This window comes from Azospirillum oryzae (assembly GCF_008364795.1).
In the GTDB taxonomy this organism is placed as follows: domain Bacteria; phylum Pseudomonadota; class Alphaproteobacteria; order Azospirillales; family Azospirillaceae; genus Azospirillum; species Azospirillum oryzae.
Window position 1 is genome coordinate 1 of the sequence record NZ_VTTM01000009.1, and the last position, 56,930, is coordinate 56,930.

The following is a 56,930-nucleotide window of genomic DNA, read 5'->3' on the forward strand; positions in this document are numbered from 1 at the left end:
TCGGCCTCATCACGCTGACGGCGCATCGCATCGCCATCGCAAGGCGCATGGTCAACCAGTATCCGTGGCTCTATGAGCGCGCCGGACCCTTCGGCTGGCGCGACCGGACTGGCATCGGTGCCGGAGAATAAGACAACAGAAATAGACCGTACGGCTGATTGGTGCCCGCGAAACTGTCGCACCGTGCGCCACTTGGGGTATGGTATTCTGGAAACCGCCGGAGGGGACCCGGCGGCAAGGCCCGCAAGGGCCGGGGGTATGTTGCAACAGGGACCACTTCATAGAACAGGGAGCAAGCACACCCATGAAATTCAAGCTGTCCCTTCTCGCCGCGATCGCGGCGACCGCGCTCTCCGCCACGGCCGCCAAGGCCGACATCGCGGTGGCCACCGCCGGCCCGATCACCGGCCAATACGCCACCTTCGGCGAGCAGATGAAGAAGGGCATGGAGCAGGCCGTCGCGGACATCAATGCCGCCGGCGGTGTCCTGGGCCAGAAGCTGAAGCTGGAGGTCGGTGACGACGCCTGCGATCCGAAGCAGGCCGTCGCCGTCGCCAACCAGCTGGCCAAGGCCGGTGTGAAGTTCGTGGCCGGCCACTTCTGCTCGGGCTCGTCGATCCCGGCCAGCCAGGTCTATGCCGAGGAAGGCATGCTGCAGATCTCCCCGGCTTCGACCAACCCGAAGCTGACCGAGCAGGGCCTGAAGAACGTCTTCCGCGTCTGCGGCCGTGACGACCAGCAGGGCCTGATCGCCGGCAAGTATCTGCTGGACAAGTTCAAGGGCAAGAACGTCGCCATCCTGCACGACAAGTCGGCCTACGGTAAGGGTCTGGCCGACGAGACGCAGAAGGCGCTGAACGCCGGCGGCCAGAAGGAAGCCATCTACGAAGCCTATACGGCCGGTGAGAAGGACTATTCCGCTCTGGTGTCGAAGCTGAAGCAGGCGAATGTCGACGCCGTCTACATCGGTGGTTACCACACCGAGGCCGGCCTGATCGCCCGCCAGATGAAGGACCAGGGCCTGAAGGCCACCATCGTGTCGGGTGACGCGCTGGTGACCAACGAATACTGGGCCATCACCGGCGACGCCGGCGAGGACACCATGATGACCTTCGGTCCGGATCCGCGCGAGAAGCCGACCGCCAAGGCCGTCGTGGAGACGTTCCGCAAGGCCGGTTACGAGCCGGAAGGCTACACCCTGTACACCTATGCCGCTCTCCAGATCTGGGCGGACGCGGTGAAGCAGGCGAAGTCGACCGATGCGGCCAAGGTCGCCGAAGTCATGCGCAAGGGCAACTACGACACCGTCATCGGCAAGATCGGCTTCGATGCCAAGGGCGACGTCACCAGCCCGGCCTATGTCTGGTACAAGTGGCACAACGGCCAGTACGCCGAAGTGAAGTAAGCGAAACGCATCAGCGTTCCGTGGAAAGGGGTCGGCACTTCGTGCCGGCCCTTTTTCTTTGGAAATCGACGGGAGGTTTTGCTGCCCGACCGACAATGCCGCGGCGGCACCGCGGCCTTGCCCGGAAACGGGTCAGGGAAACGGGTCAGGGAATAGGTCGGGGAACATGCGCGACGTGGTGCTGGGCCACGGCCGGTTGCGCCGCGGCAATAGCCGGGGAGGAGAGCCCGGTCGCCACACGCCCGCCCGACTGCTCGCTGAGCAGCCGCTCGGAGGTGCGCATCACCTCCCGCCAAAAGGCGGCGGCACGGGTGTGATTGGCGGCCGTGAGTTCGACAAGACGAACGCGGCTCATTCGAATCGCGGTCTCGCCCAGTTCATCAACCAGGCGGGTCGCGAAGACAAGCACGTCGAGATCGGTGTTCATGACGCATATGAACCCACAGCCGCAGACTTTGTTCCACCTTGAAACCGCACTGCGGCAAAGGGTCATCGGGGGTGCCACCGTCGTGCGGCACTGCGACAGCGCATATGCAGCATCGGCAAAGGGTCACCGAACGGACACTCGCCACGGCAGGGGGGTTTTGTGCTTCAATGGCGCCCTTCGCGGCGACCGTGACGGCCGCCGGTATGGGACGGGTTTTGGAGAACGAAGATGCGCAGGAAGCGCGAGGTGGTTGAGGGACAGATTTATCGCAAGCTGTCCCCCAGCGGTGGCTATTGGGAAGTGATCGCCATCCGCAAGGACGGCATGGGCACCCAGCATGCCCAGATGAAACGCACCGACGACCCGAAGACGCTGAAGACCCTGTCGGTGGCGACCCTGCTCGATCCCCACGAGTTCGAGATCGTAACCGAGTGATCGCCGTACCAAGTGATCGCCGTCAGGCCGGACCCGTGACATCCGGCCGGCGGTAAAGGTCGGCGGCCGGCATTCCGTCATGCCGTCCGGCCAGCCGCTCCAGCCGCCCCTTGCCGATCAGGTGGTTGAGGTGCGCCACCGCCTCGCCCACGGCGAAGAGCATCTGCTGCGGGTCGAGCGGACGCGGGAACAGCGCCCGCGTCACCGCGGCCGCGGTCTGCGGTTCCGCACATAGCGTTTCGATCTCGGCCAGACGCTCCGCATGGTGCCGGGCCAGATCCCCGGCGCGCCGGTGCAGGCCGTGGAAAGGGCGCCCATGCGAGGGCAGGACCAGTGTGTCCGCCGGCAGGGCGCTCCACCCTTCCAGGCTGGCGAGATAGTCGGCGAGCGGATCGGCGTCCGGCTCCGATGGCCAGACGCTGATGTTCGGACTGATCCGCGGCAGGATCTGGTCGCCGGAAATCAACAGGTCCGGACCGGCCGCGTCGGCCGGACGGTGCAGGCTGACCGGCTCCGCCGTGTGGCCGCTGCCGCCGATCACCGTCCAATCGCGGTCGCCCACCCGCAGCCGGTCGCCGGCCCGCAGGCGGGTCAGCGTCGCCGGCACCGCCGGCACCCCGCGGCTGTAGGCCCCCTTGCGGGCGAGCAGGGATGCCAGCACCTCCTCATCGAGCCCGCAGCGGCGGTAGAAACGCTCGACCACTGCGTCGGCGGCGGCATCGTTGCCTGCGGACAGGGTGCGGGCGAACAGCCACTCGGTCAACGAGGTGGCGAAGCCGGCGCCGGTCCGCTCCACCAGCCAGGCGGCGGCGCCGATGTGGTCGGGATGGAAATGCGTCGCCACCACCCGCTCGACCGGACGCCCGCCCAGCGCATCGCGCAGCAGGCCCTTCCACACCGCGCGGCTGCGCGGATCGCCCAGACCGCAGTCGACCAGCGTCCAGCCGGCCGCCCCGCCGTCGAGCGCCCAGACATTGATGTGGTCGAGCTGGAAGGGCAGGGACAGCCGGATCCACAGCACGCCCGACACCACCTCCTGCCATCCGCCGGGATCGGGGGTGGCGCAGAGGGGGTAATCGACCGATCCGTCCGGGGTAGATGTCATTGCGCTGCCTGTCCAAGCCATTGTTATCAAAAGAGAAAATGCCCCTATTTCCGCTGAGGCAAATCTGCAACAGCAAAGATGGGCTTGCTGGGCCGGGATTGGAAGGCGGGCCGACCGATTCCATTGTCGGAGCCGGAGCCCGTTCTGTCACGCACTTCGCCGCAGGCCGGGACGTCCCGATCCGCCAACGCCGTCAACGATGGGAACAAGAACATGACGATGCGTGGGATTTTGCTGGGCACGGCACTGACCGTCGCCATTCCTTCACTGGCCGTCCCGACCGCTGCCTTTGCCGGTACGGAAGGCTTTTATGTCGGCGCGGGGGCCGGCGTGAACTGGACCGAGGATGCCGACCTTGGCAGCTATCCGGCTCCTGGCCTGGGCCTGAAGGAGGAATTCAAGATCGGCGGCATCGGCGACCTGTCGGTCGGCTACGCCACCGCGATGGGCCTGCGCGCCGAGCTGGAGGCCGCCTGGCGGTGGCGCAACAGCATCGACAGCACCAGCAGCGCCACCCCCGGCCTGAACGGTCTGGGCGGCAGGATGAGTTCGGTCGCCTTCATGGGCAACCTGCTGTACGACATCGACATCGGTCTGCCGATCACCCCCTATATCGGCGCCGGTGCCGGTATCGCCGGCGTGAAGCAGTCGCTGAACGGCGCCAGCGACCGCGATTGGGTCTTCGCCTATCAGGGCATCGTCGGCGCGTCCTATGCGATCAACGACAATGTGGCGCTGACGCTGGACTACCGTTACTTCGCCACCGTCGATCCGGAGTTCGAGCTGGGTCCGGTGACCTCCAAGGGCGAGTACCACAACCACACCATCCTGGCCGGCCTGCGTTACACCTTCGGCGGTCCGTCGCGGGCGACGCCGGTCGCCGCCCCGGCCCCGGCCGCGCCGCCGATGGCGGCCCAGCCGCAGAGCGAGTATCAGGTGTTCTTCGATTGGGACAAGTCGGCGATCACGCCGAATTCCGACAAGATCATCGCCGATGCGGCAGAGGGAGCCAGCCGTGCCCGCGCCGTCCGCATCCAGGTGATCGGCCACACCGACACCTCGGGTTCGCCGTCCTACAACCAGAAGCTCTCGATGCGCCGGGCCGAGGCGGTGCGTCAGTCGCTGATCAGGCACGGCACGCCGGCCAACATCATCACGATCGAAGGTGTCGGCGAAAACCAGCTGATGGTCCCCACCGGTCCGAACGTGCGCGAGCCGTCGAACCGCCGGGCCCAGATCATGATCAAGATCTCCTGACCGGTGACTGGGGGAGGGGCTGGCGCCTCTCCCCCGGCGAGCGGCCGTGATCCTTGCGGGATTGCTGCCGCCGGACGTGCGAAGGAGGTAGCGCGGACCGTTGCGTCAGCGTATGACGGTGCGGTACTCCAGGCATCTTCGGTCCGAGACGTTACATGCAGGTTCTGATCGCCGACGATCATTCCATCGTCCGCAGCGGCTTGACCCATCTGGTGGGTGAACTGGACGAGCAGGCCACCGTGGTGGCCGCCACCAGCTTCAGCCAGTTGAACGCCATCCTCGACACGTCGATGCAGGACGGGGGGAGCGCGTTCGACCTGATCGTCATGGATTTGCGCATGCCGGGCTTGGGCGGGCTCGACGATGTCGAGGCGCTGGTCAAGCGGGTGGCGCCGGTGCCGGTCGCCATCTTCTCGATGATCGAGTCGCCGGACGAGATGCGCGCCGTGCTGTCGCGGGGCGTCCGAGCCTTCATTCCGAAATCGACCGACGACGTGCTGGTGGTGAACATCCTGCGGCTGGTGATGGCCGGCGGATCCTATGTGCCGCCGGTGCTGGGCATGCCGGGGGCGGCGGTTCCGGCTGCCGCGGCGACCGCGCGCGGCGCGGCACCCAGCATCTTCGACGGGCTGACCCGCCGGCAGTTGGAGGTGCTGGACCTGCTGGCCCAGGGACTGTCCAACCAGGAGATCGGCGAACGGCTGGGGCTGAACCTGTCCACCGTGAAGACCCACGTCACCGGCGTCCTGAAGGCGCTGGGCGTCGGCAGCCGCACCCAGGCGGTGCTGCTGGTCAAGGAATCGGGGCGCGACCGGCTGGTCTGACCCGCGCTACAGGATGGCGTTCAGCAGCGATCCGCGGCCGCCATAGCTGGAGCCGGAGCCGCCGAGCAGCATCGAAGCGGGGTTGGGCGAGGCGCTGCCGGCGCCGAGGATCGAGGCCAGGCCCTGCAGCTTGGTGTTGCCGCCGAAGGGGTTCTCGCCCTTGGCCGGCTGCTTGGCGATGGTGTCGTAATCTTTGCTGTAATTGCCCATGCGCAGCTGGACGCCATAGCTCTTTGCGTCCTTGACCGGCACGTCCTTGTCGCGGGCGATGCGCAGCGTGTAGTCGCCCTTGTCGAGGGTTAGCTGTCCCGATTTCAGCTTCTGGAAGGCGTCATAGCCGGCACCTGCATCCTTGTTGCTGTCGGCGATGACCTTGCCGCCGCGGTCCATCAACTGCAGCCGGACCCCGGCATCGCCCACCGTGCCGAGCGTCGCGGCGCCGGAGGTGGTCACGTTGAACTTGTAGAAATCGGCGGGATCATTTGAGGTCAGCGAGCTGAAGACGTTCAGGCGGCTGCTGTCTTTGACCAGCGTTCCGATGTTCGTCGCGAAGGGAGCGGCGTTCATCGCCGACTTGTTGACGGTCTGCTCGTATTCCTGGACCTTGCCGGTCGCGCCGCCATTGCCCGCCGCCTGCTGCTGCACGCGCTTGACAGCGGCGTCGATCGACTGCTGCAGGCTCTGGGCCATGCCGCCGATATCGGCGTAACTGGACAGGCTGACCATGGTGCGCTCCCTCTTCCCGCATTCCCGGAAAGGAATGATGGACGAAGGGGTTGCAGGATGCGGGCCAGAGCCAAGTGCTTGATAAAGAATGAAGTTGGGCTGCGACCGCCATGACGGGCGGCAATTCCGGTCCCGTGGGGCGGCAGGATTTTCCCATCGGGGCGGCAGGGTCGGCCGCCCCGGCTCCCCTCTACACGATGGACAGCATCGCCGCTGCCGGCGCGTCGATGGCATCGGCCAGCGCGCGCAGGCCGCGGGCGGCCTCGTCGCGGCTGCGCGGCATGCACAGGCCGACGCGAACCGCATGGGGGGCACTGGCGCGGCCGACGGCGAAGGAATCGGCGCCGGTGACGATCACCCCGCGGCGGCGGGCCTCGCCGATGAAGTCCTCGCGCCGCCAGGGTTCGGGCAGGACCAGCCACAGATGCTGGGCCGCCGGATGGCCGTAGACCGTCTCGGCCGGCAGGATGGAGCGGGCGAGCCGCTGGCGGGCCAGGTCCTCCTCCCGCTGGGTCGCGACGATGCGGTCGGCGGTGCCGTCCTGGATCCAGCGCGCCGCGACCTCCGCCGGCAGGGCGGGGGCGGAATATTGCAGGGCGCGGATGGCGGTCTCGACGCGGGAGCGCAGTTCCGGCGGCGCGACGACGAAGCCCAGCCGCAGCCCGGCGGCGAGGCTTTTCGACACGCTGGACACATAGAGGGTGATGTCGGGCGCCATGGTCTGCATCGGCACGGCATCCGGCACCATGAAGCCGAACACGTCGTCCTCGATCACGATCACGCCATAGCGGCGGGCGATCTCCACGATCTCGCGGCGGCGGGCGGCGGGCATGACGACCGCCGTCGGATTCTGCAGGGTCGGCACCAGATAGACCGCCTTCGGCCCCAGCCGGCGGCAGGCGCTGTCGAAGGCGTCGGGCACCAGCCCGTGTTCGTCGATGGCCACACCTTCCAGGTGATAGCCCTGGGTGGCGGCCAGCGCCTTGGTGCCGATGTTGGTCAGCCGTTCCGCCAGGATGACGTCGCCGGGGCGGGCGACGGCGGCCAGCGCCACGGCCAGCGCGTTCTGCGCACCGGTGGTCAGCAGCACCGAGTCGGCGGTCGCCTTCACCCGGTGCTGGCGTTCCAGCCAGGACGCGGCGGCGGCGCGGTGGTCGGGCAGTCCGGCATGGGGGCCATAGCCGATCAGCGACGCGGCATGGCCGGAGGCGGCGATGGCCATCAGCGTCTGACCGAATGTCTGCACCGCGACCGCATGTTCGGGATGGACCGTCGTCATGTTGACGATGGCCGGGCCGGCCGAAGTCTCGCCGGCCGGCGGCCAGCCGAGCGGCAGGGGGGTGGCCGGCGCCCGCTGGCCCTGGACGAAGGTGCCGCGCCCGACCTCGCCGCCGATCAATCCGCGCTTTTCCGCCTCGGTATAGGCGCGCGTCACCGTGCCGACCGTCACGCCCAGGCGGAAGGCGAGGTCGCGGTGGGTCGGCAGCCGGGAGCCGACCGGCAGCACGCCGTCGGAGATGTCGTCGGCCAGCGCATCGGCGATGACGCGATAGAGCGGGCCGGGACGGCCCTCCAGGTTAGGGGTCCAATTTGTCATGGGGACAAATGTGGCATTGTCCCGACCGACTGGCAAGGTCCGCGCGATTGTCCCCGTCGGCAAGGCAGGAAGCAACCGAACAATCCGGAAACGCCTTGCGTAAGTCCGTTACGCTCCATCTTGTATCACGTTTGAGGAACCGATAGCTTCGGTATGGGGCGTGGCAGACAATCCGCCACCCATCGCAGTGCGGCACGGGGGACAATGCACACCATCGCGGTGGTCGACGACGATCCCATCACCCGCGAGACCCTGAAGGCCTACCTGGAAGGGGAGGGCTATCGGGTGATGCTGGCGCGGGACGGCGACCAGCTGTCGGCGCTGCTGGCGCGCGGAAGGGTCGACCTGCTGCTGCTGGACATCCGTCTGCCCGGCAAGGACGGTCTGGCGGTGACGCGGGAACTGCGGGCGACCTCCAACATCGGCATCATCCTGATCACCGGACGCTCCGACCGGCTGGACCGGTTGATCGGACTGGAACTGGGCGCCGACGACTACATCACCAAGCCGTTCGAGCCGCGCGAGATCCTCGCCCGCACCCGCAGTCTGCTGCGCCGCATCGTCCGGCCGACGCGACCGGCGGGCGGGCGGGTGAAGCGGTTCGACGGGTGGGAACTGCATCTGGACAAACGCCGCCTGCGCGATCCCCATGGCGAGGATGCGCGCCTGACCTCCGCCGAATTCGAACTGCTCGCCGCCTTCGTCGAGAATCCGGGGCGGGTGCTGAGCCGGGACGATCTGCTCGACCTCACCCTGCGCGGCGATTCGGTGCCCTACGACCGCTCCATCGACCGGCTCGTCCGCCGCCTGCGCCGGGTGGTGGAGCCCGATCCGGCCGATCCCAGCCGCATCGTCACCGTGCACGGCATGGGATACATGTTCCAGGCGGCGGTGGATTAGGCGGCGGTCAGGATTGCGCGGATGTGGCCCGGCGCTGCGGGCGCGCGACCGCGCCGTCCTCCTCCGGCTTTCCGGGCTTGCGGAAGGTGCTGAGTTCGGAGATGCGGTTGACGGTCAGGCCGTTCAGGCGGCAGCCGGCGACCTCGACGATTTCGAAACCGGCCTTGCGGGGGTAGCGGGCGGCGACCCGTTCGCGCGCCTCGCGGTCGCCGTCGGCGATCAGCAGGTAACGGCGGATCCCCGTCCAGCCGCGATAGCCGCGCTGGTCCGACAGGCTGACGCCGGTGGGGTGGCAGCGGACCGCGACCTCCCAGAAGCGGCCGGGGCGCGGCTCGTTGCGGTCGAAGACGAAATAACGCTGCATCGCCGACGATTTTTTCTGGTCAAGCTCCAGGATGGCGGCCTGCATGTCGATCTCCGCCTTCTGCACGCGCTTTTCCATCTCCGCATGGTGATGCGCCAGCTGGGCGTAGTCGGAAGCGACGTCGGCGACCTCCTTGGTCACGTCGTCCACCTTCTCCTTCAGCTTCGACATGGCGATCCGCGTCACCACCAGCTGGCGGCGCCAGTAGCGGTTGGACAGGACGGTCAGCACCATCAGGCCCAGCGCGAAATACAGCATCATGCCGGTCATGCGGCCGTCCTCTTCATGCTGCCCTCCTCATGCCGCGCCCCTCATGCCGCCGAAGCCTCCGCCTCGGGGTCGGGGGCGAGCGCCAGCGGAACCACCGGCGAGCAGATCACGCCGTTGCGCTGGGAAAAGCTGGTCCGGACCGTCCCGTGGGCCTGTTCTGCGGACGGGGCGGTGATGTGGGCGACGTTGCGGTATTCCCAGATCTGGCGGGAGAAGACGATGTCCTTGCGGTCCAGCTCGTTGAAATTGGGTCCCGCGGCCAGCTGCGACCAGTAGACGTCGCCGTCACCGTCCTGGTCGCCAAGTTCATGGACAAGCTCGATCTTCGAATATTCCAGCGCCCGCAATTCCGTCAGCGCCTTCTGGCGCCGGCCGTTGAATTCGGTCAGGCGGGCCTGCAGCATGGTCAGGTCGACGCGCTTGCGTTCCGTCTTCTGGCGCCATTCGGCGAGCGCGGCGCGCTTCTTGTCGTACTGGCGCTGGTTCATCGCCTCGCGCGTTTTCTCCGCGCTGACGCGGCCGACATCGACGACGATGGACAGTCCGAGCGCGGCGGCGCTGGCGATCAGAAGCAGCATCCCCAGGAATTCGGCCGAAATGACCATTCACCCTCCGCCAGCCGCACCGAATGCCTGCGCCGGTGTACCGACGCATCGTGCCACGGTGGGCGGAGGGCCGCGATGCCCTCGCGACAACGCGCCGCACGGGGCGGATCATACCATCGCGCTCCATGCCCAGCTTGTCATTTTTAGCCGAAATAAGGGTAAACCCACCTTTTTTGGGAGGGATTATGACCGGATGCCGAACAGGCGGGGTAAGCCCGGCACCCGGTCATAGTCCTGCCGGTCAGTCGGGTTTTTCCGCCGGCTCGAAGCTCATCGCGACGCCGTTCATGCAATAACGCTTGCCGGTCGGCTGTGGTCCGTCGTCGAAGACATGGCCCAGATGGCCCTTGCAGGCGGCGCAATGAACCTCGGTGCGCGGATAAGCCAGCTTGTGGTCGGTGGAGGTCTCGATCGCGCCGGGCAGCGGCTTCCAGAAGCTGGGCCAGCCCGACCCGCTCTCATACTTCGTGTCGCTGGCATAGAGCGGCTGGCCGCAGCCGGCGCAGCGGTAGACGCCGTGGCGCTTCTCGTCGTTCAGCGGGCTGGTTCCGGGATATTCCGTCGCGTGTTCGCGCAGCACCTTGTACTGGTTGGGCGACAGGTCTCGCTTCCACTCCTGTTCGCTTCTGGCCTGCTCGCTTTTTGCCGATTGCGTCTTATCCGATTCGGGCATGCCGCCGGTCTCCCATGCTGATGGTCGGTGTCCTGAGCCATCTATATTGGTCCGCGATCCCGCCTGCCCAAGCCGGGCAGGGCGGTGATCACGCGGCCATCACGCGGACGTGACCGGAGGGGCGGCCTATATCGGACCGGAATTGCGTCTGCGACAAAAGAATCTTGCCGATCGGGCGAAGGTTCGATGGCTGGCATCTTCCGAAATTGAATCGGTTTCGGTAACATCCTGGACGCGAACAGTCCGGGACAGCGTGTCCGGGACGGCAATGCCGGGGCAACGACGCGCCGCATGATGGATGAACGCTATCTCCGGGCGGTTCGCGATGCGCTGGTGCGGCACCAGCAATGGCTGCTGCGCGACCCGGCAGGGAAGGGGCGTCGCGCCAATCTCAGCTTCTATGAACTGGGCGGACTGGGGCTGAACCGCGTCAACCTGTCGGGCGCCAAGCTGACCGGGGCCAACCTTGCAAGGGCGCGTCTGGTCGGCACGTTGCTGTCCAAGGCGGATCTCTATGGCGCCGACCTGTCGAAGGCCGACCTGACCGGCGCGCAGCTGCAGGGTGCCGACCTGCGCGGGGCCAGGGTGGACGGCGCCAGGCTGCAGAACGCCAATCTGCAGGGTGCGGACCTGCGCCGCGGCATGGTGCTGGATGCCGGCGAATTCCGGGCGGCCGGCAACAGCGACGGCACCACCACCTTCGTCGGCTGCAGCCTGTCCAAGGCGATCCTGACCGATTGCCGGATGGCCCAGTGCGATTTCAGCGGCAGCGACCTGTCCGGCGTCGATTTCAGCGGCAGCGACCTCAGCGGCGCCATCCTGATCGGGGCGGACCTGACCGGCGCCACCATGCGCAAGACGACGCTGGACGGCGTGCTGATGTGCGGCGCCCGGCTGAACGACGAACTGCGCACGGCGCTGGAGCGGCACGGCGTCGACGTGGACGGCACCGGCCTGACCACCACCGCGGCCCGGATGAGTGAACTGATCGCCGAGCACCAGATCTGGGTCGACAAGCTGGGAAAGGGGGGCGACCGCATCCAGTTGCAGCGGATCGACCTGCGCGGCTACAACTTTGCCAACCAGCTGCTGTGCGGGGCGGTGATGCGCTTCTGCGGTCTGCGCGGGGCGGATTTCTCCGGCGCAAAGCTGATGATGGCGGACCTGTCCTACAGCGATCTGCGCGATGCCGACTTCACCAGCGCGGATCTGTCGGGCTGCAACCTGGAGGGCGCCAATCTGGCCGGGGCCAAGCTGTGGCGGGCCAAGTTCCGCAAGGTCGATCTCAGCGGCGACGGCAGCCGGCTGTGGCCGACCAGCTTCGCCAAGGCCCGTTTGAACGGCGCCGACCTGCGCGATGCCAGCCTTGCCGGCGTGGTGCTGCGCGGCACCGACCTGACGGCGATCAAGACCAGCTTCGCCACGCTGAAGGGCGCCGACCTGTCCGCCGCCCGCGGCTGGCAGCCTTTCGAGGCGCCGGCGTAGGGGCGCCAGCGTAAAAGCGGTTCAGCTTCCGTCTGCGACGGGGATGCGTCCGGCGACGATGGCACGGCGGGCGGCTTCCGCCGCCTCCACCATCGCCGGGGTGATGAGGTCGCGGTTGTTTTCGTCCACCGCATAATCGACCGCACCCTCCGCAAGCCCCAGCGCCACCGTACCGGCGTTCCAAGTGCCCTGGCGTGCTGCCTCCAGGCTGGAGTGCACCGCCAGATCGACCCGCTTCAGCATCGAGGTCAGGATGGTGCCGGGATAGAGGTAGTTCTGGTTGCTATCGACGCCGATGGCCAGCCGCTTGCCTTCGCTCGCCGCGGCGAAGATGCCGAAGTTCGAAACCCCGGCGCCGGCGAACACCACGTCGGCCCCGCGCTGGAACTGGCTGCGCGCCACCTCCGCCCCGCTGGCGGGATCGTTGAAGGCGGCCGGCGTGGTGCCGACGAAATTCACCAGCACCCTGACGTCGCCGCGGGCATGTCGGGCGCCCTGTTCGAAGCCGGCGATGAATTTGCGGATCAGGGGGATGTCGAGCGCGCCGATGAAGCCGACGGTCCCGCTTTTCGACGCCAGCGCCGCCAGCACGCCGACCAGGAAGGATCCCTCCTGCTCCTTGAAGATGACGCTGCGGATGTTCGGCCCTTCCGCCACCGCATCGATCAGCGTGAAGCGCACCGCCGGGTGCATCGGGGCCAGCCGGGCCAGCGGCGTCGCGTAATAGAAGCCGATGGCGACCAGATCGGTCACTCCGCGCCGCAGCAGCGATGCCGCGGCCTGGTCGAATTGGGCGGGGGTGGAGGGCAGATATTCGAGGACGGGAATGCCGGTGGCCGACCTGAACCGCTCCGCCCCGGCGAATGCCCCCTCGTTGAAGCTCTTGTCGAATTTCTGCCCCGCCGCATAGACCAGTCCGGGCTGGATCGCCGCCGCATGGGCGGCTTGCGGAAGCAGCGCCAGAGCGGTTCCGGCGGCACCGAGGGAGAGGATCGACCGGCGGGTGGGGTGCGGCATGGCGCGGCCTCTGGCAGGGTGGAAGCCCTTCATCCGGATTCAATTTTAGGCATGGATTTGCGGTCGGAACCAGAATTTTATTGCGCCGCAGCCAATCATGGCATGAAGGCGTCCGGCCAAGCCGGAAACAACCGGTCAATGCAAGGACAAGGCGCGGCCAAGGCGCGGATTGTCGCGGCGGCATTCCATCGCAGGTTACTCAAGGCAGCCATGCCGAGACGGGACTTTGCGTCGGACAGGGGACGGCGCAGCTTAAAAGCTGCGGACTCCGTCCGGCCGATTTCCCTCCCTGTCGCATTTGGATTTGCCGATGTTCGCGCGCCTTGCCGCCGTTCGTTCCCGTTCGCCTGCCGAAAGCCCGTTCTTCATTGCAGCGCTGGGCGTGCTGATGTCGTTCGGGCCGATGGGCACCGACATGTATCTGCCCGGCATGCCGGCGATCGGCCGCGAGCTGCATGCGGCGCAGGATCAGGTGCAATGGACCCTGTCGGCCTTCTTCCTGGGCTTCGGCGTCGGGCAATTGCTGTGGGGGGCGCTGAGCGACCGGTTCGGCCGGCGTATTCCGGTGGCGACCGGCATCCTGCTCTATGCCGTCGGCTGTGTCGGCTGTTCGCTGACCGTCGACGTCGGCCATCTGGCGGCCTGGCGCTTCGTGCAGGCGGTGGGGGCCTGTGCGGGGCCGGTGCTGGTTCGGGCCATGATCCGCGACGTGTTCGAGCGCGACCGTGCGGCCAGCGTCCTGTCGATGATGATGCTGGTGATGGGCGCCGCCCCGATCATCGCGCCGCTGATCGGCGGCCAGATCCTGATCTGGGCCAACTGGCGCTGGATCTTCGGCGCCCAGGCGGCCTTCGGCGTAGTCGCGATGCTGGCGCTTGCCAGCCTGCCGGAAACCCATCCGGAGTCGCGCCGCACCAGCCTGCGCCCGATGGTGCTGGCCGAGTCCTACCGCAAGCTGCTGACCGACCGCCGGTTTCTGGGCTATGCGATCGGTTCGTCCTTCATCTATGCGGGGATGTTCGCCTTCATCTCCGGCTCGCCCTTCGTCTATATCGAGCTGTTCGGCGTCCGGCCGGAGAATTACGGATTCCTGTTCGGGCTGAACATCGTCGGCATGATCATCGTCAACACGTTGAACAGCCGCGCGGTCATGCGCTTCGGATCCGACATGATGCTGCGGATCGGCGTCTGGCTGTCGGCTGCCAGCGGCATCCTGCTGGTCGCCTGCGTGATGGGCGGCTGGGGCGGATTGTGGGGGCTGGTCGGCTGCCTGTTCCTGTTCATGTCGTTGACCGGCTTCTGCTTCGCCAATTCCATGGCGGGCGCGCTGCAGTCCTTTCCGCAGATGGCAGGCACCGCATCGGCGCTCGCCGGCATGCTGCAGTTCAGCAGCGGCGCGGTTTCGGGCTGGGCGGTCGGGCTGATGGCCGACGGCACCGCCCTGCCGATGGCGGGGGTGATCGGGGGAGGTGCCCTGGTCGGTCTGGCGTTGAACCTGTGGCTGATCCGCCCGTTCCGGCGCCGGCTGTCGGCTGGCGCATAAAGACAAGTGCGGTTTGTTGATTGTGACGAGTGTCCGGCCGGACTTGACGTGAATTGTATTTCGCGGCCGGGCGCACTAGGCTTGCGCGGCAAAAGGAGACCCGACATGCCGCAGACCCCGCCGCCGAAGCCGCTTTCCAACTCCGCCCGTCCCGTGGCCCGCTCCGTGGCCCGCCGCGACCTGTTGGTGGGGGCTGCAGCGCTGGGCATTGCCGCCGCCACCGCGTCGCTACCGTTGCCGGCCTTCGCGGCGACGCCCCTGCGCGTCGGCTACATCCCGATCATCCCGATGACCCAGCTTTACGTGATCACGGGCGAGGGATGGACCAAGGATGCCGGGTTGACCCTGCAGACCACCAGCTTCCAGTCGGGGCCGGCGATGATCCAGGCGCTCGCCTCGGGCACGCTGGACGTCGCCTATGTCGGCATCGGCCCGGCGCTGATCGCCCGGTCGAAGGGGGTCAAGCTGAAGGTCGTCGCCGCCAACGTCATCGATCAGGTGGCGCTGATCGGCCGCGGCCCGCTGGCCAAGGCGATGGCCGGCGCCGCCAACCCGGCCGAGGGGGTCAAGGCCTTCCGCGCCGCCAACGGCCGGCGGCCGAAGATCGGCTCGCTGCCGGCCGGATCGGTGCCGGACACCGTCCTGCGCTATTGGATGGCGGAGGTCGCGCACATCGCCCCCGACGATGTCGAGATCGTCGGCATGGGCGAGCAGCCCTTGCAGCAGGCACTGCTGACCGGGGCCATCGACGGCGCCTCGATCCTGGAACCGATCCTGACGCTGGTGAAGTCGCGCCTGCAGGATGCCGCCATCATCGCCAAGGCCGGCACCATGTTCCCCAAGCAACCGGGCGCCGTGCTGGCGGTGACCGAGGACGCCATTGCCAAGAACCGCGACGCGGTGGCCGAACTGGTCAAGCTGCACATCCGCGCGACCGCCTTCGCCAAGTCCAACCCTGACCGCACGGCGGAACTGGTGACCGACATCATCGGCAAGGGTCTGGTCGAACGCGATGTCATGCGGGCGGCGCTGACCTCCGACGCGACGACCTTCGTCGACGATCCGCGGGTGATCCTGGACTCCACCAAGAAGATGCAGGCTTTCCAGCAGTCGCTGGACCAGATCACCGAACCGGTGGATGTCGACACGCTGTTCGACTTCTCCTTCCATGATGCGGCGATGGGAAAGTGACCGCCATGACCTCTGCCCCGGCATCTCCGCTGCGTCTGGTCATCCACGCGCCGACGCCGGCCGCGCTTGAGCGGGCGCGGAACAATGCCCGCAATCTGCTGAAGGCGCGGCCCGATGCGGAGGTGCGCATCGTCGTCAACGCGGGCGCCGTCGCCGCGGCGCTCGACAGCCCGGATGCGGAGACCGACCGGCACCTGCGCGTCTGCGGCAACACGCTGGCGAAGACCGGCCGGACTGCCGAGGGGCTGACGGTGGTCGCCGCCGGCGTCCTCGACATCGCCGAGGCGCAGGCGGACGGCTGGGGCTATATGCGGGCGTGAGCCTGTCTCAGCCGACACCCCAGCCGCCGGTGTCGGGGAACGGTGCGGACGGCGGCGGGACGCAGGCGGGTTGGGCGGCGACAGGATCGGCGACGATGCCGCGCGGCAGGGCCGGGGAATCGGGCGGGGTGGGACGCAGGCGGGTCGGCTTCACCCACCAGCCGGGTGACGCCGCCGCGATGGTCTTGGCCGCCGCTTCCGCCGCCGCCGCCGTGGCGTAGAGGCCGAAGCAGGTGGCGCCGCTGCCGGACAGGCGGGGCAGCAGGCAACCGGCGCTGCGCTCCAGCGCCGCCAGAACGTCGGCGATCACCGGCGCCACCATCAGGGCCGGGGCGGTCAGGTCGTTGGTGCGGTCCAGCAGCAGCGCCGCGAGGTCGGCCGCGTCGGCGGGCTTGCGGGTGAAGCGGGCAGGGGCGGAAAAAGCGGCACCGCTTTCGGCGCGGGCGGCGGCCATCGCCTTGAATACCGCCGGGGTCGGTACCGGCACGTTCGGATTGACCAGCACGGCATGGGTTTCCGGCAGGTCCGGCGCCTCGTCCAGAACGTCGCCGATGCCGCCGAAATAGCAGCTGCGCCCGGCGACGCAGACCGGCACGTCGGCGCCCAGCCCGGCGGCGACCGCGAACAGCGCCGGGTCGTCGGGCGGCACTCCCCACAGCCGGGCGAGCGCCCGCAGGCAGGCGGCGGCGTCGGCCGATCCGCCACCGATCCCCGATGCGACCGGCAGCGCCTTGGTCAGCGCGATCATCACGTCGGCCTCGCGGCCCAGCCGGACAGCCAGCGCGTGGGCGGCACGCATCACCAGGTTGTTCGCCGGGTTTTCGCCCATCAGGGCCGGGCCGAAGGGACCGGCGATGGCCAGACGCGGACCGGCCGGCGGCAGGTCGGCTCCGCGCAGCGCCACGCGCGCGGCGGCCGGCGTCAGGGCGATGCTGTCGCCGAACTCGGCGAAGGCGACGAGGCTGTCCAGCTCGTGATAGCCATCGGCGCGCCGGCCGGTGACATGCAGGTAGAGGTTCAACTTGGCCGGGGCGGCCTCGACGATGGAAGTGCCGGTCATAAGCTCCAAATCCGCTGGCGGGCGCGCGACGACATCCCCTGTGTCGCACCCTTTCGCCCGCAGCGGCAAGGGTGTGGTTCAGAGGCATTATTCAGATCTGGGCAAGCAGGTCCTTCAGCAGCGTCTCGCCCATCGGCCAGGGGCCGTGGCCGCTTGCACTGTTGATATGGCCGGCCTCGCCGGCATCGATGAAGTCGGCACCCCACAGCGCGGCGAAGCCGCAGGCGCGGGCGGCGCTGCAGTAGGGATCGCTGCGGCTGCCGACCACCACTGCCGGGAAGGGCAGGGGATCGGCCGGCACCGGGGCGAAGCGGCAGGCCTCGGCCGGCACCGTTCCGGGCGACTCGACGTCGGGCGGGGCGACCAGCAGGGCGGCGGCGACCTTGGCCGCGGCATCGCCGTCCGCCGCCCAGCGTGCCACCAGGATGCAGGACAGGCTGTGCGCGACAAGCACTACCGGACCGGGTGCCGAGCGGACCGCATGGTCGAGCCGCTCCACCCACCGGTCGGGCTCCGGAGCGTCCCAATCGCTCAGCTCGACGCGGGTCAGGGCCGGCAGCCGGCCCTCCAGCCATGTCTGCCAGTGGTCGGGACCGGAGTTGCCGAGGCCGGGAAGCACCAGAATGGTCGGCTGCGTCATTCTTTCAACTCTTCGTTCGTAAATGTTGCGTGTAGTGTCGGAAGGTTACCTGCGAATCGGAGAATTCTCTCCACGAGGTGGATCGGCATTCCCGGATGTCCTGAGCGGCGCGGTAAGCGGGGCCGTGGGTGGAGCGTCGGGCGGGTCATTTTGCGGGGCATCGGGCGTCGTCAGGCAATGATGACGGAAAACCATAAACGGGAAGAAGGGGAGAAGCGTCTTGGACATCAGCGCCACCATCGCACAGGAACTCTGCGAGTCCATCGGGCGGGAACTGGATTCCGTCGTGTCCTTCGTCGGTAAGGGCAGCAGCGTCGTCGCCTCCACCGCGCGGGAGCGGATCGGCACCACCCATCCGGCCGGCGCCGACATCATGGCCCGCCGCCTCGACGAGCGCGCCGTCAGCCGGGACGAGGCGGCCAAGTCCGGCGGCACCATGCGGGAAGGCTATGCCGTCGCCATCGATCTGGACGGCGACCGGGTCGGCGCGCTCGCCGTCGCCGGCCCGACGGAGCAGGCGCGCCGTTTCGCCCGCCTCGCCCGCCATTGGGTGGTGGCGACCCTGCGGGCCGAAACGGCGGAGACGCGCCGTCTCGCCCTGACGCGCGACCTGTCCGAGCGGGTGGAGCGCGAGGTCGGCGGAGTTGCCGCCGAACTGGCGGAGGCCGGACGCAAACTGGAATCGGCGGTGGCCGCCGTCCGCTCCGCCGGGACGGAGGGGCTGCGGCAGGCCGCCGATGCCGCCGGTGCGGCCCGCGCCGTCGACGGATCGGTCAGCGCCATCGCCGGCATGCTGGACCGGCTGGCCTCCACCTCCGACCAGATCTCCGGCGACACCAGCAAGGCGCGGGAGATCAGTCTGGCCGCGGCGTCGGACAGCGACCGCGCCACCACGGTGATGAACTCGCTGCGATCCGCCGCCGAACAGATCGCCAGCGTGGTGAAGCTGATCAACGCCATCGCCAGCCAGACCAACCTGCTGGCGCTGAACGCCACCATCGAGGCGGCGCGGGCGGGCGAAGCCGGGCGCGGCTTCGCCGTCGTCGCCAACGAGGTGAAGGCGCTGTCGCGCCAGACGGCCGACGCCACCAAGCAGATCGCCGATCAGGTCGCCAATCTGCAGAAGGAGACCGCTGCGGTGGACGAGGCGCTGGGCCGCATCCACTCCACCATCGGCTCGATCCAGACGATCAACGGCACGGTCGCCGCGGCAATCGACGAACAGGCGGCCCTGACTTCGGATGTCGCACGCTCGCTCGACCAGTCGCGCCAGGACGCCATGGCCGCGGAGCAGCGGATCGGCGATGCCGAACAGACGTTGGGCGGCGTGACCCGCCAGTTGGAGGAACTGTCGACGCTGGGCCGCACCATCGCGGAACGGGCCGGCGGCCTGGGCAGCGGCATTGGCGGCCGGATCGCCGACGTGCTGCGTCAGGTGCGCAATTAGTCAGGTCCGGGGATAGGGCTGCTGGCAGTCGACGGAGTCGCCGCCGGGTATGGTGGCTCCGGCGATGGTGGTGCGGGCGCTGCCGCTGCGGGCGGCGGGGGCCGCACCGCCCGGCAGCGGCACGATCAGCCGGCGCTTCACCGGCTGCTGCGCCGCGCGGCGCGACACGCCGGCGAAGATCTGCTTCGACGCCTCGATCATCGTCACCCCGGCGAAGGCCTTGAACCAGCGCCCGCCGACCTCTTCCCAGGCCGGCGCGGTCTTCTGCAGGAAATGCGAGCGCAACGGCGGCATGAACAGGGCATGGCGCGTGCGTTCCGGCACGAACATGGTGTCGCGCAACACCTGCTTCAGCTGGGAGGCGGAATAGGGGAATCCGTGGCCGAAGGGCGTCCAGTCGGCGCGCGCCCACAGGCCGCGGCGGTTCGGCACCACCGCCAGCACCCGGCCGCCGCCGGCCAGCACCCGCCAGATCTCGCGCATCATCGGCCGCAGCTGTTCGGTGCCTTCAAGTCCATGGACCAGAAGCACACGGTCGATGGTGTTGTCGCCGAAGGGCAGGTCGGCCTCGTCGCCCAGCGCCACCATGCCCGGCCCTTCCGCCGGCCAGAAGCTGACGCCCTGGCTGGCCGGCATCACCGCCACCACCCGGTCGGCCTCGCCCATGAAAGGACGCAGGTACGGCGTGGTATAGCCGACGCCGAGCACGATCTGGTTGCGCACGTCCGGCCAGATGGTGCGGATGCGCCGCCGGATCATCCGCTGGGCGGTGCGCCCCAATCCGGACTCGTAGAACTCCCTCAGATCGACGATATCTGTGTACATGGTATCCCAAGCGTAACACGGGTTTCGTATCGCAACAGCAGGGAGTCCGCTGCCGTGGAGGTAATTCTCGTTCCGGCTTTCGCCGACAACTATATCTATGTGCTGCGCGACGCGGCATCCGGCAAGGTCGGCGTGGTCGATCCCGGCGACGCCGCCCCGGTGCAGGCCGAGTTGGAGCGGCGGGGCTGGTCCCTCACCCACATTTTCCTGACCCATCACCACGACGACCATATCGGCGGCGCCGAGGAGCTGAAGGCCCGCTATCGCGCCAGCGTGGTCGGCGCCCGCGCCGACGCCCACCGCATCCCCGGCCTGGATGTGATGCTCGGCGACGGCGACCGCACGGTGTTCGGCGAGCAGACCGCCCGCGTCTTCACGGTGCCCGGTCACACCAGCGGCCATATCGCCTTCTGGTTCGAAGCGGCGGAGACCCTGTTCAGCGGCGACACGCTGTTCTCGCTCGGCTGCGGCCGGCTGTTCGAAGGCACGCCGGCCCAGATGTGGGACTCGCTGCAGAACCTGCGGTCACTGACCGATTCGACCCGCGTCTATTGCGGTCACGAATACACCCAGTCGAACGGTCGCTTCGCCCTGACGGTCGATCCGGACAACGCCGCCCTGCACCAGCGGATGGAGGAGGTCGCGGCTCTGCGCGAGCGGAACCAGCCGACGATTCCCACCACCATCGGGATGGAACGCCGCACCAACCCCTTCCTGCGCGCCGACGACCCCGGTGTCCAGTCCGCCATCGGCATGTCCGGCGCCCCGTCGGTGGAGGTGTTCGCCGAACTGCGCCGGCGCAAGGATCATTTCCGGGGATGAGGGTTGCCGGCCCGACGGTGGACCGGCGATCCGGCCTGCCGCTAGCCTGTCTTCAATCAATCCCGAAATGGAAGGAGCGTCCATGTTGAAGCTGCGCTGGAGCGCCACCTCGCCCTATGTGCGCAAGGTGATGATGGTGGTGATCGAACGCGGGCTGGAGGACCGGGTGGAGCGGGTGACGACCGATCCCTGGTCGGCCGACACCGACCTGCCCGAGGACAACCCGCTGGGCAAGGTGCCGGCATTGACGCTGGAGGACGGCACCACCCTGTTCGACAGCCCGGTGATCGTCGAGTATCTCGATTCGCTGGGCGACCGGGCGCCGCTGCTTCCGCCCGCCGGCCCGGCCCGTTGGGCAGCGCTGCGGCTGCAGGCCATCGCCGACGGCGTCTGCGACGCCGCCATCCTGCGCCGGCTGGAATCCATGCGCCCGGACGGCGAGAAATCTGCCAACTGGATGGAGCGCCAGCGCAAGGCGGTCGCCCGCTCGCTCGATCTGCTGGAGGCCGAGGCCGCGTCGCTGGACGGCGAGGCCACCATCGGCACGCTGGCGGTGCTGGTTGCACTCGGCTACCTCGACTTCCGCTTCGGAGATGAGGATTGGCGCGAGGGTCGGCCGGCGCTGACCGCATGGTTCGCCAAGGCCTCCGACCGCGACAGCCTGCGGCGGACGGCGCCGCCGGTGTGATAGAAGGCAAGCGCCGGGCACCTGTCCGGCGCTTGCTTACGATTGTTCGAACGGTCAGCGTGGTTCCGGTTCTCGGAGCGCCTCCAAATCTTGTTTTCGAGAGGAATGCGCTTAGGTACACAACCAGAAAGCACCAGCATCAAGAATTTATTCAAGGAAACGGGTGTTTCCGATCATTAACATCCTCAAAAAGTGTGTCGATGGGTTGATGCATGGCCTGCTTGCGATGTAGGTTGTGCTCGTTGTTTTTCATCAACTCATAAGGACACGCAAATGGTTGATTTTACGGTTGTCAATCCGACCAAGGACAGCTTCCGGACCGGCGTCAATATCAATCAGCCGTTCGAACTGGGAATCATTACGGTCGGCAATCCGACGGTGGGATCCGGCACCCTTGTTACCTTCGTTTCCAACACGCTGATTGCGAACGGGCAGTATGCTGCTTTCGGCAACAGCGGTAATTTCCAGATCAATGTCACGCCGAACGGCGCCAATTTCTCCGTCGCGATCGAAATCACCGGTTCCTTCGGCGGCAACGGCCGTTCCTTCACGGCCAATGCGAGCCAGAACGAGAACACCATCACTCTGACCGACATCAACGATCCGAGCACGACGGTCGTAATTTCGCAGAACAACGGCAGCTTTCTGACGGATGGCAAGATCGACATCGGCCCGAGCTGGGTCCCGGTGACTCTGTACATCGATTCCGACGTCTGATCTCGTCTTTCCTGTTACAGTGGCATTGCTGAAGGAGGTCCGGTGTATTCCACCGTTCCTCCTTCGTTATTTTCTACCTTCGCTAGAAAATTTGAGATGATGGTCGCCGCAATCTGACGGCCGATGTCGTCTGGATTGTGCGTCGCGAAAACTTCATCCAACCGTCACCGATTCATCCAACCAGAAGGGCTACCCATGGCGCCGGCCGGCTCGCGGAGAACCGCGGGCGCGGCGCGGACAACCTCCAAGCCACGGGTGGCCCATATGGCAAAGCCAGTCGACCAGCGCCGACGGTCCGGCATCAAGTCGAAGATGCTGATCGCCTTCGGCACCGTGGCGGCACTTCCCTGCATCGCCGCGGTGGTGGGCTGGATGTCCTATGGCGCCGTCCGCGGCCATGTCGCCGACATCACCGGCACGCAGGTGCCGGTGCTCAGCGCTGCCCATGGCCTCGCCACCACGACGGCACGGGTACTGGCGCTGGGACCGTTGATCGACGCCGCAACCTCTGAGGAGGATCTGGCCCGGCTGCGCAGCGCCGTCGAGGCGCAGCGCGGGGCGCTGGACGGGCAGCTTGCCCGGCTGGCCGGCGGGCATGGCGATGCCGACCGCGTCGCGGAACTGACCGGTACCGCCCGTTCGCTGCTCGGCACCATCGATGCGTTGGGGACGGCGACCGGTCGGCGGCTCACCCTGCAGGAACAGCGCAGCGGCCGGCTGGCGGAACTGAGCGACATTCACACCAAGCTGCTCGCCGCGCTGAAGCCGGACATGCAGGCCTCGCGCGGGCAACTGGCCCAGGCGATTGCCGCGATGGTCGAGGCGACTTCGCAATCCTCCGCGGTGATCGGCGCGGAACTGGGGCAGACGGTTATCCCGCTTTTCCAACTGCGTGGAGCGGAGGCCGCCCTGGCGAAATCGCTGCTGATCGGCGCGTTCGAGACCGACCGGTCGAAGGTGATGTCGCTGTCGACCGACTTCGACTCCGCGCTGTCCGACCTGCAGGGCGCGTTGCGTCCGCTGGCGAAGAGCGAGGCGGCGGCCCCGGTGGTGGCGGCGATCAATGAACTGGCGGGGTATGGCGACGGCGACAAGAGCGTCTATACCCGCCGCGTCCGCCAACTCACCCCGGGCATTCCGGAAGCGGAGGCGCACAAGCTGGCCGAGTCGCTGGTGGCCGGCGTCGACGACATCGTCCGGCTGGACCGCGACGCCAACGCCCGCATGCTGCCGCTGATGCTGAATTCGCGCGGCCGAATCGCCGAGGCCGGCAACGCCATCGCCGAGCGGATGCAGGACCTGTCGACCAATGTCGTGCCGGCGGCCCAGCACCGCTACACCGTGCTGAGCGGCCTGATGGCCGACGCCAACCTGCTGGCCGGCAAGTTGGCCGAGGCCGGCAATGCGGAAACGCCGGCCCGCCTGGCCACCGCACGCCGCACACTCGATCCGCTGGCGGCGACGATCCGCGCCACTTTGAAGGACTCGAACGACGATCTGGGCGCGGAGGTCCGCCGGCTGGCGGAGCGGCTGCTGGCGCTTGGCTTCGGCGACGACGGTATCCTGGCTCTGCGCGCCGGCGAACTGGCGGCCTATGCCGAGAACGCCACGCTGATCGACAGCAACCGCAGCACCGGCGCCGCCCTGACCGCCATGGTCGACGGGCTGGTCCAATCGGCGGAGCGGGCGGCCGCCGACGGGGCCGCCGCCGCCCATGACGCGCTGGAGCGCACCAACGAGATCCAGTTCCTGCTGGCGACCGCCGGCGTGCTGCTGGCCGGGCTGATCGTCTCGCTCTATGTCGGGCGCCGCGTCGTCGGCCGGATGGAGGCGCTGGCCGACGCCATGCGCCGGGTCGCCGACGGCGACCTGACGGTGGAGCAGAAGGCCGACGGCAACGACGAGATCACCGACATGGCCCGCGCCCTGTTCGTCTTCATCGCCAATGCCCGCGCCATGGAAGAGGCGCATGAGAAGGTGGAGGTCGAGCGCCGCAACGCCGCGTCGGCCCGTCGGACAAGCATGCTGGAGATCGCCGACCAGTTCGAACGCAACGTGCTGAGCAGCGTCGAGACCCTGGCCGAGGCCGCCCGCGTCATGGCCTCCCGGGCCCGTTCGCTGACCGACATCGCCGCCAACGCCAACGACCGCGCCGAAGCCGCCATGCAGCTGTCCGGCGAGATGGCCGCCGGGATCCAGCAGGTGGCGACCGCCGCCTCGGAAATCTCGCAGTCCATCGCCGAGATCAGCAAGCGCACCGGGGAATCGGCCCGCATCATCGGCGACACCGCCGCCGGGGCGGAGCAAGTGAAGGCGACCGTCGCCGACCTGTCGAGCACGGCGGGCGAGATCGGCACCGTCGTCGGGCTGATCGACGAGATCGCCGGCCAGACCAACCTGCTGGCGCTGAACGCCACCATCGAGGCGGCGAGGGCGGGGGAGATGGGCCGCGGTTTCGCGGTGGTCGCGGGGGAGGTGAAGGCCCTTGCCGGCCAGACCGCCCAGGCCACCGCCGAGATCGCCCGCCAGATCGCCGCGACCCAGGCGGCCAGCCGCGAAACGGCGGAGGTGGTGGCGACCATGACCGGCAGCGTCCAGCGCATCGAATCCAACGCCTCGGCCATCGCCGCGGCGGTGGAGGAGCAGGCGATGATCACGTCGAGCATCGTTGACAGCTCCCACCGCGTCGCGGTCGGCACCCAGGCGGCCTCGGACCACGTCGCCGGCCTGTCGGAGGCGGCCGCCAAGGTGCGCACCCAGGCCGGCGACGTGCTGCAGGTGGCGGAAAGCCTGTCGCACGAGGCGACCAGCCTCGGTTCCGCCGTCCACCTGTTCCTTCAGGAAATCCGGGCCGCGCGATGAGCGTGCGGCTTCGGGCAAGAGCGGGTCGGTTTCATAAAACTGACACGTAAACAAAACAAACCCGTCACTGGCGGCGGCTATGGTCACCGCGACGAAGAAGGCGGGTTACGACGTCCGGCCGAGGCCGGGCATTTCTCCAACCCAACGACACCGTCCAAACCTATCGGGAGTTTTGCCGTGAAAACCATGACTTCGGCGTTCGTTCGCTGCGCCGCCTTCGGTGCCCTGGCCGCTCTGTCCGTGTCGGTCGCCCCGCTGTCGGTCGCCTCGGCCGCCGACATCTCCGGCGCCGGTGCCACCTTCCCGTATCCGATCTATGCCAAGTGGGCCGACGCCTACAAGAAGGAGACGGGCACGGGCCTGAACTACCAGTCGATCGGTTCGGGCGGTGGCATCAAGCAGATCAAGGCCAAGACGGTCACCTTCGGCGCGTCGGACATGCCGCTGAAGCCGGAAGAGCTGGAGCAGGCCGGTCTGATCCAGTTCCCGATGATCATGGGCGGCGTGGTTCCGGTCGTGAACCTGAAGGGCATCAAGGCCGGCGAGGTCAAGCTGTCGGGTACCGTTCTCGCCAACATCTACATGGGCGAGATCACCAAGTGGAACGACCCGCAGATCAAGGAGCTGAACCCGAACGTCAACCTGCCGAACACCGCCATCGCTCCGGTCTACCGCTCTGACGGGTCGGGCACCAACTTCCTGTTCACCGACTACCTGTCGAAGACCAGCCCGAAGTTCAAGACCCAGATCGGCGCCAACACCTCCGTCCAGTGGCCGGCCGGCATCGGCGCCAAGGGCAACGAGGGCGTGGCCAACATGGTCAAGCAGACGGACGGCTCGATCGGCTACGTCGAATACGCCTACGCCAAGCAGAACAACATCACCCACCTCGACCTGCAGAACAAGGACGGCAAGACCGTCGCTCCGAAGATCGAGGCCTTCCAGGCTGCCGCCGCCAACGCCGATTGGGCTAACAGCAAGGGCTACTACGTCCTGCTGACGGACGAGCCGGGTGCGGAGAGCTGGCCGATCACCGGCGCCAGCTTCATCCTGATGTACAAGAACCCGCAGGACGCCTCGGCTTCCGCCGAAGCGCTGAAGTTCTTCGACTGGGCCTATAAGAACGGCTCCAAGATGGCGACCGAGCTGGACTATGTCCCGATGCCGGACTCGGTGGTGTCGCTGGTCCAGAAGACCTGGTCGCAGACCATCCAGGCCGACGGCAAGCCGATCTGGACCGCGTCGGCCAAGTAACCACGGCCAACCGACCTCGGGCGGGCCGCCGGCCGGTTCGCCCGAGGGCATGATCGCCGGTGGGAACGGAAATTGCGCCGTTCCCACCGCACGCCTCACGGAGCGGCCATGACCGAGATCGCGCTGACCTTGACCGACGCACACGCCTCCACCGCCCGACGGGCCCGCCGCCAGCGCCTGCAGGATGCGGCCTTCCGCAACGCCACCCTCGCATTCGCGCTGCTCGTCCTGCTGATCCTGGGCGGCGTCACGGTTTCCCTGATCGACGGCGCGCTTCCGGCACTGCGCACGTTCGGCTTCGGCTTCGTCGCCACCGAAGTCTGGAACCCGGTGACCGAACAATTCGGCGCGCTCGCCCCGATCTACGGCACGCTGGTCACCTCCATCATCGCCATGGCCGTCGGCATTCCCGTCAGCTTCGGCATCGCGCTCTTCATCACCGAGATGTGCCCGGCCTGGCTGAAGCGCCCGCTCGGCGTCGCCATCGAACTGCTCGCCGGCATTCCCAGCATCATCTACGGCATCTGGGGCCTGTTCGTCTTCGCCCCCTTCATGCAGTCGACCATCCAGCCCTTCCTGATCGCCACGCTGGGCCAGATCCCCGGCATCGGCAACCTGTTCATGGGTCCGCCCTACGGCATCGGCATCCTGACCGCAGGCCTGATCCTGGGCATCATGGTGCTGCCCTTCATCACCTCCATCACCCGCGACGTCTTCGAGACGGTGCCGCCGATGGTGCGCGAATCCGCCTACGGGCTGGGCGCCACCACCTGGGAGGTGGTGTGGAACGTGGTGCTGCCCTACACCCGCACCGGCGTCGTCGGCGGCGTCATGCTGGGCCTCGGCCGTGCGCTGGGCGAGACGATGGCGGTGACCTTCGTCATCGGCAACGCGCACCGCATCAGCTCCTCGATCATGGCGCCGGGCACGACGATCTCGGCCTCCATCGCCAACGAATTCACCGAGGCGGTCGGCGACGTCTACACCGCGTCGCTGGTGGCGCTTGGCCTGATCCTGTTCCTGATCACCTTCACCGTGCTGTCGATCGCCAAGCTGATGCTGCTGCGCCTGCAGCGCAAGGCCGGAGTCTGAGGCCCATGACGATGTCCAATTCCGCGACGCTGGCGACCCCCATCGGGGGGCTGTATCACCGCCGGCGCATTGCCAACAAGCTGGCGTTGACCCTGGCGCTGGGCGCCGCCTGCTTCGGCCTGTTCTGGCTGGTCGCCATCCTGTGGACGCTGCTCTACAACGGGCTGTCGGCCATCAACCTCAGCCTGTTCACCGAGAACACGCCGCCGCCGGGCGGGGAGGGCGGTCTGCTGAACGCCATCTTCGGCAGCGTCATCATGACCACGGTCGCCACGCTGGTCGGCACGCCGGTCGGCGTCATGGCCGGCACCTATCTGGCGGAGTTCGGCCGCAACACCAAGCTGGCCGAGGTGGTGCGCTTCATCAACGACGTGTTGCTGAGCGCGCCGTCGATCATGGTCGGCCTGTTCGTCTACGAAGTTCTGGTCGTCCGCATGGGCCATTTCTCGGCCTGGGCCGGCGCCATGGCGCTGGCGGTGCTGGTCATCCCGGTCGTCGTCCGCACGACCGAGGACATGCTGAAGCTGGTGCCCAACAGCCTGCGCGAGGCCGCCGCCGCCTTGGGCGCGCCGCAGTGGAAGGTCATCACCATGGTGGCCTACCGCGCCGCCCGCAACGGCATGATCACCGGCGTCCTGCTGGCCATCGCCCGCATCAGCGGCGAAACCGCGCCGCTGCTGTTCACCGCCTTGAACAACCAGTTCTGGAGCGCGGACATGAACGCGCCGATGGCCAACCTGCCGGTGGTCATCTTCCAGTACGCGATGTCGCCCTATGAGGACTGGCGCCAGCTGGCCTGGGGCGGCGCGCTGCTGATCACGGTCGCCATCCTGCTCCTCAACATCGGCGCCCGGCTGCTGGCCGGTCTCGGCACGACGAGAAAGTAACCATGACGATGACCCACATGGACGCCAACAGCCCCGCCCACGGCAGCAGCAAGTTCCCCGCCGGCATGATGGCCGCGACCGGCGCCGAGCGCGCCATCGCCGGCGCCGGCCTGCCCGAGAAGATCAGCGTCCGCAACCTGGACTTCTTCTATGACGGCTACCGGGCGCTGAAGAGCATCTCGCTGCCGCTATACGACCGTCAGGTCACCGCCTTCATCGGCCCGTCGGGCTGCGGCAAGTCGACCCTGCTGCGCATCCTGAACCGGATGTACGACCTCTATCCCAAGCAGGTCGCCACCGGCGAGGTCATGCTGGACGGCGTCAACATCCTGTCACCGAAGCAGGACCTGAACCTGCTGCGCGCCCGCGTCGGCATGGTGTTCCAGAAGCCGACGCCCTTTCCGATGTCGATCTACGACAACATCGCCTTCGGCGTGAAGCTGTACGAGAAGCTGTCCCGCGCCGACATGGACGAGCGGGTCGAGTTCTCCCTGCGCCGCGCCGCGCTGTGGGACGAGGTAAAGGACAAGCTGCGCCAGAACGGCATGAGCCTGTCCGGCGGCCAGCAGCAGCGCCTGTGCATCGCCCGCGCCATCGCGGTCAAACCCTCGGTCCTGCTGCTGGACGAGCCGACCTCGGCGCTCGACCCGATCTCCACCGCCAAGTGCGAGGAGCTGATCGACGAGCTGCGCTCCGACTACTGCATCGCCATCGTCACCCACAACATGCAGCAGGCGGCCCGCATCTCCAACTTCACCGCCTTCATGTATCTGGGCGAGCTGATCGAGTTCGGGAACACGGAAGAGATCTTCACCAACCCGACCAAGGAAAAGACCTCCGAATACATCACCGGCCGCTTCGGCTGACGTTTTGCGCCGCCGGTCCTGCCCGCTGTGGCAAGGGTCGGCGGCATTTTGCCTTTCAGGTACGTGAAGTCGGCAACGGCTGGGGAGGGAAACACGCCCCACGGACCCGAAGGCTACCCGGCATCCCTTACTGTACGCCGCTGCCTATTCATGACTGTAGCGCCATAAGAGGGGCGTCGGCATAGACGCGTGCGATAATATTTCCATAATCCAACTTATGTGTTTTTGGTGTGTGTAAGCGCAAAGCTAAACTGTCAGTCCCTCGCAACATGGAACTGTCAGTCTTCCGTCAGCTTTGCGATGCCAATATGCCGATGCTGCTGCGGAATAATTCTGCCGCTTTGGCAGGATGTGCAGAATTTTCCAAACCAGCCGCGAACCGACAAGACCGGCGTCGCGTCGATGAAAGACTTTGTCGCTCCACCCACCTGAAACATTGGGAAGGCAACGGCAATGTCCGCACCGGCTGCGAGTGGCACTTCTCCCCTGCCTTGGCTTCTGATTCTCCTGTCGGTGACGACGGGGCTGGTCGACGCCATCAGCGTTCTCGGGCTGGGCAAGGTCTTCACCGCCAACATGACCGGCAACATCGTCTTTCTCGGGTTCGCCGCGGTGGGAACGCCGGGCTTTCTGGTCATGCCGGCGGTGACGGCGCTGGTCTCATTCCTTGCCGGCGCCCTGATCGCCGGCCGGGTCGGCAGGACGCTGGCCGGACGGCCGATGCGGCACTGGCTGCTGGCCTCGGCGCTGTTCGAAACCTCGCTGTTCTGGATCGCGGCGGTCGTCGCTGCCGGCTTCGATGCGGGCCCGAATGCCGGTGAACAATTTAGGGCGTCGGGCATCCATGCGATCATCGCCCTGACCGGCTTTGCCATGGGCTTCCGCAACGGAACCGTCCGGCAATTGAAGGTTCCCGACCTGACCACGACGGTTCTGACCCTGACCCTGACCGGCTTGGCCGCCGATTCCAGCCTCGCCGGCGGGGCGAACCTCAACTTCGGCAGGCGGCTGGCCAGCGTGGCAGCGATCTTCCTCGGAGCCGCCATCGGCGCCGTCATGGTGATGCAGAGCGGGCTGGTGCTTCCCCTGGTCGTCGTCGGCGCCCTGGTGCTGGCCGGCACAGCGGTCTGCGCGCTTCACCCGGTCGCTGCAGCGCCGGCAGCGGCCTGACGTTCTGGAGATCGATCATGAAGGCCGGCCGGATGGAGGCGTTCACCGATGGGGTGGTGGCGATCGTCATCACCATCATGGTGCTTGAGTTGAAGGTGCCGGCCGACGGCAGCCTCGCCGCATTGGCCGAGCGTGTTCCCATTCTGCTGGCCTATGTGCTGTCCTTCATCAATGTCGGACTTTACTGGAACAACCATCATCATCTGTTGCAGGCGACCACGCGGATCGATGGGCGGGTTCTGTGGGCCAACCTTTTCCTGCTGTTCTGGCTGTCGCTGGTTCCCTTCGTCATCCGCTGGCTCGACGACAGTTCGTTTTCGCCGGTGGCGACGGCGGCCTATGGCGTCGTCCTCGGCATGGCGGCGGTCGGCTACAGCCTGACCGAACATGCGATCATCGCCTGCGGCGGCCGGGAGTCGGCGGTGGCGCGTGCCGTCGGGTCGGATCTGAAGGGGAAGATCAGCATAGCCATCTATGTGTTGGCCATTCCGGCGGCGTTCATCCTGCAATGGCTGTCCGTCCTCCTGTATGTCCTGGTGATTCTGTTGTGGCTGGTGCCGGACCGCCGGATCGAACGCACGCTGGAGGGGTGAGGAAGCGATCAGCGCATGCATGATCTGCCGATGGAGGTGGCGAGCCAGCCCACCTCAGCGAGTGCGTCGGTGAAATATATCCGCCATCGGAAATATTTCACTTCACAACCGGCTGCACGCAGCCTATGATGACGCTTCATTATGCGATGCCGCCCGGCCTGCCCTCTCTGGCCGCGGCGCGCCCGCGCCCTTTTCGGGCGCCATAAACCTCGTTGTTCCTGAAGGCTTTCCCATGTCACCCGTTCTTCGTCCGCGCAAAGCCGCGACGGTCTTCATTCTCGTCACTGCGGCGCTCGACATCGTCGCGATGGGCATCGTCATTCCGGTGCTGCCGGCGTTGATCGAGCAGTTCGCCGGAGCCGACGCCCAGGCCGGCACCATCAACGGTGCGCTGATCGCGCTGTGGGCGCTGATGCAGTTCTTCTGCTCCCCGGTGATCGGGTCGCTGTCCGACCGCTTCGGACGACGGCCGGTGATCCTGCTGTCGGCGTTGGGGCTGGCGGCGGATTATGTGCTGATGGCGGTGTCGCCGAACCTGTGGTGGCTGGTGGTCGGGCGGGCGGTCGCCGGCATCACCTCCTCCAGCTTCACCACTGTCTTCGCCTATATGGCGGACGTGACGCCGCCGGAGCAGCGGGCGCGCGCCTATGGCCTGATCGGCGCCGCGTTCAGCGCCGGCTTCATCGCCGGGCCACTGCTGGGCGGTCTGCTGGGCGAAATCTCGCCGCGGGCACCCTTCTGGGGGGCGGGCCTGCTCAGCGGGCTGGCATTTCTCTATGGTCTGGTGGTGCTGCCGGAATCGCTGCCGCCGGAAAACCGCATGGCCTTTTCCTGGCACCGGGCCAACCCGTTCGGAGCGCTGCGGCTGCTGCGTTCGCACCCGGAGCTGTCGGGTCTGGCGCTGGTCAATTTCATGCTTCACGTCTCCCATCAGGTCTTCCCCGCCGTCTTCGTGCTCTATGCCGCGCACCGCTATGGCTGGAGCGCCTGGGATGTCGGGCTTCTGCTGGCGGTGGTCGGCGCGCTCGACATGGTCATGCAGGGGCTGTTGGTGTCGCGCATGGTGAAGTGGCTGGGCGACCGCGGCACGATGGTCGTCGGCCTGTTCGGCGGAGCCGCCGGGCTGGCCTGCATGGGGCTGGCGCCGACTGGCGGCTGGTTCGCGCTCGCCATCCTGCCGAACGCGCTGTGGGGGCTGGCGATGCCGACCATCCAGTCGCTGATGACCCAGCGGGTCAGCCCGTCGGAGCAGGGTCAACTGCAGGGCGCCAACATGAGCGTGGCCAGCGTCGCCGGCATCCTGTCACCGGTCTTCTTCGGGGCGGTCTATTCCGCGTCGGTGGGCAGCGAAGCACTGTTCCCGCTTCCGGGTGCCGCCTTCCTGATCGCGGCGCTGGTGCTGCTGGCCGGCGCGCTGATCGGCTGGGTGGTGGCGCGCCGCAACGGACGGGCGGTGGGGGCGGACGGCGTCGCCGCTTGAACTGGGTATCCCCTGCCCTCCCAACCCTCGCACATGGCCGGCCCTTGCACCGGCTGTGGGGCGTCCCACATAGCTGTCGCGCCACGCCGCACAATGTCCCATTGCTCCGCTGCGTTATCAGCGGTGGGATTTTGCCGGCCGACAAGGTAAGACTGTCGGCTTATCCACCCGCATTGTCGATAGAGACCCGGAGAACGCGATGCTCGCGGCCCCCAACCTGTTCGCCCACCGCCCGGATCGGAGCGTGCGCCCCAAGGCGGCGCCCTTCCTGCCGATGTCGCGTGCGGAAATGGACCGGCTGGGCTGGGACCAGTGCGACGTCATCGTCGTCACCGGCGACGCCTATATCGACCATCCCAGCTTCGGCATGGCGATCATCGGCCGGCTGCTGGAATCGCAGGGGCTGCGCGTCGGCATCATCGCCCAGCCGGACTGGAGCAGTGCGGAGCCGTTCAAGATCCTGGGCAAGCCGCGGCTGTTCTGGGGCGTGACCGGCGGCAACATGGATTCGATGGTCAACCACTACACGGCCGACCGTCGCCTGCGCCACAATGACAGCTACACGCCCAACGACGAGGGCGGCAAGCGGCCGGATCGCGCCGTCATCGTCTATTCCCAGCGCTGCCGCGAAGCCTTCAAGGACGTTCCCATCGTGCTGGGCGGCATCGAGGCATCCCTGCGCCGCATCGCCCAGTACGACCATTGGAGCGAGAAGATCCGCCGTTCCGTCCTGGTCGATTCCAAGGCGGACATGCTGGTCTACGGCAACGCCGAACGCGCCATCATCGAGATCGCCCAGCGCGCGCTGAAGGGGGAATCGCCCAAGGCGATGACCGACATCCGCGGCACCGCCATCATGCGCTCGTCCCTGCCGGAAGGCTGGACGGTGGTCGACAGCAGTTCCATCGACGATCCGTCGGGGCCGGTGTCGCCGCGCGCCGCCGGGGCCGACCGCATGGCGGTGAGGTTGCCCAGCTTCGAACAGGTGACGGCCGACAAGGTGCTCTACGCCCATGCCAGCCGCGTGCTGCACCAGGAGAGCAACCCCGGCAACGCCCGCGCGCTGGTCCAGCGCCACGGCGACCGCGACGTCTGGCTGAACCCGCCGCCGATCCCGCTGGAAACCAACGAGATGGACGGCGTCTACGACCTGCCCTATGCGCGGGCTCCGCACCCGTCCTATGGCGATGCGCGCATCCCGGCGTGGGAGATGATCCGCTTTTCGGTCAACATCATGCGTGGCTGCTTCGGCGGCTGTTCCTTCTGCTCGATCACCGAGCATGAGGGGCGCATCATCCAGAGCCGGTCGGAAGGCTCCATCCTTCGCGAGATCGAGCATATCCGCGACAAGACCAAGGGCTTCACCGGCGTCATCTCCGACATGGGCGGGCCGACCGCCAACATGTATCGCCTCGCCTGCAAGGACAAGGAGACGGAATCCGTCTGCCGGCGGCCGTCCTGCGTCTTTCCGGACATCTGCAAGAACCTGAACACCGACCATTCCTCGCTGGTTCAGCTCTACCGCAAGGCCCGCGCCGTGCCGGGGGTGAAGAAGATCCACATCGCGTCGGGGCTGCGCTACGACCTCGCCGTGCGCAATCCGGAGTATGTGAAGGAACTGGTGACCCACCATGTCGGCGGTTACCTGAAGATCGCCCCAGAACACACCGAGCCGGGTCCGCTGGCCAAGATGATGAAGCCCGGCATGGGCGCCTATGACGAGTTCAAGCGGATGTTTGACAAGGCGGCGAAGGAGGCGGGCAAGAAGCTCTACCTGATCCCCTACTTCATCGCCGCCCATCCCGGCACGACGGACGAGGACATGATGAACCTCGCCCTGTGGCTGAAGCGGAACGGCTTCAAGGCGGATCAGGTGCAGACCTTCCTGCCGTCGCCGATGTCGCTGGCGACCGCGATGTACCACAGCGAGCGCAATCCGCTGCGCCCGGTGCGCCGCGTCGGGTCGGAAATGGTGTCGTCGGCGAAGGGGCTGAAGCAGCGCCGCCTGCACAAGGCCTTCCTGCGCTACCACGATCCGGAGAACTGGCCGATCCTGCGCGAGGCGTTGAAGCGCATGGGCCGCGAGGACCTGATCGGACCGGGCGAGGAGCATCTGATCCCCGCCTGGCAGCCGGTCGGCGCCACCGCCAAACCGCGGGAGAAGGGGCCGAAAGGCAAGACCTTCCTCACCCAGCAGGCCGGCCAGGGCCGCCGCGTGGTGCCGCCGGTGGGCAAGCCGCCAGGGGCGAAGCCGGCTGGGGCCGGGGGCAAACCGGCCGGCATGAAGCCGCGCCAGACGAATTTGAAGGGTCGCTGACCTTAAAGGGTACACGCCCGATTCCCCTCTCCCCGCTGGGGAGAGGGTCAGGGTGAGGGGGATGCACGGCGGGAATTCTCGCAAAATCCCGCCACGCGTCCCCCTCACCCTCCCCACTTCGTGGGTCCCTTCCCTCTCCCCGGGGGAGAGAGGGCGATTATTGCCGCATTTCCCAATGGCTCCTTTGGCAGGGCCGCCGCCTGTACGGCCGGCCCTGCCCCGGTTGGATTCCCATGGCTCTGTCGAAACGCACCCCCCGTCCGAACGCCATCCGCAGCGTTCTGGCCTTCACCTTCCGTCACTGGCGCCGTCAGACCCCGCTGGCCGTCGGCATCGCCGGAGCCATCGCCCTGTCGACGCTGGCCGACGTCTTCATGCCGCTGTTCGCCGGCCGGCTGGTCGACGCGCTGACCCTGCTGCCGGGCGACCGCGACGCGGCGCTGCATGCGGCGCTGACCGCCTTCGGCGCCATGGTCGCGCTGGGCGTCGGCATGGTGGTGATGCGCCACATCGCCTGGAGCGGGGTTATCCCCTTCACCCTGCGCATCATGGCCGATGTCGGCCAGGACAGCTTTCACCGCATCCAGCGCTTTTCCACCGACTGGCACGCCAACAGCTTCGCCGGGTCGGTGGTGCGCAAGATCACCCGCGGGATGTGGGCGCTCGACACCCTGGACGACACGCTCCTGCTGGCGCTGTGGCCGTCGCTGGTCGTGCTGATCGGCACGATGGTGACCTTGGGGCTGCATTGGCCGGCGATGGGGCTGGTCATCGCGCTCGGCACGGCCGTCTACATCGCGATGACGGTGATGTTCTCCACCCTCTACATCGCGCCGGCGGCCCGGCTGTCGAACGCCTGGGATACGAAGCTGGGCGGGACGCTGGCCGACGCCATCGGCTGCAACGCCGTGGTCAAGGCCTTCGGCGCCGAGCCGCGCGAGGACGAGCGGCTGGCCGGCGTGGTCGACAAATGGAGCCGCCGCACCCATCGCACCTGGACCCGCCACACCCGACACAGCACCGTGCAGCTGGTGGTTCTGCTGCTGATCCGCAGCAGCGTGGTGGCGACCGCGCTGTGGCTGTGGTGGCGCGGGCAGGCGACGCCGGGCGACGTGGCCTATGTGCTGACCACCTATTTCGTCGTGCACGGTTATCTGCGCGACATCGGCATGCACATCAACCACCTCCAGCGCTCCGTCAACGAGATGGAGGAGCTGGTGGCGATCCACGCCGAACCGCTGGGGGTGGAGGACCGGCCGGACGCCTCACAGATCCGCATCGGGGCGGGCGAGGTGCGCTTCGATCGCGTCGCCTTCCAATATGGCGGCCACACCACGCCGCTCTACCGCGACCTGTCGCTGACCATCAGGGCAGGGGAGCGGGTCGGGTTGGTCGGGCCGTCGGGGTCGGGCAAGACCACCTTCGTCAAGCTGATCCAGCGCCTGTACGACGTGACCGACGGCCGCGTGCTGATCGACGGGCAGGAGGTCGCGGCGACGACCCAGCAGTCGCTGCGCTCGCAGATCGCCATCGTCCCGCAGGAACCGATCCTGTTCCACCGCACCCTGGCGGAGAACATCGCCTATGGCCGCCCCGGCGCGTCGATGGCGGAGATCGAGCGGGCAGCCAGGCTCGCCAATGCCCACGACTTCATCGCCCGCCTGCCGAAGGGCTATGCGACGCTGGTCGGCGAGCGCGGTGTCAAGCTGTCGGGCGGCGAACGTCAGCGGGTGGCGCTGGCCCGCGCCTTCCTGGCCGATGCGCCGATCCTGATCCTGGACGAGGCGACCTCCAGCCTGGATTCGGAATCGGAGGCGCTGATCCAGGAGGCGATCGAACGGCTGATGCAGGGCCGCACCGCCATCATCATCGCCCACCGCCTGTCCACCGTCCGCACGCTGGACCGCATCCTGGTCTTCAACCAGGGCCGGGTGGTGGAGGATGGCAGCCATACCGCCCTGCTCCACCGGGCGGGCGGGCTCTACCGCCGCCTGTTCGAACAGCAGTCGGCGCCGGAGCCGATCCGCCGGACCGGCGGTTGAGGGAGGGGATCGCCCCCTCCCCTCAAACGAACAGCTCCATCGTCTGCGGCACGTTGCGCGGCGTCTCCCCCGCCAATATGGCGCGGGCGGCGTCGACGGCGGCGATCAGGCCGCTTTCGGTGAAGGGCTTGGGCAGACAGCCGATGCCGGTCAGCGGGCCGTCCTTCTTCAGTTCGTCGCGGAACGACGTGATGAACAGGCAGGGCACGCCCAGCGTCGTCAGCCCGCGCGCGGCGTCGATGCCGTTGGTGCCCATGCCCAGATGCACGTCGACCAGCGCCAGATCGGGCTTGTCGGCCGTGGCGATCTCAATCGCCTCCGTCGCGGTGATCGCCGGGCCGATTATGCTGTGGCCGACATTCTCCAGATAGAGCTGCTGTTCGAGCGCGATCAGCACCTCGTCTTCCACCAGCAGGATCTTCATCCCCCGATCTCCTCGGTGGACGTCGCCTCGAGAAGCGGCACCTCGTCCGGCACCGGCAGTTCGATGCGGAAGGTGGTGCCCTGCGGCGTGGTGTCGATGCCGACGCAGGCCCGGATCTGGCCCGCCAGACTGGAGATCAGGCGCATGCCCAGGCTGCGGCTCTTGCGGATATCGAAGTTGGACGGCAGTCCGGGGCCGCGGTCGGAAACGGTCAGGGCAAGGTCGTCACCCTCGCGTATGAAGGTCACCGTCACCCGCGCCGGCTCGCCGCCGCGATGCTTGACCGCGTTGGTGATCAGTTCGTTCGCGATCAGGCCGAGCGGCGCGGCATGGTCGATCGGCAGGTCGATCACGTCGGACCGCACGACGATGTCGCACATGCTGTCGCCGCCCGACGCACGCGCCAGATCCTCGCACAGCTCGTTCAGGTAGGTGCCGAACTCGATGGTCTGGAACTGGTCGGCCTGATAAAGGCGGTTGTGGACGCGGGCGATCGCCTCGATGCGGCTGCGGGCGTCCTGGAAATGCACCCGCACCGCTTCGTCGGGAAGGCTCAGCGTCTGGAGCGTGAGCAGGCTGGAAACCAGCTGCAGGCTGTTCTTGACGCGGTGGTTGACCTCGCGCAGCAGGGTCGATTTCTGGCCGACCAGCTTGCGCAGCGCCGCCTCCATCGACTTGATCTCCGTCACGTCGATGTGCATCAGCACGGTGCCGCCGAAGGGGCCGGCCGGCATCGGCGCGGCGAGGCAGCGGAACCAGTGCTGGGTGTTGGTGACGTACTCGGCCGATACCGGCGGGCCGCCCTCGTTCAGCAGCGTGCGCAAGCCCTCCATCACGCTGTCGGCGCGTGGGTCGGCCGTCTCCCCCCGCCCGCAATGATCGAGGTAGTCGTCGCCGACGATGCAGCCCTCGCCGAGGAAGCTGGTCTCCGGCCCGGCTTCCGCCCAGGCCCGGTTGACCGACACGATATGGCCGGAGCGGTCGAGCACGGCGATGAAGGCCGGCAGCGCGTCCAGCGTCGCCTTGGTCTGTTCGGCAAGCTGGCGCATGGCGAGCGCGCTGGCCCGCAATTCCTCCCGGGTGCGGCGGCGTTCGGTGATGTCGCGCAGGATCCCGGTGATGAAGCTGCGTCCTTCCGATTCCCAGCGCGCCATCGACAATTCCAGGTCGATGTGGCTGCCGTCGCGGCGGCGGCCGGACAGTTCCACCGGCTGGGTGGCGGCGTCCATGCCGGCGGCGCCCGGTCCGCTGCGCTCCGCCATGGCGATCCAGTCGGGTGCGTCGTCGCCCAGCAGCACGGTGACGCTCTGGCCGATCAGTTCGTCCGGGCGGTAGTCGAACTGGCGGGTGGCGGTGCCGTTCATCCACTGCACCATGCCGCGGGTGTCGGTGGTGATGATGGCGTCGGGGGCGGTGTCGACGATGGCGCGGTAACGGGCATCGCGCTGTTCGCGCAGCACCCGTTCGCGGTTCACCGACGCGGTGACGTCGGTCACCTGGATCAGGCAGCGCGCCTCGCTGCCGGCCACCGGTGAATGGGGGGATTGCGCATTCGACGGCAGCGGCCGGATCACCACATTGTGGACCATCCGCCGCCCGTCGGCCAGGCGCAGCGGGAACAGCATCGGGTTCAGGGTGTGCGACAGCACGCCGGGCGCGCCGGTGGCCAGCGTGTCGCGCACGGCGATGTGCAGGCGCGATTCGCGCAGGTTCGGCAGGGCGTCGAACAGGTCGTGCCCCAGAATCTCCCTGGCCGTCAGGGTGGAGGCCTGCTCCATCCAGCTGTTCCAGTAGAGGACACGGCAATGGCGGTCCAGAAGCAGGATGCCGGCATCCAGCGCGCCCAGGACATCGAGGGCCCAGGTGGGTTGTTCAGGCAATCTGGGAGCCATGCGACGTTCCGGCGGATGAGGGTTCTTCGGACGCGATGCCTTCGATGAAGGCGTGGATCAGCTGCTTCAGCGACTGCAGGGACGATACACCCATCAGCAGGGCGATGTAGCCGCGGATGCTGCGGCTGCGGATGGTGAAATCGATGTAGAGGAACAGCACAAGCTCGTCCGCGCCTCCGGCCTTGTCTGTCAGGATGTTGGCGCCGTCGCCGCGCAGCACCGCCGGCAGCGAGATGGTCAGCCGGTCCCTCAGCGCGTTGGCGACCACCACGAGGCAGCCGTTCAGGATGATGTTGCCGATCTCGGCCAGGGCGTCCTGCTCCAGATCCACGATCTCCGCCAGGGTCAGCTCGCCGCCCAGAACCGCGCGGGCCAGTTCCAGGCTGTTGGCCTCCGGAAAGATCAGCATGGCGCGGCCGTCGAAGGAGCCCTGGAACTGCTGCTCCACCGCCACAAGCCCGTGGCGTTCGCGCGCGGTCAGGAAATTCGATGCCTCCTGCCGGCTGACGATGTCCACGGTCGGCACGGACAGTAGGACCTGATCGTTGACCATGCGGCTGAGATGGGTGGCGGCGCGACCGACCCCCATGTTCACCAACTCGGTCAGCGCATCGCGCTCCAGGTCGGTCAGTTCCACCATCGCTCGGCGCCTGTTCAGTCTTGGTCTCGGCTTCACAACCGGCGCCGCCGGGCGGTCGCATCACAAATGTGGCCTATCGATCCGGAAAAAGGCACCCCCGTCAATGTCATATGTTAAGCCTGCGACGCCATAGCCGATATAGCCGCCTCTATTCCCACAATGGTCAGGCCAACAGTTCACCATCCAAAGAACCGTATTCGGAATGTTCGGCAAGTTGCCGGCGCGATTGCGTAATATTTCGGATATCCTGAAATGAAATGACCGGCGTCGTGTCGGGCGGCAGAATGGCCTCCGGGAGCGGGGCCGCCCAATTGGGGACTTGTCCGCTGGGGGATGGTGACTCCACATCAAGGGGTGGCACCCCTTGCGACGGGCGCCATGTTAGGAGACGTCGATGACCCCCGAGGAACGCACGCTTCTGTCCGACCTGTTCCGCCGCCTGCGCGAGGTGGAAACGCAGCAGCAATCCCAGCCACGCGACGCCGAAGCGGAGGACTTTATCCGCCGGTCGGTCCAGGACCAGCCGCTGTCGTCCTATTACCTGGCGCAGACGGTGCTGGTGCAGCAGCAGGCGCTGACCGCAGCCCAGACCCGGATCGAGGAATTGGAGCGGCAACTGCGCGACCGCCCGGCGCAGCCGGCGCAATCCGGCGGCAGCTTCCTGTCGAACGCGCTCGGCATCGGCCGCAGCCCCTGGGGCCGCGGTGCCGAACCTCCCCCCGCCCCGTCCTATTCCCAGCCGCCGCAAGGACAGCCGGGCGCCGGCCGCAGCCCCTGGGATGCCGCGCCGGGCGCCGCCTATCCGCCGCAGCAATACAGCCCGCCCCCCTTCCCGCAGCCGGGCATGGCCCCGCGCGGCGGCGGGTTCTTCGCCGGAGCGGCGCAGACCGCCGCGGGGGTGGCCGGCGGCATGCTGGCGGCAAGCGCCATCTCGTCCCTGCTGCACCATTCGCCCGGCCCCTTCGGCACGGCGATGGCCCAGCCCCTGGGCGGCGAGACGATCAACGAGACCGTCATCACTAACAATTACTACGGCGACGACCAGGGGCCGCAGGGCGATGCGTCACCGGATGCGGCGCAGGACGCCTCCCATGACCCCGATCCGCCGCCGGCCGACGATGTGTCGTACGACGATTCGTCCTTCGATGACGGCGGCAGCGGCGGAGGGGACGATTCCTGGATCTAGCGGGCGCCTGCGCCGTCACTCCTCGTCGCTGTAGCGGCTGGCGATGTCCCTGAACTCGTCTTCCAGCGCGGTGAAGGCGGCGACGACGGCGGGGTCGAAATGGCTGCCGCTGCCTTCGCGGATGATCTCCGCCGCCTTCTCGTGCGGGAAGGGCGGCTTGTAGCAGCGGCGGCTGATCAGCGCGTCGTACACGTCGGCGACCGCCATCAGCCGGGCCGACAGCGGAATTGCCTCCCCCGCCAGTCCTTGGGGATAGCCGGTGCCGTCCCAGCGCTCGTGGTGGCCGTGCGCGATCTCCCGCGCGATGCGCAGGAAGGAGCTTTCACCGGCCAACGCGATCTCCGCCTGCCCTTCGGCGGCGAAGATGGCGTCGTGGCCCAGTGCCGCGTGCGTCTTCATCACATGGAATTCGTCGTCGCTGAGCTTTCCCGGCTTCAGCAGGATCGAATCCGGGATGCCGACCTTGCCGACATCGTGCAACGGCGCCGATTTGTAGAGCAGCTCGATGGTTTCCTCGTCGAGCCGGCCGGCATAGCGCGGATCGCGGCTGAGATGCAGGGCGAGCGCCAGCACATAGTTCTGGGTCCGGCGGATGTGGTTGCCCGTCTCGTTGTCGCGGGTTTCCGCCAGCGAGGCCATGGCGCGGATGGTGGCGTCCTGGGCGCGCAACAGGTCGCGCGTGCGCTCCGCCACCCGGTCCTCCAGTTGGCGGTTCTGGTCGGTGAGCGCCCGCCGCGCCTCGCGGAGCGCGATGTGGGTGCGGACGCGGGCCAGCACCACCGGCGGCGAGATCGGCTTGGTGATGTAATCGACGGCACCGACCTCGAACCCGCGGGTCTCGTCATGGACCTGTCCCATGGCGGTGATGAAGATCACCGGGACTTCGCGGGTGCGGGCGTCCTCCTTCAGTTTCCGGCAGACCTCCACCCCATCCATGCCCGGCATCATCACGTCCAGCAGGATCAGGTCGGGCAGCGGGTCGCCGGCCAGACGGGCGAGCGCCTGCGGCCCGTCCTTCGCCACGATCAGGCCATAGCTGTCGCGCAGCAGGTCGGCCATGACCTTCAGGTTGATCGGCTCGTCGTCGACGACCAGGATGCGCGGCTTCTCGCCGTTCGGCAGGGCAACCGGGTTCGGCAGGCTCATGTCGCGGTCTCTCTCCAGTCACGCAGGCGGTCGCGCAGTTCGGTCAGGGCGGTGGCCGCGTCATCGAAATCGAAGGCGCCGGCATGGCGGTTCACCCGCTCCGCCATGTGCGCCACCGGGCTGCCGGTCAGCAGGCGGGCAAGCGCATCGGCCAGATCGCCCGCCTCCGGGTCGCCGGCGATCAGCAGACCGCCCAGCCGGTCGGCCAGCGGCAGGGCGGCCCGCAGCAGGTCGCGCGGAAGCCCGGCCGCCGAGGATGGCGGCGCAACCGCCGCCGCCGCCGGGACGCTGTCCGCCGCCGGCCGCCCGAGGGTGCCGATCCCTTCCACCACCAGTGCGAGCGCGTCGGCCAACCGGTCGAGCACCCCCTCCTCCAGATCCGGTGGCACCATCATCGCGCCGGCTTCGATCCGCCCCGCCAGGGCGGAAAGGTCCATGGCGCCGACCGTGGCCGCGGTGCCCTTCAGCGTGTGGGACAGCCGCAGCACGTCCTTCCAGCGTTCCTCCCGCACTGCGGTGGCCAAGCGCACGGCCTCCCCCTCGTGGGTGGCGGCGAAATCGATCAGGATCCGGCGCAGCAGGGCGAGGTTGCCGTTCACGTTGCGCCGGGCGACGGCAAGGTCGAGCGCCGGCAGGCTGTCGGGCAGTGCCGGGGCGGACGATACGGCGGCGGCCGGCATCGCCGCCGTTCCGGCTGCGGCAGCCCCGATTCCACGCACCGGCTTCAGCCAGCGGGCGAGCGCCGCATACAGCGTGTCCGGATCGATCGGCTTGGAAACATGGTCGTTCATGCCGGAATCGAGGCAGCGTTCGCGGTCGCCGGCCATGGCATGGGCGGTCATGGCGATGATCGGCAGGTTGGACAGCTCCAGCTCGCGCCTGATCAGGCGCGTCGTCTCATAGCCGTCGAGCCCCGGCATCTGCACGTCCATCAGCACGAGGTCGAACTTCACCTCGCGCAGGCATTGCAAAGCCTCCTCGCCGCTGCCGACCACCGTCGCCTCGATGCCGACCAGTTCCAGAAGGCCGCAGGCAACCTGCTGGTTGACCGGGTTGTCCTCCACCAGCAGAACGCTGCGCCCGACCAGCGCCGAAAGCTCGGTCGACTGGGCGGGGTCGTTCACCCGGCGTGCGGTATCGGCTGGCCGGGCCGCACCGCCCAGCGCCGTCATCACCGAATCGAACATGGCTGACGGTGTCACAGGCTTTTCCAGCACGGCGGTGACCGGCCCGGCGGCGCCGTCCAGCGCCCCATCCAGCGCCCCCTGCACCCCATCGGCGCCATAGGCGGTGGTCATCACCACCGGCGGCTGGGCGCCGGGCAGCGCGCGCAGGCGGCGCAGGGTCTCCACCCCGTCGAGGTCCGGCATGCGCCAGTCGAGCACCACCAGCTCCACCGATGGTTTCTCCCCGGCCTGCCCCTCCTCCAGCCGGCGCAGCGCCGACCAGCCGTCGCCCACCGATTCCACGGTCAGGCCGAAGCGTTCCAGCATGTCGGTCAGGATGGAGCGCACGGCGTCGCTGTCGTCCACCACCAGAACCCGGCGTTCCATCAGGTCGCGCGGCAACCGGTCGTCGGCGGTGTCGCCGGCCGCGACCCGGCAGCGGATGGAGAAGCGGAAGATGCTGCCCTCGCCCGGCCGGCTTTCCACCGACACGCCGCCGCCCATCAGTTCCACCAGCTGGCGGCAGATCGCCAGCCCCAGCCCGGTGCCGCCGAAGCGCCGCGTGGTGGAGCTGTCGGCCTGGGTGAAGGGGCGGAACAGCGACGCCGCCTGTTCGGGCGACATGCCGATGCCGGTGTCGCAGACCTCCACCTCCAGCCGGTAATCGTCGCCGGTGCCGATGCGTCCGCCCACCGTCACCACCACCTCGCCCCGCTCCGTGAACTTCACGGCGTTGGAGACGAGGTTCAGGATCACCTGACCCAGCCGCAGCGGGTCGCCGACCAGCATGCCCGGCACACCGCCATGCAGGTCGACGATCAGCTCCAGCCCCTTTTCCCGCACCTTGGGCAGGACGACCGTCGCCACCTCCTGCAGCACGTCGCCGATGTGGAAGGGGATCGCCTCGATCGTCAGCTTTCCGGCCTCGACCTTGGAGAAGTCGAGGATGTCGTTGATGATGCCGAGCAGGCTGCGCGAGGAGGCGTGGATCTTGTCCAGATAGTCGCGCTGGCGCGGCGATAGCTCCGTCTTCATCATCAGGTGGCTCAGCCCGATCACCGCGTTCATCGGCGTGCGGATCTCGTGGCTCATGTTGGCCAGGAAGTCGCTCTTCTGCCGGTTGGCGCGGTCGGCCTCCTCCTTGGCGCGGGCCAGCTCGTCCTCGGTCCGCTTGCGGTCGGTGACGTCCTTGTGGATGCCGGTGATGCGGGTGGGCAGGCCGTCCGCGTCGCGTTCCGTCACCTTGCCGGCCGACAGGATCCAGACCCAGGCGCCCGACTTGTGGCGCATGCGGAACTCGACCTCGTAGACCGGGGCGCGGCCGGCCACATGGTCCTCCAGCGTCGCCAGCACCCGCTCCCGGTCGCTCTCGTGCAGCAGCCCCAGCCAGGTGGAGCCGTTGCCGGGAAGCTCGCCGGGGGCATAGCCCAGCATGCCGAGCCAGCGGTCGGAGAAATAGGCGTGGTCCGTCACCGGGTTCCAGTCCCACAGCCCGGTGTTGGAGGCGTCGAGCGCCACCGTCAGCCGCTCCTCGCTTTCCTGCAGGGCGGTCAGCATGCGCTGGCGTTCGGTGATGTCCTGGAAGACGGTGACCGAACCGACGATGCGGCCATCCTCGCGCAGCGGTACCGCGGTGATGGCGATGGGGAAGATGGTGCCGTCGCGCCGGACGAAATGGTCGGTTTCCGAACGATGGATCTCGCCGCGGCGGACGGTGTTCAGCACCGCGCAGTCCGCGCCGGCGACCGGCCGCCCCTGGCCGTCCTTGTAATGCACGGCGTCATGCAGGGTGATGCCGCGCAGATCCGCCAGCGACCAGCCGAGCAGACGTTCCGCCTCCGGGTTCAGGAAGGTGCAGAAGCCGTTGCGGTCCAGCGAGAAGACGCCTTCGCCCATGCTGTCGGTGATGCTCTGCAGGAAGCGCCGGCTGTCCTCAAGCTCGGCCTCCATCCGCTTGCGTTCGGTGATGTCGGTGCGGATGGCGATGTACTGGTGCGGCTGGCCGTCGGTGGTGAGCAGCGGGACGATGGTCGCCGCCACCCAATATTCCTCGCCCGCCTTGGTGCGGTTGCAGATCTCGCCGTGCCAGACCTGCCCGTCCATGACCGTGTGCCACATCTCCGCGAAGAAACCCGAGGGATGGCGCCCCGAATTGACGATGCGGTGCGACCGGCCCAGCAGCTCTTCGCGGGAATAGCCGCTGATCTGGCAGAACTTGTCGTTGGCGTAGGTGATGATGCCGCGGTGGTCGGTGATGCTGACGATGGCGTGCTGGTCGAGCGCGAATTTCTGCTGCTCCAGTGCCCGTTGCGCCGCCGAGCGTTCCTCCACCAGTCCGGCCATCAGCTGGCTCAGCCGTTCCAGGCTGTCGGTCGGGCCGCTGTCGGCGGAATCCGGCAATTCGGGGCGGCCGTCCGCCCGCAGCAGGCTGTTGGCGATGCCGCGCAACCGGCGGATGGCATGGGCCTGCGCCGCCGCCTCGCGCCGCAGCCGCTCGTTGGTGTCGGCCAACTCCTCCGAACTCAGCTGCAGGCTGCGTGCCCTGAGCGTCAGGTCGCGGTCGGCCTGTTCGTAGCTCTGGCCGATGCGGGCGAACAGTGCCGGCAGCGAGTCCAGCATCCGCACCGCGTCGGCCGACAGGCCGGGGGTGCAGGCGAGCGCCTTCAACTCCGCCAGGACGGAGTCCGCCGCTTCGGCGGTCGGCAGGCCCAGCACCCGCTTGAACTGGCTTTGCAGCAGGCGGTGCATGCGGTCAGCGTTCCGTCAGCAGGGCGACCGTCATCGTCTGGTTGTGCAGCCGGCAATCGACCAGATCGCGCATCGGTCCGATCTCCCCATAAGAATAGAAGCCGGCCAGCACCGCGCCCGGCCCCATCCGGTCCGCCACCGCCTGCACCTCCTCCTCCACCCGGTCGCCCATCACCAGCTTGCGGCCGACGCAGCTGACCAGAAGTGCGAGCCGGTCGCCCGCCGCCTCACCCACTCCGGCGGCGGCGATGGCGCCGGCCTGCTCCGCCCCGTCGACCAGCCCGTCGGTGCTGGCGTGCATCAGCCGCAGGTAGAAGCCCTCCTCCACCGTGCCGGCCAGGATCAGGCCGCCGGCCGCCTCGTCGATGCCGAGGATGGTGCGGATCAGCCCGACCGAATCATGGTTGCCGTTCAGCAGTTCGAACGGAAACAGCAGGCCCGACGCCGGCAGGTCGCGGGCATAGTCGCCGAGATAGCGCCTGTAGACGTTCAGCGCCGGCTCGCCGTCCAGCTGGAGCAGCAGGTTGCCGACGGCCTTCGTCACCTTGCGCGCCGGCCCGAACGGTTCCCACCCGCCGACGGAGCCGAGGCCGAGATGCAGGCTCCCGCCGTAAAGCCCGACCGCCACCGCCCGGCTGTCGGACACGCCGGACGGCCCCAGCACCATCGTACGGACGAAGGCGCCGCCGTCGCCGGCCAGCCCGCCCGACACCGGAATGCCCGCAGGCAGGCGCGAGGACAGCCCGTCGATCAGCGCGCTGCCGTTCACGCCGACGCCGCGGGCGAACAGCAGCACCCCCGACAGGCCGGCACGGGCAACAAGCGCCTCTCCCAGAGCTTCGCCTGCCCGCTGGCTGTCGTCGGTGGAGGCGATGTCGGCTTCGACCGCGACCGCATCTCCGCCACGCTCGAAACGGATGGCGGTGACGGTGCAGGACCCGTCGAGCACGGCGTCGCCGGCGATTTCGCCCGCCGTGCTGCACCCGGCGATCACGGCGCCGGGGAATGCGGAGGCCAGCCGGGCGGCGAGGTCCGGACTGTCGAAGACGTCGACGGAACCGAAGACCAGGGCGAGATCGGCCGGCTGCGGAGCCAGCTCCGCCGCCGGAGATGCGAACGCCGCCTGCCAGACCCGCATGCCTCTCCCCATCGCCGATAATTTCCGGGGAAGACTATCACGCGGTCGGAGTCGGGAAGAGGCCCTATAACGTTCGGGGGTGGCGGATGGTCATAATGACGCACGCAGCATCCGGGATCGGATGGCCATAATTCGAAATGGGTATAACCCGGAGTGGCGGAAAATGAGAGTTCCCCCGTAAGGATCTGTCAACCACACTGCGGTATGGTTGGTCTGCCAAGCAGTGCGGATCGGAATCAATCCCCGGGAGTGGGGGAGCGGTCCGCGGACGGCAGGAACGAACAAAACGGGCAAAAAGCCCGACCTGACGCATTTTCCGGGGAGCAGGACGCATATGACGATGGACGCGCGCGACGACACCATGATGCCGGACCGCCAGGACGGCACCCCACGCAGCAGACGGATGGGCGTACGCGGCAAGCTTCTGCTCGCCTTCGCCGGTATGGCCGGCATGACGGTCGCCGCCAGCATCGTCGGGCTGACGTCCTTCTCGGCGGTTGAACGGCCGTTGACGCAGATCGTCGGCACCGGCCTGCCGGAGATGGAGTTGGCGAAGCGCCTGTCCGGCGAAAGCAGCGGCATCGCCGCCGCCGCCCCGGTGCTGGCCGCCGCGGAAAGCCAGAGCGAGCGCGAGCGCGTCTATGGCGAGATCATGGGCAACGGCAAGGCGCTGGGCGCCCTGGTGGAGGAATTGGCCTCCCACCGCTCCGGCGATCCCCGGATCGGCGAGCTGCGCAGCAAGACCGAAGGCCTGATCGCTACGCTGGAGCACGGCAACGCCGCGGCCAACCAGCGCCTGTCCGTCCGCGGCACGCGCGAGGCGATGGCCGTCGATCTGGCGAAATCCTACGACGCCTTCCTTGCAAACCTTGCCCCGCTGACCGAGCGGGCCGGCGCCACCCTGCGCAGCAAGGGCGAGACGCTGGACAACAGCACCGAGCGCGACATGAACGCGCTGGGCGACGCCGTCCGCTCCCTGATCACCATGTATGAGGTGCGCGGCGACCTGGGCGTGGCGTCGGAGTCCCTGACCCGCGCCGGGGGCGCGGAGACCGCCTTCGCCGTCACCCAGCACCAGCAGAGCTATCTGGAAGCGGCCGCCCGCATCGTCAGCGCCACCGCGCAGATCGGCAGCCGCCTGAGCAAGGAGGCGTCCGACGGGCTGGACGCCTTCTTCCAGCTGGGCGACGGCGCCACCGGCGTCTTCGACATGCGCCGCAAGGCCCTGGAACTGCCGGTCGACAGCGCCGAACGCGAAACCTTGCGTCAGAAGATCGGGAAAGTCCTGACCGATGGCGCACGCCAGCAGGCTTCCCTGCTGGAGCAGATGGAATCGCCACTGATGCGGCTGAAGGCGGAAATCAAGCTGTCGAGCGTCAACGTCCGCTCGCAGACCCGCGATTCCATGCAGGATCTGCTGGGCGCCGGACTGGCCCGCTTCCGGACCTATCTGGAACTGTCGACCTACGCCGCCGCCACCGTCGGCGCGCTGAACGAGGCGACGCAGGCGCCCAATGCCGAACGGCTGACGATGCTGGAAACCCGCTTCACCACCGCCGCCAAGGCGATGGAGGAGCGGCTGAAGGCGCTGCAGTCCGCTGGTGACGACGGGCTGCCGAAGCTGGTCAAGAGTGCCGAGGTCCTGGCCGGCTTCGGCAAGGGCGACAACAGCCTGTTCAAGCTGCGCCGCTCCGAACTCGCCGCTGCCGAAGAGAACGAGAAGGTCCTGACGGAGAACCGCCAGATCGCCCGGCAGTTCGCCGGCATGGTCGACGACCAGATCTCCGCGATGAAGCAGGAGGCGGACACCGCCGCCGCCGGGGCGACCGATGCGCTGTCGGCCGGCCGCAAGATGCTGATCCTGTTCGCTGTCGCCAGCCTGATAGGTGCCGCCGCCCTGGCGTGGTTCGTCGTGGGCCGCAACATCGTCGCGCGCATCAGCCAGCTGTCCGATGCCATGCGGGCGATCGCCGCCGGAAACCTGAACGCGCCAATTCCCGCTGCCGGTTCCGACGAGATCGGCGACATGACCCGCGCCCTGATGGTCTTCCGCGACACCGCCAACGAGGCGAGCGCCGCCAACGCCCGCGCCGAAGCCGAACGAAGCCGTGCCGCCGGCGAGCGCCGCCGCGCCATGGTCGAGATGGCCGAGAATTTCGAAAGCAGCGTGCGCGGCGTGCTCGACCGCGTCGCCCGCGCCGCCGGCGAAATGCAGGACATGGCCCAGCGCATGAGCCGCAATGCCGAGGCCACCACCGGCGAGGCCGCCACCGCGGCCAGCACCTCGCAGCAGGCGGAAGGCAGCGTCAAGGCGGTGGCCGCCGCGACGGAGGAACTGTCGGCCTCGATCCAGGAGATCGGCAGTCAGGTCCACGCCTCCAGCCAGATCGCCCGCAAGGCGGCGACCGAAGCCGAACGCACCGACCGCACGGTGGAGGGGCTGTCGCAGTCCGCCAACAAGATCGGCGAGGTGGTGCAACTCATCAACGACATCGCCAGCCAGACCAACCTGCTGGCGCTGAACGCGACCATCGAGGCCGCCCGCGCCGGCGAGGCCGGCAAGGGCTTCGCCGTGGTGGCGTCGGAGGTGAAGAGCCTCGCCAACCAGACCGGCAAGGCGACGGAGGAGATCTCCAGCCAGATCCAGGCGATGCAGTCGGTGACGCAGGATGCGGTGGACGCCATCCGCTCCATCGCCGGCACCATCCGCGAGATCAACGAGATCGCCGCCACCGTCGCCGCGGCGGTCGAGCAGCAGAGTGCCGCCACCCGCGAGATCGCCCGCAATGTCGGCGAGGCCGCCGACGGCACCCAGCATGTCCGGCGCAACATCGATTCCGTCGCCCGCGCCGCCGCGGAGTCCGGCGAATCCGCCACCCGCGTGCTGACCGCCTCCTCCACCGTCGCCGACGAGGTGCGGTCGCTGGGGTCCCAGGTCGACGGTCTGGTCAACCGCATGCGGGCGGGGTGACCGGTCCGCAGGAGCGACAGGCAACAAAAAAAGCCCCTCTTCCTTCACGGGAGAGGGGCTTTTCTTATGCCGGGACGATCGATCAGCGGCGACGCGGCTCGACCGTGACCGGCCGCCAGATCACCGCGGCGCCGGCACCGGCGCCGCAGGCGCCGCCGCAGAATTCCTCATATGTGTCGGCGGTGCCGCCCTGGGTGCCGGCGGGAGTGCCGCCCTGTGTTCCGGTGGTCGCCCGCGCCTGTTGCTGCTGGGCCATCTGCTGCTGTTGGGACTGAGTGGTCATACCATTTCTCCTCTCGGGGAGGCATGAGGTATCAAAATACTCAGAGACGATCAACTGGGATTTTCGGCCGATATCTTGTGATTTATTTTGGCTGGGAGCTTGGCGGCCGATGTTTGTTTTGCGATGCCGAAGAGTTGATCATGCATCGCACAAGAAGAGGGCAAGACGGACCAAGCCCTTCGTCCGCAAACAAAATGCGCCCTTCCCCACGGTGGAGGAAGAGCGCATTTGCGGGCATCAGTGCGGCGGAAAGCCGCCCGGTGGTGCGGTGCGGTAAGGCGGTCAGCCGCTGTTGCGCAGACCGGCGGCGATGCCGTTGATGGTCAGATGGATGCCGCGGGCGATCTGCTCGCCGCTGTCGCTGGTGCGGTGGCGCTTCAGCAGTTCGACCTGGACATGGTTCAGCGGGTCGAGATAGGGGAAGCGGTTGCGGATCGACCGCGCCAGCAGCGGGTTGTTCTCCAGCAGGGCCGACTGCTCGGTGATCGCCAGCAGCGCGTCGATGCTGTCCTGCCACTCCGCCCGGATGCGGGAGAAGATGGCGTCGCGCAGCGCCGGATCCGACACCAGCCCGGCATAACGCGACGCGATGGCGATGTTCGACTTGGACAGCACCATGTCCATGTTGGACAGCAGCGTGCTGAAGAAGCCCCAGTCGCGGTGCATGGCACGCAGCCGTTCCATCCCGTCGGGATGCTGGGCCAGATAGGCCTTCACCGCCGACCCGAAGCCGTACCAGCCCGGCAGCATCAGGCGGCATTGCGCCCAGCTGAACACCCAGGGAATGGCGCGCAGATCCTCGATGCTGGTCGACTTCTTGCGCGACGCCGGACGGCTGCCGATGTTGAGGTTGGCGATCTCGCCGATCACCGTCGATTCCCAGAAATACTTCTCGAAGCCCTCGGTGTCGTAGACCAGCCCGCGATAGGCCTTGAAGGCATGCTCCGACAGCTCTTCCATGGTCTGGAGGAACAGATCGGTGCAGGGAGCCGCCGATTCCGGGTGCAGCAGCGTGGCTTCCAGCGTCGCCGCCGCCAGCGTTTCCAGGTTGCGCCGGCCGACTTCCGGGTTGGAATATTTGCCGGCGATGACCTCGCCCTGTTCGGTGATGCGGATGGCGCCCTGCACGGCGCCGGCCGGCTGGGCCAGGATCGCCTGATAGCTGGGGCCGCCGCCGCGGCCGACCGAGCCGCCGCGGCCGTGGAACAGCCGCAGACGCACGCCATGCTTGGCGAACACCTCGACCAGCGCGATCTCGGCCTTGTACAGTTCCCAGCCGGAGGTGAGGAAGCCGCCGTCCTTGTTGCTGTCCGAATAGCCGAGCATCACCTCCTGCAGGTTGCCGCGGCTTTCCAGGAAGCGCCGGTAGGTCGGGATCGACAGCAGACGGTCCATGGTGGCCGCACAGTTGCGCAGGTCGCCGATGGTCTCGAACAGCGGCGCGATGTTCAGGTCCAGCGCCTTTTCCTTCGGCCGCAGCAGCCCGGCTTCCTTCAGCAGGACGGCGACCTCCAGGATGTCCGACACGCCGTCGGTCTTGGAGATGACGCAGTTCACCACCGCATCGGCGCCGAAACGGGCGCGGGCATCGGCGGCGGTGCGCAGGATGTCCAGTTCGGAGTTCGTCTCTTCCGAATAATCGGCGTAGCGCGAGGCCAGCGGGCGGTTGGTCTCCAGTTCGCGGACCAGCAGCTCGATCCGCTCGTCCTCCGACAGCGCCTTGTAATCGACGTCGGCGTCGGCGAAGGACAGCAACTCCGCCACCGTGCGCTCATGCACGTCGGAGTTCTGGCGCAGGTCGATGCTGGCCAGATGGAAACCGAACAGGTCGACGGCACGCCGCAGGTGGCGCAGCCGGCCCTTGGCGAGTGTCGCCGAACCGTTGACGGTCAGCGAACGGTCGATGATGTCGAGGTCGGCGCCGAATTCCGCCGGGGACAGGTAGGGCGGCGCTTCGCCCACGGCGTGGCGTGGCGCCTCCAACCCGTCCAGCGTCCGCAGCGTCGCGGCGACCCGCGCATAGAGGCCGGAGATGGCACGGCGGTACGGTTCCATCTTGCGGTGCGGCGAAGGATCGGGCGAGCGTTCGGCCAGCTGGCGCAGCGGCTCCGACACGTCGATGACGCGGGTGCTCAGCGACAGCTCCGACCCCAGCGTGTGCAGTTCGTCCAGGTAGAACTGCAAGGCGCGGGTGCTCTGCATCCGCATCGCCTGCCGCAGGACCGGCGCGGTGACGAAGGGGTTGCCGTCGCGGTCGCCGCCGATCCAGCTGCCCATGCGCAGGAAGGACGGCAGCTCCGTCGTCGCCCAGGACGGGTCGGTCTTGCGCAGATGGTCTTCAAGCTGGGCGTAGAAGCGCGGCATCTCGCGCAGGAAGGTGTAGTCGTAGAAGGTCAGGCCGTTCGCCACCTCGTCCGTCACCGCCAGCTTGGTGGCGCGCAGGATCGCGGTCTGCCACAGCGTCAGCACGGCGCGCTGGAGCGATTCGAGGTTGGTCTCCTCCTCCTCCGGCGTCATCGGCCCGTGGTCGCGCTCGGCCAGCAGCTTGGCGACCGCCATCTGCACGGTCAGGATGCTCTTGCGCTGCACCTCGGTCGGGTGGGCGGTCAGCACCGGGCTGACCAGCGCGCCGTCGAAGAACTCCTTCAACTGCTGGGTGGTGACGCCGGCCTTCGTCGCCTCGTCCAGCGCATGGGCCATGGTGCCCTCGCGCGGGGCCGACCCGGCGAGCGCATGGGCGCGGGTACGGCGGATGTGGTGCTGGTCCTCGGCGATGTTGGCGAGGTGCGAGAAGAAGCTGTAGGCCCGCACCACCCGCGCCGTCTGCGGCGGCGACAGGCTGTTCAGGATCGCCTCCAGCTCCTTGCGGGCGCCCTGGTCCTCTTCGCGGTGGAAGCGGATGGAGGTCTGGCGGATCCGCTCGACGATGTCGAACACCGCCTCCCCTTCCTGGCTGCGGACGGTGTCGCCCAGGATGCGCCCCAGCAGGCGGATGTCTTCGCGGAGCGGCTGGTCCTTCGTCTCGGAACTTTCCTGCAGCAGGATGGCGGACATGGGCGACGGTTTCCTGGTCGAGGATGGACGGATACGGGTCGATGCGCGAACGCCGGATACTGAATGGGGATGATCAAAGTCCGGGCAGGAGAATCCCCCTGCACGCGAAGTGGTCAGACCATCGGCGACAGCATGCCCATTCTGTCAGAAGTTTCAACCGTCCGTGTGCTGGTGCGAAATGATTTTCATAATTCGCAGCGCTGAGAAATGCGACGTCGCATAGGACCCTGCGGAACCGAGGGGCTTGCTTGTCAACTAGTATGGTAGTATCCTTGAATTGTTGTTGCCGCCAGCCGATGGTCCCTCGACCGGATCGGGCGGGCTTAGGGGTGGAAAAGCGATGCTGAGCAAGATCGACGTGGACTCCAGCGAGCCGATCGCGCGGCGCGTGTACCGGGTGCTTCGCCAAGCCATCGTGACGATGCAGTTCCGCCCAGGTCAAGCCCTGTCCGAGCAGGAGATCGCCGACCAGCTCGGCGTCAGCCGCCAGCCGGTGCGCGAAGCCTTCATCAAGCTGAGCGAGTCGGGACTGCTGACCATCCGGCCGCAGCGTGGGACTTTCGTCGTCAAGATCTCGGTCAAGCAGGTGCTCGACGCCCGCTTCGTGCGCGAGGCGGTGGAAACCGCCGTGGTGCGCAAGGCGTGTGAAACCATCACGCCGGCTGGTATCGCCGAACTGCGCGACAACCTCAAGGCCCAGTGGGACATCGCCGACGAGGCGGTCCCGGTGCGCTTCCTGGAACTGGACGAAGCATTCCACCGGACCATCGCCATCGGGGCGGAGTGCGACTATGCATGGCGCATCGTCGAGGAGACGAAGGCCCAGATGGACCGCGTCCGCTATCTCAGCGTCCCGTACGCCACGCCGATCCGCCGGCTGATCTCGCAGCATCAGGCGGTGGTCGAGGCCATCGTCGCCCGCGACCCCGTCAAGGCGGAGGCGGCGATGGGGCTGCATCTGCGCGAGATCCTGACCTCCCTTCCCGAGCTGGAGAGCAAATTCCCCGACCTGTTCACCCTGGATGACGCCGCCCCTCCGCCACCCCAGAAGGCGACCTCCCGAAATGCGGTCCGCGCGAGGGTTGCCGGAGCGCGCTGATCGGCACAGCTTTCAGGGGGACGGCGAGGGGCGGGACGGCGTGGTTCGTCCGCCACCTTCGACGGCATGGTCGGAGAGATCAGTTCGTCCAGGGAACAATCCGGATTGCCCTTTTCCGATACTCGTGACATACTACCATACAAGAATGTGAGCCTGCGGCTCGCCAGGAAGGAAACCGCCCCCATGCAAACGCCCGCATCGTCCTCTTCCCCTTCCGGCACCCCGTCCCGGCGCCTTGGCGATTCCGTCCTGTCCACCCTGCCGGCGGCGGTCGCGCGGCCCGGTTATGACCGCAGGGATCTGGAGATCGGCATCGTCCATCTCGGCGTCGGCGCCTTCCAGCGCGCCCATCAGGCGGCCTACACCGACGCGCTGCTGGAGACGCAGTTCGGGGCGTGGGGCATCGCCGGCGTCAGCCTGCGCAGCCCCGATACCCGCGACGCCCTGGAACCGCAGGACGGGCTCTACACCGTCGCCGTGCGCGACGCCGAGGGGGAGCGGCTGCGGGTGATCGGCTGCCTGCTGGAACTGCTGGTGGCGCATGAGGATCCGGAAGCGGTGCTGGAGCGGATGTGCCGCCCGTCGGTGCGCATCGTCACCCTGACGGTGACGGAGAAGGGCTATTGCCATGACCCGGCCACCGGTGCGCTGAACGAGGACCATCCCGACATCCGCCACGACCTGGACAACCCCGCCAAGCCGCGCACCGCCATCGGCTTCCTGATCGAGGCGCTGGCCCGCCGCCGCGCCACCGGGCTGCCGCCCTTCACCGTGCTGAGTTGCGACAACCTGCCGAGCAACGGCGACACCGTCGCCCGCATCCTGCGCCGCTTCGCCGAACTGCGCGGTGCCGATTTCGGCGCCTGGGTGGCGGAGACGGTGGCCTGCCCCAACAGCATAGTCGACCGCATCGTCCCCGCCACCACCGAGGCCGACCGCACCCGCGTATCCCAGTCGCTCGGCGTGCAGGATGCCTGGCCGGTGGTGACGGAGCCCTTCACGCAATGGGTGGTCGAGGACCGCTTCCCCGCCGGCCGCCCGGCCTGGGAGACGGTGGGGGTGGAACTGGTCGCCGACGTCCATCCCTATGAGACGATGAAGCTGCGGCTGCTGAACGGCAGCCACTCCACCATTGCCTATCTGGGATATCTGGCGGGCTACGAGACGGTGTCGGACACGATGGCCGACCCCGCCTTCGCCACGCTGGTCCGCAACCTGATGGACCGCGAGACCGGGCCGACGCTGCACATGCCGCCCGGTGCGGACATGGAGCAGTACAAGGACGCGCTGATCGCCCGCTTCCGCAATCCGGCGCTTCGCCACCGCACTTGGCAGATCGCCATGGACGGCACGCAGAAGCTGCCGCAGCGTCTGCTGAATCCGATCCGCGACCGGCTGGCCGCCGGCGAAACCATCGACCGGCTGGTCCTGGCCGTCGCCGCCTGGATGCGCTACGTCGCCGGCACCGACGAGACGGGTAAGCCCATCGACGTGCGCGACCCGATGGCTGCCAAACTGGCGGAGATCGCCGCATCCACCGCCGGCAACCCCGACCGTCTGGCCGAGGCGCTGTTCGGCCTGACCGCCGTGTTCGGCGAGGATCTGCCGCGCGATCCGCGCTTCACCGGGCCGGTCACCGCCGCGCTCAAGCGCCTGTTCGCCGACGGTGCCCGCGCCGTGGTCGCCGCGACCGCCTGACCCCGCTTCACAGTATCATCTTCTATAGGGAGTGTTCCCGTGGTTGCCCTGACCGTCGAAAAGCCGCATGTGCTGGCGCTCCGCCCCGAAAACGCCCCCGCTTCTGGGTCGGTCAAGGCCGGCGAGGTGCTGGTCCGCGTCCAGCGCGCCGGGATCTGCGGGTCGGACCTGCACATCTACCACGGCTCCAACCCCTTCGCGGTCTATCCCCGCGTCATCGGCCACGAGTTCGCCGGTACGGTCGAGGCGGTCGGCGACGGTGTGGGCAACGTCGCGGTCGGCGACCATGTGGTGGTCGATCCGGTGGTGTCCTGCGGCCGCTGCTACGCCTGCCGCGCCGGGCGGACCAATGTCTGCGCCAATCTGGAGGTGTTCGGCGTCCATCGCGACGGCGGCTTCCGCAACCATGTCGTGGTGCCGGCGGCCAACGCCATCAAGGTGCGCTCCGACCTGCCGATCTCGCTGGCCGCACTGGCGGAGCCGCTGTCCATCGCCGCGAACGTTCTGTCGCGCACCGGCATCGGGCCCGAAGACACGGTGCTGGTCTATGGCGCCGGGACGGTCGGGCTGACGGTGGTG

The 56,930-nt window shown here is 67.8% G+C and carries 48 protein-coding genes (1 of these 48 running past the window's edge); 29 read left to right on the forward strand and 19 right to left on the reverse strand.

Going from position 1 to position 56,930, the window contains the following annotated elements; all coding sequences use genetic code 11:
- Positions 1-14: 14 nt before the first annotated feature.
- Together FZ938_RS31485 and FZ938_RS21460 are read left to right on the forward strand one after the other, a co-directional pair.
- Positions 15-131: a DUF6867 family protein gene (locus FZ938_RS31485; protein ID WP_343287126.1), complete on the forward strand. Its 117-nt coding sequence runs from the start codon at positions 15-17 to the stop codon at positions 129-131.
- Positions 132-304: 173 nt separating this feature from the next.
- Positions 305-1,405 (forward strand): branched-chain amino acid ABC transporter substrate-binding protein, encoded by a 1,101-nt coding sequence (locus FZ938_RS21460; RefSeq protein WP_149200483.1) that lies wholly within the window; start codon positions 305-307, stop codon positions 1,403-1,405.
- Between the two features lie 145 nt (positions 1,406-1,550).
- On the opposite strand, the gene FZ938_RS21465 is transcribed toward FZ938_RS21460, so the two are convergent.
- The gene (locus tag FZ938_RS21465) at positions 1,551-1,832 is read right to left on the reverse strand and encodes a hypothetical protein (RefSeq protein ID WP_149200484.1); all 282 of its coding nucleotides are present in this window, start codon (positions 1,830-1,832) and stop codon (positions 1,551-1,553) included.
- 228 nt (positions 1,833-2,060) lie between these two features.
- On the opposite strand from FZ938_RS21465, the gene FZ938_RS21470 reads away from it, so the two are divergent.
- A complete protein-coding gene (locus FZ938_RS21470) occupies positions 2,061-2,267 on the forward strand; it encodes a hypothetical protein (RefSeq protein WP_042696427.1) in 207 nt (68 codons plus the stop codon).
- 22 nt (positions 2,268-2,289) lie between these two features.
- On the opposite strand, the gene FZ938_RS21475 is transcribed toward FZ938_RS21470, so the two are convergent.
- Entirely contained in the window at positions 2,290-3,372 is a 1,083-nt protein-coding gene (locus FZ938_RS21475) for an MBL fold metallo-hydrolase (RefSeq protein ID WP_149200485.1), read from the reverse strand.
- A gap of 213 nt (positions 3,373-3,585) precedes the next feature.
- Here FZ938_RS21475 and FZ938_RS21480 point away from each other — a divergent pair, with 213 nt between their 5' ends.
- Positions 3,586-4,629, forward strand: a complete 1,044-nt coding sequence (locus FZ938_RS21480) for an OmpA family protein (protein ID WP_149200486.1) — start codon at positions 3,586-3,588, stop codon at positions 4,627-4,629.
- A gap of 155 nt (positions 4,630-4,784) precedes the next feature.
- Positions 4,785-5,453: a response regulator transcription factor gene (locus FZ938_RS21485; RefSeq protein WP_149200487.1), complete on the forward strand. Its 669-nt coding sequence runs from the start codon at positions 4,785-4,787 to the stop codon at positions 5,451-5,453.
- Positions 5,454-5,459: 6 nt separating this feature from the next.
- On the opposite strand, the gene FZ938_RS21490 is transcribed toward FZ938_RS21485, so the two are convergent.
- Both FZ938_RS21490 and FZ938_RS21495 read right to left on the reverse strand, forming a co-directional pair.
- Entirely contained in the window at positions 5,460-6,179 is a 720-nt protein-coding gene (locus tag FZ938_RS21490) for a hypothetical protein (RefSeq protein ID WP_149200488.1), read from the reverse strand.
- A gap of 190 nt (positions 6,180-6,369) precedes the next feature.
- Positions 6,370-7,776: an aminotransferase-like domain-containing protein gene (locus FZ938_RS21495; protein WP_149200489.1), complete on the reverse strand. Its 1,407-nt coding sequence runs from the start codon at positions 7,774-7,776 to the stop codon at positions 6,370-6,372.
- Positions 7,777-7,980: 204 nt separating this feature from the next.
- Between FZ938_RS21495 and FZ938_RS21500 the strand changes: the two genes are divergently transcribed.
- Positions 7,981-8,676, forward strand: a complete 696-nt coding sequence (locus tag FZ938_RS21500) for a response regulator (protein WP_149200490.1) — start codon at positions 7,981-7,983, stop codon at positions 8,674-8,676.
- Between the two features lie 7 nt (positions 8,677-8,683).
- Here the strand turns inward: FZ938_RS21500 and FZ938_RS21505 are convergent, their stop codons facing one another.
- The 3 genes from FZ938_RS21505 to msrB all read right to left on the reverse strand — a co-directional run bounded on the left by FZ938_RS21505 (position 8,684) and on the right by msrB (position 10,588).
- Positions 8,684-9,310, reverse strand: coding sequence for a hypothetical protein (locus FZ938_RS21505; RefSeq protein WP_149200491.1), 627 nt, complete (start codon positions 9,308-9,310; stop codon positions 8,684-8,686).
- A gap of 41 nt (positions 9,311-9,351) precedes the next feature.
- Complete coding sequence (locus FZ938_RS21510) at positions 9,352-9,915, reverse strand: hypothetical protein (RefSeq protein WP_149200492.1); 564 nt, start codon at positions 9,913-9,915, stop codon at positions 9,352-9,354.
- A gap of 241 nt (positions 9,916-10,156) precedes the next feature.
- Positions 10,157-10,588, reverse strand: a complete 432-nt coding sequence (gene msrB, locus FZ938_RS21515; RefSeq protein ID WP_149200493.1) for a peptide-methionine (R)-S-oxide reductase MsrB — start codon at positions 10,586-10,588, stop codon at positions 10,157-10,159.
- A gap of 291 nt (positions 10,589-10,879) precedes the next feature.
- Here msrB and FZ938_RS21520 point away from each other — a divergent pair, with 291 nt between their 5' ends.
- Entirely contained in the window at positions 10,880-12,073 is a 1,194-nt protein-coding gene (locus FZ938_RS21520) for a pentapeptide repeat-containing protein (protein ID WP_149200494.1), read from the forward strand.
- A gap of 21 nt (positions 12,074-12,094) precedes the next feature.
- Here the strand turns inward: FZ938_RS21520 and FZ938_RS21525 are convergent, their stop codons facing one another.
- Positions 12,095-13,090 (reverse strand): BMP family lipoprotein, encoded by a 996-nt coding sequence (locus FZ938_RS21525; RefSeq protein WP_149200495.1) that lies wholly within the window; start codon positions 13,088-13,090, stop codon positions 12,095-12,097.
- A 310-nt stretch (positions 13,091-13,400) separates the two neighbouring features.
- Here FZ938_RS21525 and FZ938_RS21530 point away from each other — a divergent pair, with 310 nt between their 5' ends.
- From FZ938_RS21530 to FZ938_RS21540, 3 genes are all read left to right on the forward strand, one after another.
- Entirely contained in the window at positions 13,401-14,633 is a 1,233-nt protein-coding gene (locus tag FZ938_RS21530; protein WP_149200496.1) for a Bcr/CflA family multidrug efflux MFS transporter, read from the forward strand.
- Between the two features lie 105 nt (positions 14,634-14,738).
- Positions 14,739-15,824 (forward strand): ABC transporter substrate-binding protein, encoded by a 1,086-nt coding sequence (locus FZ938_RS21535; RefSeq protein WP_149200497.1) that lies wholly within the window; start codon positions 14,739-14,741, stop codon positions 15,822-15,824.
- Between the two features lie 5 nt (positions 15,825-15,829).
- Positions 15,830-16,144 (forward strand): DsrE family protein, encoded by a 315-nt coding sequence (locus tag FZ938_RS21540; RefSeq protein ID WP_149200498.1) that lies wholly within the window; start codon positions 15,830-15,832, stop codon positions 16,142-16,144.
- Between the two features lie 7 nt (positions 16,145-16,151).
- On the opposite strand, the gene FZ938_RS21545 is transcribed toward FZ938_RS21540, so the two are convergent.
- Both FZ938_RS21545 and FZ938_RS21550 read right to left on the reverse strand, forming a co-directional pair.
- Entirely contained in the window at positions 16,152-17,204 is a 1,053-nt protein-coding gene (locus tag FZ938_RS21545) for a 4-(cytidine 5'-diphospho)-2-C-methyl-D-erythritol kinase (RefSeq protein WP_149200499.1), read from the reverse strand.
- A 91-nt stretch (positions 17,205-17,295) separates the two neighbouring features.
- Positions 17,296-17,844: an RBBP9/YdeN family alpha/beta hydrolase gene (locus FZ938_RS21550; RefSeq protein WP_149200500.1), complete on the reverse strand. Its 549-nt coding sequence runs from the start codon at positions 17,842-17,844 to the stop codon at positions 17,296-17,298.
- Positions 17,845-18,064: 220 nt separating this feature from the next.
- Here FZ938_RS21550 and FZ938_RS21555 point away from each other — a divergent pair, with 220 nt between their 5' ends.
- Positions 18,065-19,291, forward strand: a complete 1,227-nt coding sequence (locus FZ938_RS21555; protein ID WP_149200501.1) for a methyl-accepting chemotaxis protein — start codon at positions 18,065-18,067, stop codon at positions 19,289-19,291.
- Here FZ938_RS21555 and FZ938_RS21560 read toward each other — a convergent pair whose 3' ends face one another.
- Positions 19,292-20,116, reverse strand: a complete 825-nt coding sequence (locus FZ938_RS21560) for a methyltransferase domain-containing protein (RefSeq protein ID WP_109075041.1) — start codon at positions 20,114-20,116, stop codon at positions 19,292-19,294.
- Between the two features lie 54 nt (positions 20,117-20,170).
- On the opposite strand from FZ938_RS21560, the gene gloB reads away from it, so the two are divergent.
- The 13 genes from gloB (at position 20,171) to FZ938_RS21625 (ending at position 36,906) form a co-directional block, all read left to right on the forward strand.
- Entirely contained in the window at positions 20,171-20,938 is a 768-nt protein-coding gene (gene gloB / locus FZ938_RS21565; RefSeq protein ID WP_149200502.1) for a hydroxyacylglutathione hydrolase, read from the forward strand.
- A gap of 82 nt (positions 20,939-21,020) precedes the next feature.
- On the forward strand, positions 21,021-21,626 hold the full coding sequence (locus FZ938_RS21570) for a glutathione S-transferase N-terminal domain-containing protein (RefSeq protein ID WP_174757410.1): 606 nt from the start codon (positions 21,021-21,023) through the stop codon (positions 21,624-21,626).
- Positions 21,627-21,899: 273 nt separating this feature from the next.
- A complete protein-coding gene (locus FZ938_RS21575) occupies positions 21,900-22,343 on the forward strand; it encodes a hypothetical protein (RefSeq protein WP_149200503.1) in 444 nt (147 codons plus the stop codon).
- Positions 22,344-22,607: 264 nt separating this feature from the next.
- The gene (locus FZ938_RS21580; RefSeq protein WP_246457978.1) at positions 22,608-25,205 is read left to right on the forward strand and encodes a methyl-accepting chemotaxis protein; all 2,598 of its coding nucleotides are present in this window, start codon (positions 22,608-22,610) and stop codon (positions 25,203-25,205) included.
- Positions 25,206-25,391: 186 nt separating this feature from the next.
- Positions 25,392-26,459, forward strand: a complete 1,068-nt coding sequence (gene pstS, locus FZ938_RS21585; protein ID WP_149200696.1) for a phosphate ABC transporter substrate-binding protein PstS — start codon at positions 25,392-25,394, stop codon at positions 26,457-26,459.
- Between the two features lie 108 nt (positions 26,460-26,567).
- On the forward strand, positions 26,568-27,551 hold the full coding sequence (gene pstC / locus FZ938_RS21590) for a phosphate ABC transporter permease subunit PstC (protein ID WP_149200505.1): 984 nt from the start codon (positions 26,568-26,570) through the stop codon (positions 27,549-27,551).
- A gap of 5 nt (positions 27,552-27,556) precedes the next feature.
- Positions 27,557-28,438 carry a phosphate ABC transporter permease PstA gene (gene pstA, locus FZ938_RS21595; protein WP_149200506.1) on the forward strand — a complete coding sequence of 294 codons (882 nt, stop codon included), beginning with the start codon at positions 27,557-27,559 and terminating at the stop codon, positions 28,436-28,438.
- Between the two features lie 2 nt (positions 28,439-28,440).
- Positions 28,441-29,304 (forward strand): phosphate ABC transporter ATP-binding protein PstB, encoded by an 864-nt coding sequence (gene pstB, locus FZ938_RS21600; RefSeq protein WP_281399750.1) that lies wholly within the window; start codon positions 28,441-28,443, stop codon positions 29,302-29,304.
- 453 nt (positions 29,305-29,757) lie between these two features.
- Positions 29,758-30,474: a YoaK family protein gene (locus FZ938_RS21605; protein WP_149200507.1), complete on the forward strand. Its 717-nt coding sequence runs from the start codon at positions 29,758-29,760 to the stop codon at positions 30,472-30,474.
- A gap of 17 nt (positions 30,475-30,491) precedes the next feature.
- Positions 30,492-31,067, forward strand: coding sequence for a TMEM175 family protein (locus tag FZ938_RS21610; protein ID WP_149200508.1), 576 nt, complete (start codon positions 30,492-30,494; stop codon positions 31,065-31,067).
- A gap of 232 nt (positions 31,068-31,299) precedes the next feature.
- Positions 31,300-32,547: a TCR/Tet family MFS transporter gene (locus FZ938_RS21615; RefSeq protein ID WP_149200509.1), complete on the forward strand. Its 1,248-nt coding sequence runs from the start codon at positions 31,300-31,302 to the stop codon at positions 32,545-32,547.
- Between the two features lie 199 nt (positions 32,548-32,746).
- Positions 32,747-34,864, forward strand: coding sequence for a YgiQ family radical SAM protein (locus FZ938_RS21620; RefSeq protein WP_149200510.1), 2,118 nt, complete (start codon positions 32,747-32,749; stop codon positions 34,862-34,864).
- A gap of 233 nt (positions 34,865-35,097) precedes the next feature.
- Complete coding sequence (locus FZ938_RS21625; protein WP_149200511.1) at positions 35,098-36,906, forward strand: ABC transporter ATP-binding protein; 1,809 nt, start codon at positions 35,098-35,100, stop codon at positions 36,904-36,906.
- A 22-nt stretch (positions 36,907-36,928) separates the two neighbouring features.
- On the opposite strand, the gene FZ938_RS21630 is transcribed toward FZ938_RS21625, so the two are convergent.
- The 3 genes from FZ938_RS21630 to FZ938_RS21640 are packed head-to-tail and all read right to left on the reverse strand — an operon-like array spanning position 36,929 to position 39,862.
- A complete protein-coding gene (locus FZ938_RS21630) occupies positions 36,929-37,330 on the reverse strand; it encodes a response regulator (protein WP_149200512.1) in 402 nt (133 codons plus the stop codon).
- Positions 37,327-39,222 (reverse strand): sensor histidine kinase, encoded by a 1,896-nt coding sequence (locus FZ938_RS21635; protein ID WP_149200513.1) that lies wholly within the window; start codon positions 39,220-39,222, stop codon positions 37,327-37,329. The genes FZ938_RS21630 and FZ938_RS21635 overlap by 4 nt, the downstream gene beginning before the upstream one ends.
- Entirely contained in the window at positions 39,203-39,862 is a 660-nt protein-coding gene (locus FZ938_RS21640; RefSeq protein WP_149200514.1) for a chemotaxis protein CheX, read from the reverse strand. Before FZ938_RS21640 ends, FZ938_RS21635 begins: the two co-directional genes overlap by 20 nt.
- Positions 39,863-40,256: 394 nt before the next feature.
- Here FZ938_RS21640 and FZ938_RS21645 point away from each other — a divergent pair, with 394 nt between their 5' ends.
- A complete protein-coding gene (locus tag FZ938_RS21645) occupies positions 40,257-41,048 on the forward strand; it encodes a DUF2076 domain-containing protein (protein WP_149200515.1) in 792 nt (263 codons plus the stop codon).
- A gap of 15 nt (positions 41,049-41,063) precedes the next feature.
- On the opposite strand, the gene FZ938_RS21650 is transcribed toward FZ938_RS21645, so the two are convergent.
- From FZ938_RS21650 to FZ938_RS21660, 3 genes are read right to left on the reverse strand one after another with little or no spacing between them, the layout of a single operon-like run.
- A complete protein-coding gene (locus tag FZ938_RS21650; RefSeq protein ID WP_149200516.1) occupies positions 41,064-42,194 on the reverse strand; it encodes a response regulator in 1,131 nt (376 codons plus the stop codon).
- A complete protein-coding gene (locus FZ938_RS21655) occupies positions 42,191-46,108 on the reverse strand; it encodes a PAS domain S-box protein (protein ID WP_149200517.1) in 3,918 nt (1,305 codons plus the stop codon). The genes FZ938_RS21650 and FZ938_RS21655 overlap by 4 nt, the downstream gene beginning before the upstream one ends.
- Positions 46,109-46,112: 4 nt before the next feature.
- Positions 46,113-47,246, reverse strand: coding sequence for an FIST signal transduction protein (locus tag FZ938_RS21660; RefSeq protein ID WP_149200518.1), 1,134 nt, complete (start codon positions 47,244-47,246; stop codon positions 46,113-46,115).
- 334 nt (positions 47,247-47,580) lie between these two features.
- Here FZ938_RS21660 and FZ938_RS21665 point away from each other — a divergent pair, with 334 nt between their 5' ends.
- Positions 47,581-50,217: a methyl-accepting chemotaxis protein gene (locus tag FZ938_RS21665; RefSeq protein ID WP_149200519.1), complete on the forward strand. Its 2,637-nt coding sequence runs from the start codon at positions 47,581-47,583 to the stop codon at positions 50,215-50,217.
- 82 nt (positions 50,218-50,299) lie between these two features.
- On the opposite strand, the gene FZ938_RS21670 is transcribed toward FZ938_RS21665, so the two are convergent.
- The gene (locus FZ938_RS21670; protein WP_149200520.1) at positions 50,300-50,500 is read right to left on the reverse strand and encodes a hypothetical protein; all 201 of its coding nucleotides are present in this window, start codon (positions 50,498-50,500) and stop codon (positions 50,300-50,302) included.
- A gap of 282 nt (positions 50,501-50,782) precedes the next feature.
- Entirely contained in the window at positions 50,783-53,554 is a 2,772-nt protein-coding gene (gene ppc, locus FZ938_RS21675; RefSeq protein ID WP_149200521.1) for a phosphoenolpyruvate carboxylase, read from the reverse strand.
- 340 nt (positions 53,555-53,894) lie between these two features.
- On the opposite strand from ppc, the gene FZ938_RS21680 reads away from it, so the two are divergent.
- The 3 genes from FZ938_RS21680 to FZ938_RS21690 all read left to right on the forward strand — a co-directional run.
- Positions 53,895-54,653: a GntR family transcriptional regulator gene (locus FZ938_RS21680; RefSeq protein WP_149200522.1), complete on the forward strand. Its 759-nt coding sequence runs from the start codon at positions 53,895-53,897 to the stop codon at positions 54,651-54,653.
- A 183-nt stretch (positions 54,654-54,836) separates the two neighbouring features.
- The gene (locus FZ938_RS21685; protein WP_149200523.1) at positions 54,837-56,351 is read left to right on the forward strand and encodes a mannitol dehydrogenase family protein; all 1,515 of its coding nucleotides are present in this window, start codon (positions 54,837-54,839) and stop codon (positions 56,349-56,351) included.
- A 39-nt stretch (positions 56,352-56,390) separates the two neighbouring features.
- Positions 56,391-56,930, forward strand: partial view of a Zn-dependent oxidoreductase gene (locus tag FZ938_RS21690; protein WP_149200524.1) — the 5' portion only. 489 nt of this gene lie beyond the right edge of the window; the window shows 540 of its 1,029 coding nt (coding positions 1-540); it begins with the start codon at positions 56,391-56,393; its stop codon lies off the right edge, out of view.

Coding starts and splice junctions, on each gene's coding strand:
- FZ938_RS21460 (WP_149200483.1), top strand. CDS start 305: ATGAAATTCAAGCTGTCCCTTCTCGCCGCGATCGCGGCGACCGCGCTC.
- FZ938_RS21465 (WP_149200484.1), bottom strand. CDS start 1,832: ATGAACACCGATCTCGACGTGCTTGTCTTCGCGACCCGCCTGGTTGAT.
- FZ938_RS21470 (WP_042696427.1), top strand. CDS start 2,061: ATGCGCAGGAAGCGCGAGGTGGTTGAGGGACAGATTTATCGCAAGCTG.
- FZ938_RS21475 (WP_149200485.1), bottom strand. CDS start 3,372: ATGACATCTACCCCGGACGGATCGGTCGATTACCCCCTCTGCGCCACC.
- FZ938_RS21480 (WP_149200486.1), top strand. CDS start 3,586: ATGACGATGCGTGGGATTTTGCTGGGCACGGCACTGACCGTCGCCATT.
- FZ938_RS21485 (WP_149200487.1), top strand. CDS start 4,785: ATGCAGGTTCTGATCGCCGACGATCATTCCATCGTCCGCAGCGGCTTG.
- FZ938_RS21490 (WP_149200488.1), bottom strand. CDS start 6,179: ATGGTCAGCCTGTCCAGTTACGCCGATATCGGCGGCATGGCCCAGAGC.
- FZ938_RS21495 (WP_149200489.1), bottom strand. CDS start 7,776: ATGACAAATTGGACCCCTAACCTGGAGGGCCGTCCCGGCCCGCTCTAT.
- FZ938_RS21500 (WP_149200490.1), top strand. CDS start 7,981: ATGCACACCATCGCGGTGGTCGACGACGATCCCATCACCCGCGAGACC.
- FZ938_RS21505 (WP_149200491.1), bottom strand. CDS start 9,310: ATGACCGGCATGATGCTGTATTTCGCGCTGGGCCTGATGGTGCTGACC.
- FZ938_RS21510 (WP_149200492.1), bottom strand. CDS start 9,915: ATGGTCATTTCGGCCGAATTCCTGGGGATGCTGCTTCTGATCGCCAGC.
- msrB (WP_149200493.1), bottom strand. CDS start 10,588: ATGCCCGAATCGGATAAGACGCAATCGGCAAAAAGCGAGCAGGCCAGA.
- FZ938_RS21520 (WP_149200494.1), top strand. CDS start 10,880: ATGATGGATGAACGCTATCTCCGGGCGGTTCGCGATGCGCTGGTGCGG.
- FZ938_RS21525 (WP_149200495.1), bottom strand. CDS start 13,090: ATGCCGCACCCCACCCGCCGGTCGATCCTCTCCCTCGGTGCCGCCGGA.
- FZ938_RS21530 (WP_149200496.1), top strand. CDS start 13,401: ATGTTCGCGCGCCTTGCCGCCGTTCGTTCCCGTTCGCCTGCCGAAAGC.
- FZ938_RS21535 (WP_149200497.1), top strand. CDS start 14,739: ATGCCGCAGACCCCGCCGCCGAAGCCGCTTTCCAACTCCGCCCGTCCC.
- FZ938_RS21540 (WP_149200498.1), top strand. CDS start 15,830: ATGACCTCTGCCCCGGCATCTCCGCTGCGTCTGGTCATCCACGCGCCG.
- FZ938_RS21545 (WP_149200499.1), bottom strand. CDS start 17,204: ATGACCGGCACTTCCATCGTCGAGGCCGCCCCGGCCAAGTTGAACCTC.
- FZ938_RS21550 (WP_149200500.1), bottom strand. CDS start 17,844: ATGACGCAGCCGACCATTCTGGTGCTTCCCGGCCTCGGCAACTCCGGT.
- FZ938_RS21560 (WP_109075041.1), bottom strand. CDS start 20,116: ATGTACACAGATATCGTCGATCTGAGGGAGTTCTACGAGTCCGGATTG.
- FZ938_RS21570 (WP_174757410.1), top strand. CDS start 21,021: ATGTTGAAGCTGCGCTGGAGCGCCACCTCGCCCTATGTGCGCAAGGTG.
- FZ938_RS21575 (WP_149200503.1), top strand. CDS start 21,900: ATGGTTGATTTTACGGTTGTCAATCCGACCAAGGACAGCTTCCGGACC.
- FZ938_RS21580 (WP_246457978.1), top strand. CDS start 22,608: ATGGCAAAGCCAGTCGACCAGCGCCGACGGTCCGGCATCAAGTCGAAG.
- pstS (WP_149200696.1), top strand. CDS start 25,392: ATGACTTCGGCGTTCGTTCGCTGCGCCGCCTTCGGTGCCCTGGCCGCT.
- pstC (WP_149200505.1), top strand. CDS start 26,568: ATGACCGAGATCGCGCTGACCTTGACCGACGCACACGCCTCCACCGCC.
- pstA (WP_149200506.1), top strand. CDS start 27,557: ATGACGATGTCCAATTCCGCGACGCTGGCGACCCCCATCGGGGGGCTG.
- pstB (WP_281399750.1), top strand. CDS start 28,441: ATGACGATGACCCACATGGACGCCAACAGCCCCGCCCACGGCAGCAGC.
- FZ938_RS21605 (WP_149200507.1), top strand. CDS start 29,758: ATGTCCGCACCGGCTGCGAGTGGCACTTCTCCCCTGCCTTGGCTTCTG.
- FZ938_RS21610 (WP_149200508.1), top strand. CDS start 30,492: ATGAAGGCCGGCCGGATGGAGGCGTTCACCGATGGGGTGGTGGCGATC.
- FZ938_RS21615 (WP_149200509.1), top strand. CDS start 31,300: ATGTCACCCGTTCTTCGTCCGCGCAAAGCCGCGACGGTCTTCATTCTC.
- FZ938_RS21620 (WP_149200510.1), top strand. CDS start 32,747: ATGCTCGCGGCCCCCAACCTGTTCGCCCACCGCCCGGATCGGAGCGTG.
- FZ938_RS21625 (WP_149200511.1), top strand. CDS start 35,098: ATGGCTCTGTCGAAACGCACCCCCCGTCCGAACGCCATCCGCAGCGTT.
- FZ938_RS21630 (WP_149200512.1), bottom strand. CDS start 37,330: ATGAAGATCCTGCTGGTGGAAGACGAGGTGCTGATCGCGCTCGAACAG.
- FZ938_RS21635 (WP_149200513.1), bottom strand. CDS start 39,222: ATGGCTCCCAGATTGCCTGAACAACCCACCTGGGCCCTCGATGTCCTG.
- FZ938_RS21640 (WP_149200514.1), bottom strand. CDS start 39,862: ATGGTGGAACTGACCGACCTGGAGCGCGATGCGCTGACCGAGTTGGTG.
- FZ938_RS21645 (WP_149200515.1), top strand. CDS start 40,257: ATGACCCCCGAGGAACGCACGCTTCTGTCCGACCTGTTCCGCCGCCTG.
- FZ938_RS21650 (WP_149200516.1), bottom strand. CDS start 42,194: ATGAGCCTGCCGAACCCGGTTGCCCTGCCGAACGGCGAGAAGCCGCGC.
- FZ938_RS21655 (WP_149200517.1), bottom strand. CDS start 46,108: ATGCACCGCCTGCTGCAAAGCCAGTTCAAGCGGGTGCTGGGCCTGCCG.
- FZ938_RS21660 (WP_149200518.1), bottom strand. CDS start 47,246: ATGCGGGTCTGGCAGGCGGCGTTCGCATCTCCGGCGGCGGAGCTGGCT.
- FZ938_RS21665 (WP_149200519.1), top strand. CDS start 47,581: ATGACGATGGACGCGCGCGACGACACCATGATGCCGGACCGCCAGGAC.
- FZ938_RS21670 (WP_149200520.1), bottom strand. CDS start 50,500: ATGACCACTCAGTCCCAACAGCAGCAGATGGCCCAGCAGCAACAGGCG.
- ppc (WP_149200521.1), bottom strand. CDS start 53,554: ATGTCCGCCATCCTGCTGCAGGAAAGTTCCGAGACGAAGGACCAGCCG.
- FZ938_RS21680 (WP_149200522.1), top strand. CDS start 53,895: ATGCTGAGCAAGATCGACGTGGACTCCAGCGAGCCGATCGCGCGGCGC.
- FZ938_RS21685 (WP_149200523.1), top strand. CDS start 54,837: ATGCAAACGCCCGCATCGTCCTCTTCCCCTTCCGGCACCCCGTCCCGG.